The sequence below is a fragment of the Streptomyces siamensis genome, from assembly GCF_039543605.1.
GTDB lineage: Bacteria > Actinomycetota > Actinomycetes > Streptomycetales > Streptomycetaceae > Streptomyces > Streptomyces siamensis.
Window position 1 is genome coordinate 1 of record NZ_BAABKB010000002.1, and the last position, 57,671, is coordinate 57,671.

The following is a 57,671-nucleotide window of genomic DNA, read 5'->3' on the forward strand; positions in this document are numbered from 1 at the left end:
GCCCGTCGCCCGCCGCGCCGAGCCGACCGGCGTCCGCCCGGCGCGTCGAGCCGGCACGCCTCCGTCCGATCGCGCGCGGAGCCGCCGGGCCTGCGCCCGGCGGCGTGCGCCGACATGTCTGCGCCAGACGTGTACCGGCCGGCAGGTCGCGCTTCTGCGCCGCGCAGCGGCAGGTCACGCCTGTGCTCCGGACACCGGCAGGTCACGCTTCTGCGCCGCGCACCGGCAGGCCACGCCTGTACGCCGTACAACGGCAGGCCCCGTGTCGTACGGGTCCTCGGCCTCGTGCTCGTGCGGCGTGCACCGAGCACAGGGCGGCCGCCGCCCGGCGCCTGCGTGCGTTGTCCACAGGGAGTTGTCCACAGGGGTGGCCGGTAAGTCCCCGCATTGGCACAGTGGTGGTCATGCGGGGGTGGTGGCAGGACCTCACCGACCTGGTGCTGCCGGCCGAGTGCGGAGGCTGCGGACGGCCTCGTACGGTGCTCTGCCCGGAGTGCCGTGCCGCCCTGACCGGGGCCGCACCGCGCCGGGTGCGACCGGTGCCGGAGCCGTGCGGGCTGCCCGTGGTGCACGCGGCGGCTCCCTACGAGGACGAGGTGCGGGCAGCGTTGCTCGCCCACAAGGAAAGGGGCGCTCTGGCGCTCGCGGCCCCTCTCGGAGCGGCCCTGGCGGGGGCCGTACGGGTAGGGCCGGGCTGCGCGCGACGTGCTGGTCCGGGCGCACGCGACACGGCTCCGGAGGGGCGGCTCAGGGGCAGGAAGGGGCAAACGTGCGACGCGGGAGCCGGGCCGCTCCTCCTCGTCCCCGTGCCGTCGTCACGGCGGGCCGTGCGGGCCCGGGGACACGATCCGGTGCGCCGGATCGCGCTCGCGGCGGCGGGCGAACTGCGGCGCACCGGGACGCCGGCCAGGGTGGCGGCCGTGCTGCGGCAGCGGCGCGCCGTGGCCGACCAGTCGGGACTCAATTCCCGCCAGCGGCTGGACAATCTCGCGGGCGCCCTTGAGGTGGCCGCCGGAGGTGCGCGGCTGCTGGTGGACGGCGGGCCGGTGGTGCTCGTGGACGACCTGATGACGACGGGCGCCTCGTTGGCGGAGGCGGCACGAGCCGTCCGGATGGCTCGATCGGCCGTACGGCAAGTGGGTGAAGAGGAGGACGGGGCGGATCTGACGGAAGTGATTCGGCGAATGGCGGGTAGTGGCGAAGTCATGGACGGGAGGCCCGACACGACCTGCGCGGCCGTGATCGCGGCGTCACCGGACGCTTTCGAAATAAACCGGAACTGACAGAGAACTTGCATCGTTGCAGGTAATGAGACGGTCAATTCACCTGAACGGAGGTACGCCGCAGTAGAGGGTGACGACATCCGTCCGGGCGAGATATGTTCGGTTGTGAGGCAATGGCGCAGGCCGGACCTCGCTAATCCGAATGCCGTGCTGCGGGTTTCCGGCAATCACCCGCATCGGTGGGGTGGAGATCTTGCCCATGGGGGAGGAGGAGGTGAAAGTCACCGAGTCCGAGGTTCCGGGAGACACCGGAGCCGGGTGCAAAAGGGAGATGCTCCGCCAGTGGAGCGGAGCTATCCGGGAACGGAGTTCTGCGTGGACATCGTCGTCAAGGGCCGCAAGACCGAGGTGCCCGAGCGGTTCCGCAAGCACGTGGCCGAGAAGCTGAAGCTGGAGAAGATCCAGAAGCTCGATGGCAAGGTGATCAGCCTCGACGTCGAGGTGTCCAAGGAGCCCAACCCCCGACAGGCCGACCGTTGCGACCGAGTGGAGATCACCCTCCGCTCCCGCGGTCCGGTGATCCGGGCGGAGGCAGCGGCGAGCGACCCGTATGCAGCACTCGATCTGGCGGCGGACAAACTCGAGGCACGGCTGCGCAAGCAGCACGACAAGCGCTACACCCGCCGTGGCAACGGCAGGATCTCGGCAGCGGAGGTCGCCGACCACGTCCCCGGCGCCGCGACGCTGAACGGGAACGGGAGCGTCGTCCGCGAGGAGGAACCGGACAGTGTGCCGACCAAGAAGATCGGCTCGCTCGAGGTCATGGGCGAAGGCCCCCTCGTCGTCCGCGAGAAGACCCACGTGGCCGCCCCGATGACGCTCGACCAGGCGCTCTACGAGATGGAGCTGGTCGGGCACGACTTCTACCTCTTCGTCGACTCCGAGACGAAGGAGCCCAGTGTCGTCTACCGACGGCACGCGTACGACTACGGCGTCATCCACCTCAGCACGGACCCCATGGTCACGCAGGCCGGAGCGGACGCGCCGGGCGGTGCGCTCGGCGGCTGACCCTCCCGGTGACAGCTGAGCCGGTGCCCCTGGAGCGCGTGTGCGCCCCCAGGGGCACCGGTGTGCGACCACTTGGAGCACCGCTCTGTCACCGCACTGTCGTCCGGGCATGGAATCATGGCCGCACCGGCCCAACCGGTGGGCCGTTGCCTTGGGTTGGCGATGGCACAGGAACACAGGCCACGGCCTTCAGGGGGAGGAACGATGGCGGACAGCTTCGGACCGATGCGTGACGACGACGCCGACGACGGCGTGGTCGGCATGGGCCCGGACGCGGGCTCTTCGCGCAAGGAGCCCATCCGGGTCCTCGTCGTGGACGACCACGCCCTCTTCCGCCGCGGTCTGGAGATCGTGCTCGCGGCCGAGGAGGACATCCAGGTCGTCGGCGAGGCGGGCGACGGGGCGGAGGCGGTCGACAAGGCGGCCGACCTGCTGCCCGACATCGTGCTCATGGACGTGCGGATGCCGAAGCGCGGCGGCATCGAGGCGTGCACCTCCATCAAGGAGGTCGCCCCCAGCGCGAAGATCATCATGCTCACGATCAGCGACGAAGAGGCCGACCTCTACGACGCCATCAAGGCGGGCGCCACGGGCTATCTCCTCAAGGAGATCTCCACGGACGAGGTGGCCACCGCCATTCGTGCGGTGGCCGACGGCCAGTCGCAGATCAGTCCGTCGATGGCGTCGAAACTCCTCACCGAGTTCAAGTCGATGATCCAGCGCACCGACGAGCGCCGCCTGGTGCCCGCACCACGGCTCACCGACCGTGAGCTGGAGGTACTCAAGCTCGTCGCCACGGGAATGAACAACCGGGACATCGCCAAGGAGTTGTTCATCTCCGAGAACACGGTCAAGAACCACGTGCGCAACATCCTGGAGAAGCTCCAGCTGCACTCCCGGATGGAGGCCGTGGTGTACGCGATGCGGGAGAAGATCCTCGAAATCCGCTGACCGCGTGACCGCGTGACCGCGTGACCGCGTGACCGCCCGACCGGCCCCGGTCCCGGCGGAGCCGCCGGCTTCCGCCAGGGCCCGCCGTGATCACGCGGGACGGTCCCCTGTCATCCCAGGGCGCGCGCCAGCTCCCGGGCGAGCGGCTCGCGAAGCTCCGGAGAGTCCACCCGCTCCACTCGTACGTCCGTGCAGTCGACCCAGCTCGCCGCCTCCATCAGGGCCTGGGCGACCGCGGGGACTGCCTTGGGGCCGTCGAGGCCGACCTGCTTGGCGACCAGGGTGCGGCCCTCCCGGGCGGGGTCCACACGGCCGACCAGACGGCCACCGGCGAGCACCGGCATCGCGAAATAGCCGTACACCCGCTTCGGCTTGGGCGTGTACGCCTCCAGGCGGTGGGTGAAGCCGAAGATCCGCTCGGTGCGCGCCCGCTCCCAGATGAGCGAGTCGAACGGCGACAGCAGCGTGGTGCGGTGGCGGCCGCGAGGGGCCGTCTCCAGGGCCGCCGGGTCCGCCCACGCGTCCGCCGCCGTCCGGCCGGCCTGGCTCGCGCCGCTCCTGCCCTGCGCCGGCTTGCCCCAGCCCTCCACCTTCACCGGGACCAGGCCCGAGTCCGCGATCACCGCGTCGACCTGCTCACCCTTGAGGCGGTGGTAGTCGGCGATGTCCGCGCGCGTGCCGACGCCGAGGGACTGGCCCGCGAGACGGACGAGACGGCGCAGGCACTCCGCGTCGTCCAGCTCGTCGTGCAGCAGCTCGTCCGGGATGGCGCGCTCCGCGAGGTCGTACACCCGCTTCCAGCCGCGCCGCTCCGTGCACACCACCTCGCCGTACATCAGCGCGCGCTCGACGGCGACCTTGGTGCCCGACCAGTCCCACCACTCGCTGGTCTTCTTCGCGCCGCCCAGATCCGTGGCGGTGAGCGGGCCTTCCGCCCGAAGCTGCTTGATCACCTGGTCGTACGTGCCGTCAGGCAGGGCGTGGTTCCAGTGCGGGCGGGAGCGGTAGGCGCGGCGGCGGAACGCGAAGTGGGGCCACTCCTCGACGGGGAGGATGCAGGCGGCGTGCGACCAGTACTCGAAGGCGTGCGTGCCCGTCCAGTAGGCCGAGTCGACCGTCTTGCGGCCCACGGCGCCGAGACGCGCGTACGGCACGAGCTCGTGGGAGCGGGCGAGCACGGAGATGGTGTCGAGCTGGACCGCGCCCAGGTGTCGCAGGACTCCGCGGACGCCGGACCTGCGGTCCGGCGCTCCCATGAAGCCTTGGGCCCGCAGGGCGATGCGGCGGGCTTCGTCGGCGGAGAGTTCTGCGATGGGACGCGGGAGGCTCGTCATGCCCACACGGTAGGCGGTGCCACTGACAGTGGGCCCCGGGCCGGCTCGCCTCGGACCGAGGAGGCCGAGGAGGCCGAGGAGGCCGAGGCGCGCCGGGCCGCGCCGGCCCTCAGACCCCCGACGGGCGGTCGGGGGCCGGCAGGTACGGGGCCGTCGAGGGCAGGCCCAGGTCCGAGGGGAGCAACGAGCCGACCCAGCAGTCGCGCCGTACGCCCTTGTTGTTGATGGCGGAGCGGAGGGTGCCCTCGATGACGAAGCCGGCGCGTTCGGCGACGGCGCGGGAGCCGGCGTTGCCGACCTCGGCGCGCCATTCGACGCGGTCGACGGACAGATCCGTGAAGGCCCAGCGGGAGGCGGCGACGGTGGCCTCGGTGATGTAGCCGCGGCCGCGGTGCTCCTTCGTCGCCCAGAAACCGACCTCGCCGACGCCGAGGGAACGCATCGTGATGCCGAGCATGCCCACCAGTTCGCCGGAGGGGAGGAAGACACCGAAGGTGAACATGGAGCCGTCCGCCCAGCCGTCCGGCACCATCTGGTCGGTGAAGCCCGCCGCGTGCTCGCGCAGATACGGCGACGGGATGGTGGTCCAGCGCTGGATGTCCGGATCCTGGGCGGCCTCGTACACGGCGTCGGTGTCGTGCGGGCCCACGGTGCGCAGCACAAGACGGTCGGTGGTCAGGGTGACGGGGTCCATCGGGCGATTCTGCTCGGGGAGGCCGGAGGGGCGCCATCCCTTTGCCGTGAGTGAGCGGCCGGTTACTTTTCGACGAGCGAACGCGGCACCTTCGGCAACCCCCGTCCGTTGTCCTAGTGGCTGTCGCGGGCAGACCTCCCGGCGCGGTGTGGTCCTCGCTTACGATGGCCGTTGCTCAAGCTGTGATTTGTAAGTTTCAGTGAAACCGACCGTCCCAGGCCCGACCGGCAAGGAGACAAACCCCCGTGTCCGTCCTCTCGAAGATCATGCGTGCAGGCGAAGGCAAGATCCTGCGCAAGCTGCACCGCATCGCGGACCAGGTCAACTCCATCGAAGAGGACTTCGTCGACCTCTCCGACGCCGAGCTGCGGGCCCTCACCGATGAGTACAAGCAGCGGTACGCCGACGGCGAAAGCCTCGACGACCTGCTGCCCGAGGCGTTCGCGACCGTCCGCGAGGCGGCCAAGCGCGTCCTGGGCCAGCGTCACTACGACGTGCAGCTGATGGGCGGCGCCGCGCTCCACCTCGGCTACGTGGCCGAGATGAAGACCGGTGAGGGCAAGACGCTCGTCGGCACGCTGCCCACGTATCTGAACGCCCTCTCCGGAGAAGGCGTCCACCTGATCACGGTCAACGACTACCTGGCCGAGCGCGACTCCGAGATGATGGGCCGCGTCCACAAGTTCCTGGGCCTGACCGTCGGTTGCATCCTCGCCAACATGACGCCGGCCCAGCGCCGCGAGCAGTACGCGTGCGACATCACCTACGGCACGAACAACGAGTTCGGCTTCGACTACCTCCGCGACAACATGGCGTGGTCGCAGGACGAACTGGTGCAGCGCGGACACAACTTCGCGGTGGTCGACGAGGTCGACTCCATCCTCGTCGACGAGGCCCGTACGCCGCTGATCATCTCCGGCCCGGCCGACCAGGCCACCAAGTGGTACGGCGACTTCGCCAAGCTGGTCATCCGCCTCAAGAAGGGCGAGGCCGGCAACCCCCTCAAGGGCATCGAGGAGACCGGCGACTACGAGGTCGACGAGAAGAAGCGCACCGTCGCCATCCACGAGTCCGGCGTCTCCAAGGTCGAGGACTGGCTGGGCATCGACAACCTCTACGAGTCGGTGAACACGCCGCTCGTCGGTTACCTGAACAACGCCATCAAGGCCAAGGAACTCTTCAAGAAGGACAAGGACTACGTCGTCATCGACGGCGAAGTCATGATCGTCGACGAGCACACCGGCCGTATCCTCGCCGGCCGCCGCTACAACGAGGGCATGCACCAGGCGATCGAGGCGAAGGAAGGGGTGGACATCAAGGACGAGAACCAGACGCTCGCCACGATCACCCTGCAGAACTTCTTCCGCCTCTACAGCAAGCTCTCCGGCATGACCGGTACGGCGATGACCGAGGCCGCCGAGTTCCACCAGATCTACAAGCTCGGCGTCGTCCCGATCCCGACCAACAAGCCGATGGTCCGCAAGGACCAGTCCGACCTGATCTACCGCACCGAGGTCGCCAAGTTCGACGCGGTGGTCGACGACATCGCCGAGAAGCACGAGAAGGGCCAGCCGATCCTCGTCGGCACGACGTCCGTCGAGAAGTCCGAGTACCTCTCGCAGCAGCTCAGCAAGCGCGGCATCCAGCACGAAGTGCTGAACGCCAAGCAGCACGACCGGGAGGCGACGATCGTCGCCCAGGCCGGCCGCAAGGGCGCCGTGACCGTGGCCACGAACATGGCCGGTCGTGGTACCGACATCAAGCTCGGCGGCAACCCCGACGACCTCGCCGAGGCGGAGCTGCGCCAGCGCGGCCTCGACCCGGAGGAGCACATCGAGGAGTGGGCCGCCGCGCTTCCGGACGCCCTGGAGCGGGCCGAGAAGGCCGTGCGGGCCGAGTTCCAGGAGGTCAAGGACCTCGGCGGGCTCTACGTCCTCGGCACCGAGCGGCACGAGTCGCGCCGCATCGACAACCAGCTGCGCGGTCGTAGCGGCCGTCAGGGCGACCCGGGCGAGTCCCGCTTCTACCTGTCGCTCGGCGACGACCTGATGCGGCTCTTCAAGGCGCAGATGGTCGAGCGCGTCATGTCGATGGCCAACGTCCCCGACGACGTGCCGATCGAGAACAAGATGGTCACGCGCGCGATCGCGTCGGCCCAGTCGCAGGTCGAGCAGCAGAACTTCGAGACCCGCAAGAACGTCCTGAAGTACGACGAGGTCCTCAACCGCCAGCGCGAGGTCATCTACGGCGAGCGCCGCCGCGTCCTGGAGGGCGAGGACCTGCACGAGCAGATCCAGCACTTCATGGACGACACGATCGACGCGTACATCGCGGCCGAGACCGCCGAGGGCTTCGCCGAGGAGTGGGACCTGGACCGGCTGTGGGGCGCCTTCAAGCAGCTCTACCCGGTGAAGGTCACCATCGACGAGCTTGAGGAGGCGGCCGGTGACCGCGCCGGTCTGACCGCCGAGTTCATCTCCGAGTCCATCAAGGACGACATCCACGAGCAGTACGAGTCCCGCGAGGGCCAGCTCGGCTCCGAGATCATGCGTGAGCTGGAGCGCCGGGTCGTGCTGTCGGTCCTGGACCGGAAGTGGCGTGAGCACCTCTACGAGATGGACTACCTCCAGGAGGGCATCGGCCTGCGCGCCATGGCGCAGAAGGACCCGCTGGTCGAGTACCAGCGTGAGGGCTTCGACATGTTCAGCGCCATGATGGACGGCATCAAGGAGGAGTCCGTCGGATACCTGTTCAACCTGGAGGTCCAGGTCGAGCAGCAGGTCGAGGAGGTCCCGGTCGAGGACACCGCGCCGTCCCTCGACAAGGAGGACGTCGTCCCCGCCGGTGCGCGTCCGGAGATCCGCGCCAAGGGCCTCGACGCCCCGCAGCGACGAGACCGGCTGCACTTCTCCGCGCCGACCGTGGACGGCGAAGGAGGCATCGTCGAGGGCGACTTCACCAACGACGACGAGCCCGTGCGCTCCGAGGCCGACGGCCTCACGCGCGCGGAGCGCCGCAAGCAGCAGAAGGGTGCGCGTCGCCGCAGGAAGTGACGTTCGCCGCGCGCGCCGACCGTGCGTGAAAGGGCCGGGCACCTCGGGGTGCCCGGCCCTTCGCGTTGCCCCGGGGCACCGCCGCGCCAGGGGCCCTTCGCGGCGCCCGGGTGTGCGGCGGGCTCAGTCGTGGGGCATGCGGGGGCCGCCCAGTTCGACCGCCGTGCAGCGCCAGCGGAGGTCGGGGCCCTGCTCCAGGCGGAAGGCCATGGCGCGCAGCCGGTCACCGGCGCCGATCCGGGCGAACGCCTCGATGGCGCCGCGACGCGGCACGTAGTAGCCGATGTCGCGGACGACGGGCTGGGTGCCGCGGGTACGCAGGGGGCCGCGTTCGGCGAGCCAGGCCAGCTCGTCGTAGGCGCGGCCCACGGTGTGGCGCAGCATGCAGTGCACGGGACGCCGGCCGCTCAGCACGGCCACGAGGCGCTCCGCGAAGAGGTCCGTGGGCCGCGGCTGCGGAGCGGTCCGTCCGGGGCCGCGGACGGGCGCGCCGGGAGGCACGGCGCCGCCCGGTGCCGTCACCGGGGCGCCGCCGGCCGTCGCCGTACGGCCGCGAGCGGGCGCCGTACGCGGCCCTGGGTGGACCGCCGGGGCGGAACGGGAGTACGTGCCCGTCTCCGACGTTCGTGGGGGCGTGCCCGGAGCCGACGTGCGAGAGGACGTGCCCGGCGGCGAGGTGCGCGGGGACGCGCCCGGCGCTGTCGGACGGGGGCCTCCCGTGCCCGGGGGCGCCGGGAGGGTGCGGCCCGTGCCCGGCGGCGGTGGTGGCGGGCTGCCGCTCGGTGTCCTGCGGGGCGCACCCGGCGCCCGGGGCGGCGTGCCACCCGGCCCGCGGGTGTCCTGGCGACCCGGCGGGCGGGTGCCCGGGTGGCGCTTCGTCCTGGTCATCACCTTGTTCATGCGTCGTCCCCGGTCGCTGGGGCCCGGTCGATACCGGGCGGTAACTTGCGTGCTGGGGATCTTGTACGGGGCGGGGGAAGGCCATCGCAACGAAGCGGTGCGCGTGTCGCGGCGGCCCGGGAGGTTCACCTATCAGGGGTGTCCGGTGGACGTCGGCCCTGTCGGCACGGGGGAGTGCCGGGTGAATCCGGGGCCCGGGGTGGACGTCGTGGAGGGTGCCTCCGGGGACTCGAAAGGGGACGCCCGCACGTATCCTGAAGGCCCTTCCGGGAGGCGTTCACCCCCTCTCCGGAGGACCGCCCTCCTCGCAGTCCGACGACGAAAGTGGCAGCCATGCGCGTCTACGTCCCCCTGACCCTCTCCGGTCTCGCCGAGGCGTACAAGACGGGGGAGCTGGCGGCGGGACCGTTCGTCGCGTACGCCGTGACGCCCGCGCTGCGCGAGTGGTACCTCTCCGAGGACATCGAGGAGCTGGAGTACGCGGCGCTGAGCCGTGCCGCGCTGGCCTCGCTGCGGCTGATCGCCGTCGACCCGGGTGCCGTACGGCGGCGGGTCGTCGTCGCGGTGGACGTGCCGGACCGGGCCGCCGTCGCCGACCCCGACCGGGGGCTCGACCCCGCGGCGCTCGGCGAGGTACGGGTCTCCCAGGCCGTGACGCTGGCCAAGGCGGCGGCCGTGCACGTCGACGCGGACGACGCGGAGGCGGACGTCGCCGCGGCGGCCCAGGCGCTCGGCGCGGCGGACATGGGGGACGACGACGCCCAGTTCGTCGTCGACGGAGCCGAGGACCACGAGCTGCTGTGGTTCGCCACGCAGGAGATCCCCAACCTGGTGGGGCAGGGCGACTGACGCCCGCCCGCGGTGCGGCCCTCGCGTAAGTCGGGGGCGCGATGTCGGTGGTGGCAGGTACGTTCTTGGTATGGGGATGCACGGAGCTGCGCACATCGTCTGGGACTGGAACGGCACGCTGTTCCACGACAATGAGGCGATCATCGGCGCGACGAACGCGGCCTTCGCCGAGCTGGGGCTGGAGCCGATCACGCTGGAGCGGTACCGAGCGCTGTACTGCGTGCCGGTGCCGAAGTTCTACGAACGGCTGATGGGCCGGCTGCCCACGGACGTCGAGTGGCAGATCATGGACGAGACCTTCCACCGGTACTACGCGGAGCACCGCGTCGCGTGCGGGCTCACCGAGGGCGCGACCGAGCTGCTCGCGGGGTGGCGGTCGGCGGGGCGCAGCCAGTCGATCCTCAGCATGTACGTGCACGACGAACTGGTCCCGCTGGTCCGGGGATTCGGCATCGAGTCGCACTTCATGCGGGTCGACGGGCGGACCGGACCGTCCGGCGGCAGCAAGGCCGAGCACATGGTGCGGCACGTGGGTGCGCTCTCCGGTGTCGAGCCGTCCCGCGTCGTGGTGATCGGCGACGCGGCCGACGACGCGCTCGCCGCCCGGAGCGTGGGCGCGGGGGCCGTGCTCTACACCGGCGGCTCGCACAGCCGCGCCAGCCTGGAGGAGGTCGGCGTGCCCGTGGTGGACAGCCTGGCCGAGGCCGTCGAGGAAGCGCAGCGGCTGGCGGCCTGACGGGCGCCGGGAGCAGGCCTCGCCGGGCCCGGGAGGGCAGCCGGAGGGTGTCCGGCACGGGAAGTGCAGCGGCTGGCGGCCTCCGACCGGGACCGGGAGCGGGCCTCGCCGGGCCCCTGAGTGTCAGCCCCGGCATCCACGGCGCGATCGTCGGTGACGGCGGCACCGACGGCCTACGCGCCCGCAGGTGTCCTGCCCACGCGCCCGCAGGTGTCCTGCCCACGCGCCCGCAGGTGTCCTGCCCACGCCCTCACGGGCGGGCCCGGCAGCCGTCGGCGCCCCCGGGCCGGTCTCACCCCGGTACGGCCCGCAGGACGCAGCCGACGGCCGCTCCCGGCGTCATCGACCGTGATCCCGGCCGGGGCCGGCCGGCACACTCCTGCCGGGGTTCCCCACGACCGCGGGCGCCGCCGCGGTCCGCTCTGCGGCCCTGCCGGATCGGCTGGCCTGCCGGGATCGGCCGGATCGGCCGGATCGGTCGGGACCCCCGCAGGGCTCCGCCCCGTCGGTCCCCGTTCAGCTCGCCGGTGCCTTCGCGCGCAGCACCTTCAGGAACTCCCGCATCCAGCTGGAGTGGTCCGGCCAGGCGCGGGAGGAGACCAGGGTGCCGTCGACCACGGCCTCCGCGTCCTGGAAGGTCGCCCCGGCCGCCTGCATGTCGAGCTCCAGCGCGGGATACGCCGTGACCCGCCGCCCGCGCAGTCCGTCCACGGCGGCCGTCAGCAGGGGCCCGTGGCAGATCTGGGCCACCGGCTTGTCGGTGTCGAAGAAGGACTTGAGGATCTTGCGGAGTTCCGGGTCGTTGCGGAGGTACTCCGGCGCCCTCCCGCCGGGGATGACGAGAGCGGCGTACCGGCTGGGCTCGACCTCGGCGAAGGCGAGGTCGGCGGGCCAGGTGTAGCCGGGTTTCTCCGTGTAGGTGTCGAAGCCGGGTTCGAAGTCGTGGACCACGAACCGGAGCTGCTTGCGGGTGGGGGCGGCGATGTCGACCTCGTAGCCCTCCTCGCGCAGGCGCTGGTAGGGGTACAGGACCTCCAGCGACTCCGCCGCGTCGCCCGTGACGATCAGGATCTTCGTAGTCATGTCGGCCGCTCCCCTCGCCGTGTCCGAGTCGTGCGTCAGCCATGTCCCACGTCCATTGTGCTGCCGTCCCCGGCGGCCGTCCTGACAGCGTGGAGCCGAAGGGGGGCCGTGCCAAGAGGGCACCGGCGCGTTTCCGGCCGCGTGCCGGGGGTGCGTTTCCGGCCGCGCGGAGGCGTCCCGGAGCCCGGCCGGTCACCCCCGTCTCCGCCCCCACTGCATGCCCTCGCCCCTTTCGTCCCTGTGCATACTGTCAAAGTTCCACCCCCGGTTTTGTACACATACGGCTCATGACGGGTGCGGGGTAGGGGGCGATAGCCTTGTGGCGTGATCAGCGCGATATCTCGCGGGGGCATCGTCGCCCCTGCCCCGCGCCCGGAGAGCACGGACCACATCCGTGACCGGGCGGCAATCGCTGATCTTCGCGGGCGGGACAGGACGACGGCGAGCGGGCCGCGTGCCCTCCGTACGTCGAGGACGCCGCGGGAACGGACGCCGACGAGAGCGGTGTCACAGCCCCCGGCGGTGTCGAGAATGACCGATAACCTCCCGCCCATCTCATCTTGCGGCATAGCGTCGGACCTGACCGGACACCCCGCGTCACGGCGTCACGCCGGAAGCACCGAGACCGTACTTCCATCAACGTCACGCAACGGCGCGCGACAGGAGCCAGAGGACAATGCAGACCAAGCTGGACGAAGCCAAGGCCGAGCTGCTCGAACGGGCCGCCCGGGTAGCTGAGAACAGCCCGGTCGGGGGGCACCTACCGACTGGGACGACGGGCGAGGGCACCCCCGACCGGGACACCGTGCTCGCGTTCCTCCAGCGCTACTACCTGCACACAGCCCCGGAGGACCTCGCCGACCGTGACCCGGTCGACGTCTTCGGAGCCGCCTTCTCGCACTACCGGCTGGCCGAGAACCGCCCACAGGGCACGGCCAACGTGCGGGTCCACACGCCGACCGTCGAGGAGAACGGCTGGACCTGCAGCCACTCCGTCGTCGAGGTCGTAACCGACGACATGCCCTTCCTCGTCGACTCGGTCACCAACGAGCTGTCCCGTCAGGGGCGCGGCATCCACGTCGTCATCCACCCGCAGTTCGTGGTGCGGCGCGATCTGACCGGCAAGCTCATCGAGGTGCTGCCCGCCCGTCCGGCCGCCGAGGAGCTGCCGCACGACGCGCACGTCGAGTCGTGGATCCACGTCGAGATCGACCGTGAGACCGACCGTGCCGACCTGAAGCAGATCACGTCCGACCTGCTGCGCGTCCTGTCCGACGTCCGCGAGGCCGTCGAGGACTGGGAGAAGATGCGCGACTCCGCGCTGCGCATCGCGGAGGAGCTGCCCGCCGAGCCGACCGCGGGCGACCTGCGCGACCAGGAGGTGGAGGAGGCCCGTGAGCTGCTGCGCTGGCTCTCGGACGACCACTTCACCTTCCTGGGGTACCGGGAGTACGAGCTTCGCGGCGACGACTCGCTGGCCGCCGTGCCGGGCACCGGCCTCGGCATCCTGCGCTCCGACCCGCACCACGCCGGCGAGGACAGCCACCCGGTCAGCCCGTCCTTCGAGCGGCTGCCCGCCGACGCGCGCGCCAAGGCCCGCGAGCACAAGCTGCTGGTCCTGACCAAGGCGAACAGCCGGGCGACGGTGCACCGTCCGTCGTACCTGGACTACGTCGGCGTCAAGAAGTTCGACGAGCAGGGGAACGTGGTCGGGGAGCGGCGCTTCCTGGGCCTGTTCTCGTCCGCCGCCTACACCGAGTCCGTGCGCCGGGTGCCCGTCATCCGCCGCAAGGTCGAGGAGGTCCTCAGGGGCGCGGGCTTCTCGCCCAACAGCCACGACGGCCGCGACCTGCTCCAGATCCTGGAGACGTACCCGCGCGACGAGCTGTTCCAGACGCCCGTGGACGAGCTCCGCTCGATCGTCACGTCGGTCCTGTACCTCCAGGAGCGGCGCCGGCTGCGGCTCTACCTGCGCCAGGACGAGTACGGCCGCTACTACTCGGCCCTCGTCTACCTGCCGCGCGACCGCTACACCACCGGTGTGCGCCTGCGGATCATCGACATCCTGAAGGAAGAGCTGCACGGCACCAGCGTCGACTTCACGGCCTGGAACACCGAGTCGATCCTGTCCCGGCTGCACTTCGTGGTCCGGGTCGAGCCGGGCACCGAGCTGCCGCAGCTGTCCGACAACGACAAGGACCGCATCGAGGCGCGGCTCGTCGAGGCCGCCCGCTCCTGGGCCGACGGCTTCGCGGAGGCCCTGACCGCCGAGTGCGGTGAGGAGCGCGCCGCGGAACTGCTGCGCCGCTACGGCAACGCGTTCCCCGAGGGCTACAAGGCCGACCACACCCCGCGTGCCGCGGTCGCCGACCTGGTCCACCTCCAGGCGCTCACGCAGGACGCGAGCAAGGACTTCGCACTCAGCCTGTACGAGCCGGTGGGCGCCGCGCCCGGCGAGCGCCGTTTCAAGATCTACCGCACCGGCGAGCAGGTCTCGCTCTCCGCGGTCCTCCCGGCCCTCAACCGCATGGGCGTCGAGGTCACCGACGAGCGCCCGTACGAGCTGCGCTGCTCGGACCGTACGACGGCCTGGATCTACGACTTCGGGCTGCGCCTGCCCAAGTCCGCGAACGGCAACGGCGACGCCCTCGGCGACGACGGCCGCGAGCGGTTCCAGGAGGCCTTCTCCGCCACCTGGACCGGCGAGGCCGAGAACGACGGCTTCAACGCCCTCGTGCTCAGCGCCGGGCTGAACTGGCGGCAGGCGATGGTGCTGCGCGCGTACGCGAAGTACCTGCGCCAGGCCGGATCCACCTTCAGCCAGGACTACATGGAGGACACCCTCCGCAACAACGTCCACACCACCCGGCTGCTGGTCTCGCTGTTCGAGGCGCGGATGTCGCCGGACCGCCAGCGCGCCGGCGTCGAGCTGACCGACGCCCTGCTGGAGGAGCTGGACGCCGCGCTCGACCAGGTCGCCTCGCTCGACGAGGACCGGATCCTGCGGTCCTTCCTGCACCTCATCAAGGCGACCCTGCGGACGAACTTCTTCCAGGAGGCGCTCGGCGGCAAGCCGCACGAGTACGTCTCGATGAAGTTCGACCCGACCGCCATCCCGGACCTCCCGGCGCCGCGGCCGGCGTACGAGATCTGGGTGTACTCGCCGCGCGTCGAAGGCGTGCACCTGCGCTTCGGCAAGGTCGCGCGAGGCGGTCTGCGCTGGTCCGACCGCCGTGAGGACTTCCGCACGGAGATCCTCGGCCTGGTCAAGGCGCAGATGGTGAAGAACACCGTCATCGTGCCGGTCGGCGCCAAGGGCGGCTTCGTCGCCAAGCAGCTGCCGGACCCGTCGGTGGACCGCGACGCCTGGCTCGCCGAGGGCATCCGCAGCTACCGCACCTTCATCTCGGCGCTGCTCGACATCACCGACAACATGGTCGGCGGGGAGGTCGTGCCGCCGGTCGACGTGGTGCGTCACGACGGGGAGGACACCTACCTCGTCGTCGCCGCCGACAAGGGCACCGCGACGTTCTCGGACATCGCCAACGAGGTCGCCGAGAGCTACAACTTCTGGCTCGGCGACGCCTTCGCCTCCGGCGGCTCGGCCGGCTACGACCACAAGGGCATGGGCATCACCGCCCGCGGCGCCTGGGAGTCCGTCAAGCGGCACTTCCGGGAGCTGGGCGTGAACACCCAGACGCAGGACTTCACGGTCGTCGGCGTCGGCGACATGTCCGGTGACGTGTTCGGCAACGGCATGCTGCTCTCCGAGCACATCCGTCTGGTCGCCGCGTTCGACCACCGGCACATCTTCATCGACCCGACCCCGGACGCGGAGGCCTCGTACGCCGAGCGCCGCCGCCTGTTCGAGCTGCCGCGCTCCTCGTGGGCCGACTACGACACCGAGCTGATCTCCGCCGGCGGTGGCGTCTTCCCGCGCACCGCCAAGGCCATCCCGGTCAACGCGCACATCCGTGAGGCCCTCGGCATCGAGTCGGGCGTCGCCAAGATGACCCCGGCCGACCTGATGAAGGCGATCTTCCAGGCGCCGGTCGACCTGCTGTGGAACGGCGGCATCGGCACGTACGTGAAGTCGTCCGCGGAGTCGCACGCCGACGTGGGTGACAAGGCCAACGACGCCATCCGCGTGGACGGCGCCGAGCTGCGCGTCAAGGTCGTCGGCGAGGGCGGCAACCTGGGTCTGACCCAGCTCGGCCGGATCGAGTTCGCCCAGCAGGGCGGCAAGATCAACACCGACGCCATCGACAACAGCGCGGGCGTGGACACCTCCGACCACGAGGTGAACATCAAGATCCTGCTCAACGCGGTGGTGGCCAACGGCGATCTGACGGTCAAGCAGCGCAACAAGCTGCTCGCCGAGATGACCGACGAGGTCGGCGCGCTGGTCCTGCGCAACAACTACGCGCAGAACGTGGCGATCGCCAACGCGCTGGCCCAGTCGCCGAGCATGCTCCACGCCCAGCAGCGCTTCATCCGTCACCTGGTGCGCGAGGGCCACCTCGACCGGGCGCTGGAGTTCCTGCCCAGCGATCGGCAGATCCGGGAACGGATGGTCGCCGGGCTGGGCCTGACCGGCCCGGAGACGGCCGTCCTCCTCGCCTACACGAAGATCACGGTCGCCGAGGAACTGCTCGCCACGTCGCTGCCGGACGATCCGCACCTGGAGCGGCTGCTGCTGGCGTACTTCCCGAGCGCGCTGCGCGAGAAGCTCCGTGAGCAGATCGACGGGCACGCGCTGCGCCGCGAGATCGTCACGACCGTCCTGGTCAACGACACGGTCAACACGGGCGGTACGAGCTTCCTGCACCGGCTGCGCGAGGAGACCGGCGCGTCGCTGGAGGAGATCGTCCGGGCGCAGACCGCGGCCCGCGCGATCTTCGAGTCGAGCAAGGTGTGGGACGCGGTGGAGGCGCTCGACAACATCGTCGCCGCCGACATCCAGACCCGTATCCGGCTGCACTCGCGCCGTCTGGTGGAGCGCGGGACGCGCTGGCTGCTCAACAACCGGCCGCAGCCGCTCCAGCTCGCCGAGACGATCGGCTTCTTCAGCGAGGGCGTCGAGCAGGTCTGGTCCGAGTTGCCGAAGCTGCTGCGCGGTGCCGACCTCGAGTGGTACCAGCAGATCTACGACGAGCTGACGGGCGCGGGTGTCCCGGACGAACTGGCCACCAGGGTGGCCGGGTTCTCCTCCGCCTTCCCGACGCTGGACATCGTCGCGGTGGCCGACCGGATGGGCAAGGACCCGATGGACGTCGCCGAGGTGTACTACGACCTCGCCGACCGCCTCGGGATCACCCAGCTCATGGACCGCATCATCGAGCTGCCGCGCGCGGACCGCTGGCAGTCCATGGCCCGTGCGTCGATCCGTGAGGACCTGTACGCGGCGCACGCGGCCCTGACGGCGGACGTCCTGGCCGCGGGCAGCGACTCCGCGACTCCCGAGCAGCGCTTCAAGGCCTGGGAGGAGAAGAACGCGGCGATCCTCGGCCGGGCGCGCACGACGCTGGAGGAGATCCAGGGCTCGGACGCGTTCGACCTGGCGAACCTGTCGGTGGCGATGCGGACGATGCGCACGCTGATGCGGACGCATTCGTAGGCCGTCCATCAGGCCGTAGGGCGACACGGCGATACGCCGAGGGGGCGCCCCGGATCTCGTACGAGATCCGGGGCGCCCCCGTTCGTGTTTTCCGGCGCGGCCTGATCGGGCTTTTCTTTCCGACCTCCGAAGGGAATCGGGCCCTGAATTTACCTATTCATGCTAAATAGGACATTTGGGTTAGGTTTGGCCCGATCGTCGACGGCTGGCTGGAGGACTCGGACCCGTGACAGTGCAACTCAGTGAGCGGCGGGCCCCGGTCGCGGCCGTGCCCGCTCCCCGCTCCAGGCCGTTCGTGCGCACCCGCCGGCTCGCCCTCGAAGTGGCCCGGTTCTCGGTGGTCGGCGGCAGCGGTGTCGCGGTCAACATCCTCTTCTTCAATGTGCTGCTGCACGGTCTGGCGTGGCCCCCGATGGTCGCCACGGTGGTCGCCAGTTGTGTCGCCATGGGCACCAATTACCTCGGATTCCGGTTTTTTGCCTATCGGGACCGCGCCTCGCGCACCACGCGGCAGATCGTTCTCTTCTTCGCGTTCAGCGGTCTCGGTGTCGCCATGGAGAGCGCCCTGTTCTACCTCGGCTACCGCAGTTTCGGGATGAGCGGTCCGCTCGCCTCGAACGCCGCCAAGGCGCTGTCGATCGTGCTGGCGTCGGCCTTCCGCTTCGTGGTGTACCGGACCTGGGTCTTCCAACACGCGAAGCACGGTCGATAACGCCGCACAGCGGGACATTGTGTCTACGATTAATAGGATGAATGTGGATCAATGTCGCGCGCCGGCCGGCCCCGCCGTCTCCGTGGTCGTCATCGTCTACAACGACGCCGACCGACTGCCCACGGCTGTGCGCTCAGTCCTGGACCAGACGCTGCACGGCGTCGAGGTCGTCATCGTCGACGACCGCAGCACGGACGGCTCGTACGAGACGGCGCGGCTGCTCGCCGCCCAGCACCCCGACCGCGTCCGCGTGTTCCGCCTGCCCGAGAACAGCGGCGGCTGCGGCGCCCCCCGCAATCGCGGCATCGCCGAGGCCCGTGGCGACTACGTCCTCTTCCTCGACAGCGACGACGTGCTGGAACGCAACGCCTGCCGCAACATGCTGGAGGCCGCCGAGACCACCGGCGCCGACCTCGTCTCCGGCCTGTGCGTGCGGGTGCACGTCGACTCGCGCACGCGCAAGCAGGTCAAGTGGTACCCCTGGCTGTACGAGCGCACCCGCACCCTGGAGTCGATCACCGAGCTGCCCGACCTGATGGTCTTCGACACCCTGTCGACGAACAAGTGCTACCGCAGGCGGTTCCTGCTCGACGAACGGCTGGAGTTCCCGGTCGGCATTCACTACGAGGACCTGCTCTTCTCCGCGCAGGCCTATGCCGCCGCCCGCCGCATCACGCTCATCCCCAACCGGGTCTACGAATGGCGGGTCGTGGAGAAGCCGGCCGAGACGGCGGCGCGGTCCATCAGCAACCGGCGCGACGAGATCGCCAACTTCGCGCACCGCATGGAGATCCACCGCCGGGTGGACCGGCTCCTCGCGGAACGCGGCATGCTGGAGCTGAAGTTCGCCAAGGACGTGAAGTTCCTCAAGCACGACCTGGTGCTGCACCTGCGGGAGCTGCCCGCGCGCGACGCGCCGTACCGGCGGGAGTTCGCCGGGATCGCGCGGCAGTACCTGGAGTCGATCGACCGGGCCGCCTTCGACGAGGCCGAACCCATCCACGCCATCTGCGCCTATCTCCTCCGGATGGGCGACTGGGACAACCTGCTGCCCGCCGTGGACACGCTCACCAACCGTGACAAGATCTCCTCCTCGCTCGTGGAGCGCGACGGGCGGGTGTACTGGTGCGCCGAGCATCTCGGCGACCCGTTCGGCCGGCACGTCCTGGACGTCACCGAATTCGGCTATCACACCAGGCCGGTCGAGAGGATGTTCCTGCGCAACGCGCTCACCCACTACGAGGGACCCCGGGGAGCGGGCGGCACCGTGCGCCTCGCCGGGCGCATCGTCAACCCGCTCGGTGTCGTCCCGCCCGGGGCGCGGCTCACCGCGGAGCTGGAGTTCTACGCGCGCCGTGCCGGTGTGCGCTTCCAGACCTTCCGCTTCCCCGTGGCGAGCGTGCGGCACGAGGGCGAGTCCCTTCTCTGGGAGGCCGCGCCGGACCTGACGGCCCTGCGGCCGCTGGGCCTCGTCGACGCGGTGTGGGACGTGCGCCTGCGCCTGGACGTCGACGGCGCACGCACCTCGACCCGGCTCACGGCCGCGGGCCCCGGCCCGTTCGCCGGCCGGGTGCCGGTCCGCCCCCGCCTCACCCGGCTGGTGGCCGACCGCATCGAGCCGGTGATCTCCTCGCGCGGCCACCTCGCCTTCCGGCTGGTCCCGGACAAGAAGGCCAACGAACTCCTCCAGAGACAGGTGCACGGCAAGGTCGCCCGACTCGCCAAGTCCCGCTACCGCAAGGCCAAGTCCCTGCGCAAACGGCTCACCTCCGGCGACACCAAGATCCGGCTGTACCACGAGGTGTTCAGCAGGCTGCCCGTCCGCAAGGGCCTCGTCGTCTTCGAGAGTCATCTGGGCCGGCAGTACAGCGACAGCCCCAAGGCCGTCTACGAGGAGATGCGCCGCCAGGACCTCCGGTTCGAGGCCGTCTGGTCGTACGCGGGCAGTCCCGACGGATTCCCCGCCGACGCCACGCTCGTACGCCGCTGGTCCCTGCCGTATCTCAAGGCACTTGCCCAGGCCGAGTTCTGGGTCGACAACCAGAGCTATCCGCTGAAGCTGACCAAACGCCCGGAGACGACGTACATCCAGACCTGGCACGGCTCGGCGCTCAAGCGCATGGGCTTCGACGAACCGGGCTGGAAACTCAAGTCCCGTGCGCAGCAGGAGGTCCAGCAGCGGGTCCTCGACCGCTTCGACCGGTTCCTGATCCGCTCCGAGCACGATGTGCGCACGCTCGCGCGGGCGTTCCGGCTCCAGGAACGGACCCTCCTACGGGTGGGCTACCCGCGCAACGACGAACTGGTGCGGACCAGGGAACGGGAGGAGGTGTCGGGACGGCGCGTACGCGGCCCGCTCGCCGCCGAGCTGGGCATCCCCGACGACCGGCAGGTCCTGCTGTACGCCCCGACCTTCCGGCAGCACGGCGGCGCACCGCGGCGGTTCGAACTGCCCTTCGACGTGGAGTGCTTCGCCGACACCTTCGGCGACCGCTACGTCCTCCTCGTGCGCTCCCACTACCTGAACCACGTCGTGCTGCCGCCCTCCGTGCGCGGCCGGGTCGTCGACGTGACCGCGCACCACGACATGACCCCGCTGCTGGCCCTCGCCGACGGGCTGATCACCGACTACTCGTCCGTGATGTTCGACTACGCCCTGCTGGACCGGCCGATGTTCTTCTTCGCCTACGACTACGACGAGTACGTGAACGAGGGCCGTGGCACCTACTTCGACCTGATGGAGCGCGCGCCCGGTCCGGTGGTGCGCACCGAGGACGAACTGCACGCCGTCCTCGGCTCGCTGGAGGAGCAGACGGTCAAGTACGCGGCCGCGCGCGAGCGGTTCACCGCCGAGTTCGGGGAGTACGACAAGGGGACCTCGGCCCGCAGCGTGGTCGACCAGTTCTTCGCGCAGTGGAGGCGTGCATGACCGACCAGGCGTGGCTGACCGAGCGGCCGGCGGCAAGCGTCGCGACCGGCACGAGCGACCGTCCGCGGGATGTCTTCATCGTCTCCAACAGCGTCGACGAGCTGGGCGGGGTGACCAGTTGGTCGCACCAGATGGCCCGCCTGTTCACCGGGCGCGGCCACCGTGTGCACGTCGTCGGCATCACCGAGCCCGAAGTCCCGCAGGAGCTGGGCGAGACGGCGTACCCCACCACCACGTTGTACGACGTCCATCCGCCCCAGATCGGACCCATGCGCGGGCTGAAGGGGCGGCTCAACGTGGCCGAGCGCAGACGGCGCACCGCGCGCGCGGAGGGCATGCGGGAGCAGGCCGCCAAGCTGACCGCGCTCTTCCGGACCGCGCGTCCCGGCGCCGTCGTGATCGTCACCCAGGTGTGGGCCATGGAATGGGTGGCGCTCGCCGACACGACCGGTCTCCTCGTCGTCGGCATGAGCCACGAGTCGTTCGCGTACTGCCGGAAGACCTCCCGCTTCGGGCGGGTGCAGCGGCACTACCGGAACGTCGACCGGATGCTGGTGCTCACCCGGGAGGACGCCGATCTGTGGATCCGACAGGGCATGAACAACGCCTCCTTCATGCCGAACCCGATCCCGTTCATGCCCGAGACGCCCTCCCCGCGCACCGAGAGGGCCGTCGTCAGCATCGGCCGGCTGCACGACCAGAAGGGCATCGACATGCTGCTCGACGCCTGGGCCGAGGTCGCGCCGAACCACCCCGAGTGGCGGCTGCGGATCTACGGCACGGGGGAGGACGAGGAGATCCTTCAGGAGCGGTGCACCACGCTGGGCCTCGACGGCAGCGTCGACTGGATGGGCCCGACGAGCGATGTGCCGGGCGCGCTGCGCGACAGCTCCGTCTTCGTGCTGCCCTCGCGCGGCGAGGGCTTCCCGCTGGCCGTCATGGAGGCCATGGCGGCGGGGGTGCCGTGCGCCGCGTTCGACTGCGCGCCGGGCGTGCACGAGATCATCCGCGACGGCGAGGACGGTCTGCTCGCCACGCTCGGCAACACCGGCGAACTCGCGCGCCGGATGGACACGCTGATGTCCGACAAGGGGATGCGGGACGCGATGGGCGAGGCGGCCCGGGTGAACATCCAGCGCTACGCGGCGGAGGAGATCGTGCGCCGCTGGGAGGACCTGTTCGCCTTCCTGGAGAGGTGAGCCGCCGGGGTGAGGCGGGCCCGCGCGGGTGATCAGGGCCGCGCGGGCGCCGTCCGCCCTACTTGCCCGTGAACTTCTCGTACTCCTTCAGGACGTCCTCCGTCGGCCCGTCCATGCGCAGTTCCCCGCGCTCCAGCCAGAGCACCCGGTCGCAGGTGTCCCGGATCGACTTGTTGTTGTGGCTGACCAGGAAGACGGTGCCCGCGTGCTTGCGCAGCTCGCGGATGCGGGCCTCGGAGCGCTTCTGGAAGGAACGGTCGCCGGTCGCCAGGGCCTCGTCGATCATCAGGACGTCGTGGTCCTTGGCCGCGGCGATGGAGAAGCGGAGCCGGGCGGCCATGCCGGAGGAGTACGTGCGCATGGGGAGCGTGATGAAGTCGCCCTTCTCGTTGATGCCGGAGAAGTCGACGATCTCCTGGTAGCGCTCGCGGACCTGCTCCTTGGACATGCCCATCGCGAGACCGCCGAGGTGGACGTTGCGCTCGCCGGTGAGGTCGTTCATCAGAGCCGCGTTGACGCCGAGCAGCGAGGGCTGGCCGTCGGTGTAGATCCTGCCGTTCTCCACCGGCAGCAGGCCGGCGACGGCTTTCAGGAGAGTCGACTTGCCGGAGCCGTTGGTGCCGATCAGGCCGATGGCCTCGCCCTTGTACGCGGTGAAGGAGACGCTCTTGACGGCGTGCACCTTGCGGACGCCCGCCGCCTTCTCGACGTGTTTGCGGCGCAGGATGCGGTTGAGCGCGGCGGTCGCGCTGCCGCGTCCCGCGCCGGTGCCGTTGACGCGGTAGACGATGTCGACGCGGTCGGCGATGACGGTGGGCACGCGGGCCCCGTCCGCGGCGGCCGGGTCCTGGGGCCGGATGTCCTCGATCACGGTGATGGTGTCAGCCACGGCCGTACGTCTCCTCAGCCTTCCAGAAGTAGATGAAGCCGCCGACGCCCGCGACGAGTGCCCAGCCGATGGCCAGCGCCCATACGTGGTGCGGCAGTTGGTGCGCGTGGAAGCTGTCGATCAGGGCGAAGCGCATCAGGTCGATGTAGACGGCCGCCGGGTTGCTCTCCAGGAGGACCATCGCCCAGTGCGGCAGGTCGCTGTGGCTGAGCACCTTGTCGATGCTCCACATGACTCCGGAGACGTACATCCAGGTGCGCAGCAGGAACGGCATGAGCTGCGCGATGTCGGGCGTCTTGGCGCCCATCCGCGCCATGATCATCGCGATGCCCGCGTTGAACGTGAACTGAAGCACCAGGACGGGCACCGCGAGCAGCCAGGAGAAGCTCAGCGGGACGCCGAAGCAGAGCAGGATGACGACCAGGGCGGCCATCGAGAAGAGCAGCTGCTGGAGCTGCTGGAGGGCGTACGAGACGGGCAGCGCCGCCCGGGGGAAGTGCAGGGCGCGGACCAGGCCGAGGCTGCCGGAGATCGCCCGGGTGCCCGCCATGATCGAGCTCTGCGTGAAGGTCCAGATGAACACGCCGGTGACGAGGAAGGGGATGTAGTCCGGCACGCCGTGCTTGGTGCCGAGCAGCACGCCGAAGATGAAGTAGTAGACCGCCGCGTTCAGCAGCGGGGTCATCACCTGCCACACCTGGCCGAGCTTCGCCTGGCTGTACTGCGCGGTCAGCTTGGCGGTGGCGAAGGCGGTGATGAAGTGCCGCCGCGCCCACAGCTGGCGGACGTACTCGGGCAGGGACGGGCGGGCGCCGCTGACGGTGAGTCCGTACCGGGCGGCGAGCGCCGCGGCGTCGTCGGACGGGTGGCCCGGTGTCGCTGTCGGGGGCGGCGTGTCGAGGACCTGGCTCACATCCGCTGCTTTCGCTCGGGGGGTGGGGTGCGAGAGCGGTCCGCCTCGATGTGTCCTACGTCGTTCTTGCCGTCTTCTTACGTCGGGACGGGACCGTATCGTCGCAACGCGAGCGTAGGGCTTCTCTACGTCGGAACGCAACCGTTTCGTCGTAACGGCCTATGCTGGTCGGCATGACGAACGCCGATGCCACCGCGAGTGCCTCCGCCAAGGCCCCGCGCCGCCGGGCCCCGGCCGGCGCGGCCGTCCTCCGTGAGGACGTGACGGAAGCCATCCGCGCCGCCGTCTTCGAGGAGCTCGCCGCCGTCGGGTACGCCCGGATGTCGATCGAGGGCATCGCGCGCCGCGCGGGCGTCGGCAAGACCGCCGTGTACCGGCGCTGGCGCTCCAAGCTCCATCTGGTCCTGGACCTGGTCTCGGCCGTCGCGGTCCAGGGGTTGCCCGCGCCCGACACGGGCTCGCTGGAGGGCGATCTGCGGCTGCTGTACGAGGTCACCTCGCGCGCCCTGCGCCACCCCGTGGCCGGTCAGATCATCCCCGACCTCCAGGCGGAGGCCGCGCGGAACCCGGACATCGCGGACGCCATGCAGAAGGCCCTGCGCGAGGGGCAGCAGAGCGTCGCCAGCGGGATCGTCGCGGCGGCCGCCGAGCGCGGCGAGGTGCGCGCGGACATCGACCACGACCTCGCGCTCGACCTGATGTCCGGCCCGCTGTACTGGCGGGCGGTGGTGGTCCGCGGGCCCAAGCTGCCCAAGGGCTATCTGGCCGGCCTGGCCCGCGCCACGGCCGCGGCGCTCAAGGCGCTGTGATCACGCCGTAGCCGGACCCCGCGGTGACCGGGCCCGGCGCGGGCGGTCAGGACCGGCTGGCCTCCGGGTGCAGGCGCACCCAGCCCGCCCACGCCGAGGTGATCATGTCCTGGACGTCGTACTTCGCCTTCCAGCCGAGCTCGGTGGCGATGCGGTCGGCGGAGGCGACGACGCGTGCCGGGTCGCCGGGCCGGCGGGGGGTGGTCACCGGCGGGCGGTCGTAGCCGGTGAGCGCGTTGATGCGGTCGATCATCTCGCGGACCGAAACGCCCTCGCCGCGGCCGATGTTGAGGGTCATGGCGCGGCCCGGGGACGCCTGGAGGGCGCGGGCCGCGGCCACGTGGGCCTCCGCCAGGTCGACCACATGGATGTAGTCGCGCACGCACGTCCCGTCGGGGGTCGGGTAGTCGTCGCCGAAGATGCGCGGCGGCGCGTTCTCCGTGAGCTTCTCGAAGACCATGGGGATCAGGTTGAAGACGCCGGTGTCGGCCAGCTGGGGTGTCGCCGCGCCCGCCACGTTGAAGTACCGCAGGGAGGCCGTGGACAGGCCGGTGGCACGGCCCGTCGCGCGCACCAGCCACTCGCCCGCGAGTTTCGTCTCGCCGTACGGGCTCATCGGCGCGCACGGCGTCTCCTCGCGCACCAGGTCCACGTCCGGCATGCCGTACACGGCGGCGGAGGACGAGAAGACGAAGGAGGGGACCTGCGCGTCGGTCACGGCGGACAGCAGGACGCGCAGACCCTCGACGTTCTCCCGGTAGTAGTGCAGGGGAAGGTCCATCGACTCGCCGACCTGCTTCTTCGCGGCCAGGTGGACGACGCCGGTGACGGAGTGCTCCCGGATCGTCCGCTCCAGCGTCTCGGCGTCCAGGGTCGAGCCGATCACCACCGGCACGTCGGACGGCACGCGCTCCGGGATGCCGGTCGACAGGTCGTCGTAGACCACCGCCCGCTCGTCCGCCTCCAGCATGGCGCGGACGACGTGCGCCCCGATGTAGCCGGCGCCGCCGGTGATCAGCCAGGTCATGTGGGCCGTCCCCTCGTCAGTGAGCCCGGTGCTGCACGGGTCGTTCGGTCGCGTATCAGTGAAGCAGGCGGCGGAGGCGGCGACGCGCCACTTCGGTCATTCCTCGCCATCCGGGCGCTGTGCGCAACGCCAGCGCGCCGGAGTGCGTGCGGTACGGCTGCACCAGCAGTACGCCGTGACGGGCGTCCGGGACGGCGCGGCGGCGCAGCAGACCGCGCCCGGCGACCGCGTGCGCCGTGACGTCCCGGGCGGAGCCGTCGCGGAAGCGGAGCCTCAGCCGCAGGTCCCAGGTGCCCGCGCCGAGCGCGGACAGGTCCACCGGCGCCTCGGCCGACCACAGGTCGCCGTACCGGTCGGGCCGCAGGAGGGCCTGGCGGCGCAGGCCCACCCGCCCGTCGTCCCGGTGCACGAACTCCACGTCCATCGAGGCCGGCCCGGCCTCGGCCAGCCGCCCGTACAGCTCGTGCAGACGCAGCCGCAGTCGGGTGCCACGCGCGCGTGGCCGCAGTTCCGCGTCCACGGCGGCGGGCAGCAGATGGGCGGGCCGCACCAGGAAGTGGTCCAGCGTGATCCGGGGCAGGTCGTCCGACCAGACGGGCGTGGCGTCGCCGGCGCGGGCGTACGGCGGGAGCAGCCGGGCCGGGCGGGCCGCCAGCTCCGTGAGACGGGGCAGGTCGCGGGGGACCGGGGAGGCCAGCACGACCCGGGCGACCAGGCGGCCCGGGGCGGTCGGGTTCACCGTGAGGTCGGCCGCGTCGAAGGTCGCCAGGTACGCGCGCGTGAGGTCCCACCACGCGCGGCGGTACTCGGGCGCGCGCAGCTCCAGCTCGCGCGTGTACATCCGCAGTTCGTGGTCGAGGAACTTGGCGTGCACGGCGCGCGCCAGCCCCTTCTCGCCCGCGCCCAGGAGGATCTCGTGGGCGGCCCGGTTGGCCTCGGTCCGCGCCCGCCAGTTGCCGATGTCCGCGCGGTCGAGGGAGATGGACAGGCGGTCGGCGTCGCGTCGTACGTGCCAGACGTAGACCGTGTCGGGGACGAGGGCGATACGCGGTCCCGCGGCCAGGACGCGCGCGCCGAACACGAAGTCCTCGTAGCGGAAGCGGCCCTCGGGGAAGCGGATGCCGTGCTCGCGCAGGAAATCGGTGCGGTAGAGCTTGTTGACGCAGAGCGTGTCGTGCACCAGGCGGGCGCGCCGCGCGGGGTGGGGGACGAGGGCGGGCCTCGCGTAGAGGTCGCGCTCCCAGGGGGTCTCGCGGCCCGAGGGCAGCTCGCGCCGTACGCACAGGCCGGCCGCGACCTCCGTGTGCTGCCCGTCCGCCGCCGAGAGCAGCGCGTCCACCGCGCCGGGAGGCAGCACGTCGTCGCTGTCCAGGAACATCAGGTACGGGGTGGTCGCGGCGTCGATCCCGTCGTTGCGCGGGGTGCCGCAGCCGCCGCTGTTGGCCGTACGGCGGATCACCCTCAGGCGTGGCTCGTCGGCGGCGAGGCCGTCGAGCAGGGCCCCGCTGCCGTCAGTCGAGCAGTCGTCCACGGCGAGCACCTCGTGGACGGCCGGGCCCTGCGCGAGCGCCGAGCGCACCGCGTCCGCGACGTGGGCGGCGTCGTTGTAGCCGATGACGACCACGCTGACCTGCGACTGCTGAGGTTTCATGGGATCCAGATGCCCGAATCGTAGGAGTTTCGGGCAATTATCCGTTAAAGGGTGCTCAGTGTCCTGTGCGGAAGGGCACGGGAGTTCCGCCGGCGGCAGGGGCGAGCCGGTCGGAGGCCGCCGGGTCGGGCAGGGCGGCGACGGGGCCCTGCCGCCACAGCCGCACCAGTGAGAGGCCCGCCGCCGTCACCAGCAGGCCGTTGCGCACGACCATCAGCGCGCACCCCGTCCAGCTGCTGTGGACCACCTCGCCGTACAGGGCCGGATAGATCACCGAGCTGACCGCCGTGGCGGCCACCAGCAGGGCCACCACCGGTCGTTGCGTGGTGTGCCGCGAGGTCAGGCACACGGCCGACAGGCCCAGCAGCCACACCATGTACTGGGGGCTGATCACCCGGCTCGTCACCGTGAACAGCAGCACGGCGGCGAGCGCCGCGTCGTACGGTGTCGCCGTCGTCCAGTGCCGCGCCCGTACCCGCCACAGCAGCAGGAGCCCGAACGCGGCGACGGTGAGGGCCAGCGAGACCGCGGCGACCTCGGCGACGTAGGGGCCCACGAACTCCATCGCGCCGTACCGGTAGCGCGCCCTGCCCGGCCATCCGGCGTGGCGCGCCAGACCCAGCACCGTTCCGCCGAGCGACTCGATCTGTACGCCCCGGCCGCCCTGCTGACGCAGGAAGTCGAAGGAGTTGCGGAAGAGGGCGGCGAGGAGGGCGAGCAGCGCGACCGCGGCGAGGGCCGCCGACGTCCACGCCTCCCGGGTGGTGCGGCCGCGCGGTGTGCCGATCAGTGCCAGCGCGGGCCAGACCTTCACCAGGGCGCCCAGCGCGGCGAAAGCGCCGCACGCGCGCGTGGAGCGGGTCAGCGTGAGAAGGGAGAGGACGGCGAGGGCGGTGACCTGGACGTCGTACCGGGCCAGCGGCAGGTGCAGGAGGAGCGGGAGGGCCAGCACCCACAGCGCGGCGCCGCGCAGGCTGCGGCCGGGCCGGAGCCCCGCGCGCGTGAGGGCCCATGTGATCACCGCGTCCGTCGCGAGCGTGAGCGTCACGAAGGCCGTGAAGTACGTCAGCGCCGGCAGCAGGGCGGGTGCGAGCAGTACCGGGCCGGCGCCCGGCGGGTACTGCCACAGGTGGTCGCCGGCCGGGAACGTGCCCTGTCTCAGGACGCCGTACCAGCCGAAGTACAGGTGGCGCACCTCGCGCGAGACTCCGCTCCGGCCGAGCAGTGCGAGGTGGTCGTGCGCGAGCAGCCACACCATCAGGGCGCGGGTCGCCAGCCAGGCGGCGGCGACGGCCCATGGGCGGCGCCCGCGCGGGCTGTCGCCCCGGTCCGGCCGGCTCTGTCCGTCCGGTGCGCTCTTCGGGTGCCGGGGACTCTTCCTGGGGCTCTTCAAGGTGCTCATCAAGCCCGGATCGTAAGCCGCGTGAATGCCTCAGAGGAGTTGATACGCCGTCAATACCCCGCATAGGTTGGTTAATAGTAAAAACTTGGGCGCATGGTCTGTGCGTGGCTGAGGCGTGCCGGAGGCGGACGTCCGGAAGCGGTGGCCGTCCTGCTGCCCGTGCTCGTCATGACCGCGGTCGGGCTCTGGGGGCTCGACCGCGGCGGGATGTGGCGCGACGAGGCGGTGACCTTCCAGGTCGCGCAGCGCTCGCTGCCGCAGATCTGGCACCTGCTGCACACCGTCGACGCGGTGCACGGCCTGTACTACCTCCTCATGCACCCCGTCCTCGCCGCACGCCCCGGCGAGTTCGCCCTGCGCCTGCCCTCCGTCTGCGGTGCGGCGGCGGCCGCGGGCGGCGTCGCCGCGCTCGGCGTCCGGCTGTGCCGCCCGCGCGTCGGACTGTGGGCGGGACTGCTGTACGCCGTCACGCCGATGGCCGGGCACTACGCCCAGGAGGGCCGCTCGTACGCGCTCGTCGCGGCCGGGGCGGTGGGCGCCACCCTGCTGCTGGTCCGGGCGGCGCGGACCCGGCGGGCGGGCGGCTGGTGGGCGGCGTACGGCGGGACGGTGGCCGTCACCTGCCTGCTGCACGAGCTGGCGGCGCTCGTGCTGCTGGCGCACGCGGGCACGCTGGCGCTGGCCCGGATGCCGGCGCGGGTGTGGGCGCGGTGGGCGTGCGCGGCCGGTGCCGCGATCGTCGCGCTGGTGCCGCTCGTCCTCGTCTCGCGGGGGCAGTCCGCGCAGGTCGCCTGGCTGATGCCGCCCGGTCCGGGCAGCGTGGGGCGTCTGCTCGGGGCGTTCACGGGCCCGGCGCTGCCGGTGGCCGTCCCGTACCTGCTCCTCGTCGCCCTCGCCGTGCGGCCGTCACGGCTCCGGTACGGCGGACTCTCGCTCCCCGCGGTGGCCCTGCCCCTGACGGTGGTCCCGCCGGCCGTGCTGATGACCGTCTCGCGCGCCTGGCCGCTCTACGACGAGCGGTACGTGCTGTACGCCCTCGCCGGGGCGCCCCTGCTGGCCGCGGCCGGGGCGGAACGCGCGGCGACGCTGATCGCCGGGGCCGGAGTCGGGGCAGGGGTCGGGGTGCGCGCCCGCGCGAAAGGGCGTGTCGACGCCGGTCTCAGGTCCTCGTCCCCGGTGAGGGGCGCGCGGCTCCTGGCCGAGGTGCGGCGGCGCGCGCGTCCCCGGCCCGCCGGTGCCACGGCCGTCACGCTGACCGGCGTGCTGACCGTCGCCCTCGCCTTCGCCGTCCAACTGCCCCTGATGCGCCGGGACCGCATGCCCGAGCATCACGGCGCCGACAATCTCGCCGCCGTCTCCGCCGCCGCCGGGCGCGCGCTGCGCCCGGGGGACCCGGTGCTGTACCTGCCGTCGATCGTGCGGCGCTCGGCGCTGGCGTACCCGCGGGGGTTCCGCGGGGTGCACGACGTCGCCCTGAGGGTGCCGGGCCCGGTGTCCGGGACGCTGTACGGACAGGAGGCGGGACCGGAGGAGCTGCGCCGCCGGCTGGACCGGCTCGACCGGGTGTGGATGGTCGCCGAGCCCTTCGCGCTGAGCCCGTCCTGGTACCCGGACAGCGCGACCGAGCGGGTCAAACTCGCCGTGGTCGACGAGGAGTTCGCGCCCCGGGAGCAGGTGGTGCGGGAGGGCGTGACGCTGCGGCTGTACGTGCGCGGGACTTCGCCGGCCGGCTGACGGCTCAGTCGCAGCCCGGGGTCTCCTCCAGTGCCGCGCTGTCCAGGGCCTCGGTCAGCCGGTCCAGGCGGGACCGCAGTTCGCGGATCTCCTCCAGACCGGCGCCCGTCGCCGCGGCGATCTTGCGCGGCACCACCCGGGCGCGCTCGCGCAGCGCGGCGCCCTCGTCGGTGAGGTGGACATGCACGGAGCGCTCGTCGCGGGCACTGCGCTCGCGCCGTACGAGACCGGCCGTCTCCAGGCGCTTGAGGAGCGGTGACAGTGTCCCGGAGTCCAGCCGCAGGTGCTCGCCGAGCTTCTTCACGGGCTGCTCGCCGTGCTCCCACAGCACCAGCATCACCAGGTACTGGGGGTAGGTGAGTCCGAGGTCCTTCAGGAGTACGCGGTAGACGCCCCCGAAGGCGCGCGAGGCGGCGTTCAGGGAGAAGCAGATCTGCTCGTCGAGGCGGAGGAAGGCGTCGTCGGACGTGTTCTCGGGGCTCGGGGCGGGCGTGGCGGTCATGGGTCAAGGATAGCGCTGGCAAGCCATTGAGTTGTGCACAATTGAATTGCGTGCTCTAATGGTGCTCGCAAGGCGGCCGGACCGGCCGCCCCGGCTTCCCCCGACTTGAGAGAGATGGTCTCCATGGACGCGCTCTACACCGCTGTCGCCACCGCCACCCACGGCCGTGAGGGCCGCGCCGTCAGCTCCGACGGCAAGCTGGACGTCCAGCTGGCCCCGCCGGTGGAGCTGGGCGGCAACGGACAGGGCACCAACCCGGAGCAGCTGTTCGCCGCCGGCTACGCCGCCTGCTTCGCCAGCGCCCTCGGCCTCGTCGGCCGCGCGGCGAAGGTCGACGTCAGCGAGGCCGCGGTGACCGGCGAGGTCGGCATCGGCAAGCAGGGCGAGGGCTTCGGCCTGAAGGTGACGCTCCGCGTCGAGCTGCCCGACACCGTGGACGAGGCCACCGGCCGCAAGCTGGTCGAGCAGGCCCACCAGGTCTGCCCCTACTCCAACGCCACCCGCGGCAACATCGAGGTCAACCTCGTCGTCGAGTAGTCGCCCGGCCGGGTGTGACGGGTCAGGGCCCCACCCGGGCCAGCACCTCGCCCGTCTCCCGGCTCCACGCCACCACCGTCGCCTCCTCGGGAACCTTCCGCCAGCGCGTCAGCAGCAGCCAGCGGACGTGGTACCGGCGGGCGACGGCGGCGCGTTCGGCCCGGGTCGACGCCGGGTCGAGATAGGAACGGACCGCCGCGAGCCGCCGCAGCCGCTCGCCCTCGTCCAGGGCGGGGTCGGGCCAGGCGGGCGCGGCGAGGTCCGGCCCGTAGCCCGAGATCAGGTGCACGGCGTAGTACCCGTCGGTGATGACCGCCTCGCCGGGCTCGATGTGCCGCGCCGCCCAGGCGTACGTCGGCCACCGCGGCGGCTGGTCGAAGCCGACCGGGTCGAGCGCGGGCGGCACGACCGCGCCGGCCTGCACGGTGAGGAAACCGGCGCACGCCCCCGCCGCCGCCACCAGACCGAGGCCGCGCCGCCATCGGGGCCACGGCCGCGGTGCCGCCAGCTCCACCCCGAGCGCGAACTGGAGCGGCACCAGCGTCAGCCCGAGGATCCTGCCGTACGTGTAGTGCCCGCTGACCCAGCCGTACGCCACCGCCAGGCACTCCAGCGCGAACATCAGCACCAGCGGGTCACGCCACCGGTGCCCCGCCTCCCGCTCGGCCCGTCGCGCCCGCAGCCACAGCGCGGGAACCCCGGTCAGCGCGAGCCAGAAGTGCCCGGGCATCCCTTCGTAGAGCCGCTCGTGCATCGCGTCCACGCTGCGGTCGCCCGCCAGCGTGAAGACGTCGAAGTACGGCCAGCAGGCGGCGACCAGCAGGGCCGCCGCACCGGCCAGCAGCCAGCGGCCCGCCACCGCCGCCGTGCTCCGCGCCGCCGGCCCGGCGCCGGTCCCCGTCCCGCGCCACCAACCCGCGACGAACGCGACCGCGCCGAGCACGGCCGCGATCGACGTGATCGGGTGCACGAGCACGATCAGCCCGTACAGGACGCCGACCCCCGCGTATCCGGAGGCGCTGCCGAGTCCGCTCGGCCCGACGTAGCGGACGGGGCCGCCCGTCCCCCCGGCTCGCGCGCCCGTCAGCGCCCAGGCCCAGAAGGCCAGTCCGATGGCGAACGTCGACGGGTAGCCCAGGTTGCCCGTCATCGACATCAGTCCGAGATAGCCGCTCCACCAGGCCCGTTCGGTGCCCCACAGCAGCGCCATCGCGCCCAGCCCCAGCACCGGCGCCCACGGGCGGGGCGTCAGGACACGGACGAACCGGCCGATGCCCGTCAGCAGCACGAGCAGGTTGAAGGGCCCCGACAGCCGTACCACCGCCCAGCCGCCCAGCCCGGTCAGCCGGGCGAAGGCCCCCTGCGCCACGGCGTACGGCGAGTAGTACGGGCTGCCCGCGCCGGGCAGGTCCGCCATCGGATGCCGAGGGCTGAGCAGGTGCGCCTTGAGGCGTTCGACGACGGCCGCGTGCTGGCCGGCGTCGCAGCACAGCGGGACGCGCCAGTACGCCAGCGTCATCACCAGGAAGAACAGACCGCCGAACAGCTGGTACGGAGTGGGCCGCCAGGGGGATCCCCCACGCAGCGCGGTCGCGCCGTGCGCCGCCCGCCGGACGAGGACGTCGGCGCTCACCGGAGCCGCCCCGCCGGTGCCGGGACCCGCCCGGGGAGCGGGCGGGGCCGGGTGCGGGCCCGCGGGCGGACGCGGGCGCGGGAGGGCGGGCGGACCAGGGCGGGTTGCGGCATTTGCCGTATATTCCCGCGAAGGTCAACGCGCTAGCCGGGTGTCACCTCATCGAGCGACCTCGGTGTCCCTGCGCAGCGGTCCCGGCACGGTGCCGCCCGCCGCTCGCGGCCGCGGCCCCGCGGCCTCCTCCAGGAGCAGTGGCAGTCCCACCACCGGCAGCAGCCACACCAGCACGATCAGCCGGTCGCCCCAGATGTTGATGTCGGGGTGCCCGGCCTGGTTGAGGACCCCGGTGATCGCCGCCGCCAGCAGGAGGACTCCGAAGGCAGGACGCCGACGCAGCACGCCCCACGCTGCGGCCGCCAGCGCCGCCGGCAGCAGCGGCTCCCACAACTGGCGGCGCAGCCACTCCAGCCAGAAGTTGAGCTGCAGATGGAAGAACTCCGGCCACACCCGGACGCGGTCGGGACGCGCGAAGTGGTTCGTCAGCAGATCCTGGAGACTCTCGGTCTCGGACGGGTAGTGCAGCACCCTCGCCAGCAGGACCGTGGCCGCCGCCCCGCACCCGCCGACCACCGCGAGACTGCGCAGCGGGCCCGACCACCGCCGCCGGCGCAGGCAGAGCAGCGCGCACCCGCCCGCGAGACACAGGCCGAGGAACAGCGCCTGCGAGTGCTTCACCGTGAACAGCAGCGCCAGAGCCGCCCCGACGAGCCAGGTCCCGGCCCGCGCCCGGCCCTCCAGCACGAGCGCACAGCCCCACAGGGCGGCGAGGGTCAGCGTCAGCAGCAGCCCCTCCGTCATCGGGCGCATGGCCGTCGTGCCGCACGGGAGGACGTAGAACAGGGCCTGCCCGGTCAGCGCCGTCACGGTGGAGGCGCGCAGGCTGCGCAGGACGAGGAAGGCGAGGACGCCCCCGGCGACCGTGATGACGACAGCCGACGCCCACAGCCCCCATGTCACCCCCAGCACCGTGATGAACGGCACCAGCAGCACCGGATAGCCCGGCCGCACCTCGAAGATCCGCATGAACCGCGGCGGCATGAACGGCACGGTGTGCCCGGCCGTCTCCCCGGCCGCCAGCCGCTTCGACACCCCCCGCCACTGATCGCGCCGGCACTCCTCCAGCACCCGCGCGTCGGGGCTCGCGGCGTGGAAGCGGATCACGTCCACGTCGTGGTTGCGGTGCGCGATCGCCACCTTGCCCGCACAGGCGTAGTCGATCGTGGCGGCCGCGGCGTCGTGCTTGCTCTCGCCGCGCAGACTCAGCGCGTACGACAGGTAGTTCTTGGTGTCGGGGGTGTCCCGGCCGGTGACGTTGGCGAGCTGGAGCAGCGCGAACACGGCGGCCAGGACGAGCACCCAGAACCGGGGCGAGCGCGCCTTCACGAGGCGGTGACGGCGTCGTGCGCCGCCTGCGCGGGCACCGTGACCACCGAGGCCGGCTCCCCGGGCCGCTCGCCGAGCATCAGCGTCCGCACCACCCGCTCGGCGGCCCGCCCGTCGTCGAACTCGCAGAACCGCGACCGGAATCCGGCCCGCAGCCGTGCCGACTCGTCGTCCCGCCAGGCCTGGGAGGCGAACAGCCACGCCAGTTCCCGGTAGGAGCCCGCCACATGGCCGGGCGCGTCGGCGGTGATGTCGAAGTACGCGCCACGGCTCGCCGCGTAGGCGCCCCAGTCGTCCGCGTACACGACGATCGGCCGGTCCAGGTTGGCGTAGTCGAACATCAGGGCCGAGTAGTCCGTGATCAGGACGTCGGAGGCGAGCATCAGGTCCTCGACGTGCGGCTCGTCCGTCGCGTCGACGACGACGCCGCGCCGGTGCAGCTCCGACAGCCCCATCCCGCGCGCCGGGCCGTCCGCGAGCGACGGATGCAGCCGTACGACGAGCGTGCTGCCCTCGCCGAGGTCGTCGGCGAAGCGGGCCAGGTCGAGCCGGTCCGCGTGGCCGCCCCGGACGTAGTCGCGGCGCGTCGGCGCGTACAGCACCACCTGCCGGCCGTCCGGGATGCCGAGGCGGGCGCGGACCGCGGCAGCCGCCGTGCCGTCCCCGGACCGGGCGCGCACCAGGACGTCGTTGCGCGGACTGCCGGTGCGCAGCGAGGCGAAGTGGCAGGGGTAGGCCCGGTCCCAGACCAGTTCGGAGTGGCGATTGGCGACCAGGCTGTAGTCCCAGCGGTCGGCGCGGCGCAGCATCTGCGGCACGTCGATGCCGTGCCGGGCGCCGGGCTTGTCGAGCAGATCGGCCGCCATGTGCTTGAGCGGGGTGCCCTGGTGGGTGTGGATGTGGACGCTGCCGGGGCGCTTGGCCAGGGCGCCGGGCCAGTTGACGTTGTTGACGAAGTACGTGGCCCGCGCGGTGATCCGGCGGTAGCGCAGCGAGTCGAGCAGCACATGCTCGACGTCCGGGGGCAGCAGCGCCGCCTGCTCTTCGTCACGCACCACCCACACCCCCCGGATGTGCGGGGCGAGTTCGCGTGCCGCGTGGTACACGGCCGCCGGGTCGCCGAGCACACCCCGGTGCGAGAACGCCGAGTACACCGCCAGATCCGGGTCCAGCGGCCGGTGCTCGAGGACGGCCGACCAGCTCCGCCCGGCCCGCGTCGCGGCGGCCCTGCGCGCCTGCGCGCCGCGACGGCCGAGCTCACGGACCGCCCTGCCCGCCTCCCGCCGGGCCCGGTAGCGCGTGTAGCCGCCGTCCAGGACGCGCAGTTCGGCGGGTACGGGACCGCTCCGGAAGGTGCGGAACAGGGCCGCCGTCAGCCGGAAGAACTCCCGCTTGTCGGACTCCGGGAGCCGGTCCGGCTTGGAGAGGATGTCGAGACAGTGTTCGCCCATCTTGCGATGCAGGTAGGGGCGCCAGCCGGCGAGCTCGGGTCGGGCGTCGACGAAGGCGAAGACCCGCTGGTACTGGTCGTGGATGTCGAAGTGCTTGCGGCTGGTGGTGGACAGGATGTTGCCCTGGCGGCGCTGGCGGTAGGCCAGACAGATCCGGTCCAGCGTGGCGATCCGCCCCGCGCTGAGCATCACCGGGAACGTCCACGGCGTGTCCTCGTAGTAGCCGGGCGGGAAGGCGAAGCCCTCGCGCTCGACGAACTCCCGCCGGTAGACCTTGTTCCACACCACCATGAGCAGGTCGAGGATCTCGGGCTGCTCGGCGGCGGTGAAGGTGCCTTCCGTCGTGAGCAGCCGGGCGAGCACGTTCCTGCGGGTGCCGCCCCACCAGTAGGTGCGGGCGTAGTCGAAGACCAGCACGTCCGGGTCGGCGGTCTCGTCGAGACGGTCGGCGATGGCGCGCAGCGCGCCCGGCGTGAGCGTGTCGTCGCTGTCCAGGAAGAACAGGAAGTCGCCGGTGGCGTGCGGCATCCCGGCGTTCCTGGCCCGGCCGAGCCCGACGTTCTCGGGCAGGTGCAGCACCCGCACGCGTGGGTCGAGGGCCGCGTACTCGTCGAGGATGGCGCCGCAGCCGTCCGGCGAGCAGTCGTCCACCGCGACGACCTCCAGGTCGGTGTACGACTGCTCAAGGACCGAGTCGAGGCACTCGCGCAGAAACCCCTGCACCTTGAAGACGGGGACGATGATGCTGAAGCGGGGCACGTCAGCTCCTAACCAGGGTCGCGGCGGGGGCCGGGATGCGCTCGGCGAGCGGCACGACGGGCGGGATCGCCTCCGGCGCCTCGCCCAGCAGCACTCTGCGGACGACCCGTTCGGCGGCCCTTCCGTCGTCGAACTGGCAGAAGCGCTCACGGAACCGGGCCCGCAGGGCTGTCGAGGCCGCGTCCGACCAGAGGCCCTCGCCGAAGACCCGGGCCAGCTCCCCGGGGGTGCGCGCCACCGGCCCCGGGGGCGCCTGGAGCAGGTCGAAGTAGACGCCCCGCGTCTCCTGGTAGACCTCCCAGTCGTCCGCGTACACGACGATCGGCCGGTCGAGGTTGGCGTAGTCGAACATGATCGACGAGTAGTCCGTGATCAGCGCGTCGGCGGCCAGGCAGACGTCCTCCGAGGAACGGTGCCCGGTCACGTCGATGATCCGGCCGCTGCCGCGCGCGGTGCCCGCGTCGTAGAAGTAGTGGGCGCGCAGCAGGACGACGAACTCGTCGCCGAGCCGCTCGCAGAAGGCCTCCAGGTCGAGGCGGGACTCGAAGCCGGTGCTGTGGTCGCGGTGCGTGGGCGCGTACAGCAGGGCCGTCGCGCCCTCGGGGACGCCGAGGGACCGGCGCACCCGGGCCACGTCCTCGGCGTTCGCCGTGTAGTAGACGTCGTTGCGCGGATAGCCGTACTCCAGCGCCTCGTACGTGCCCGGGAAGGCCCGCTCCCACATCTGCGTGGAGTGACGGTTGGAGGAGAGGTTGTAGTCCCAGCGGTCCACCCGGTTCAGCAGTTTGGTGAAGCTGCCGGTCGCCGCGGCCACCACCGGGTACGTCGACTGGTCGACCCCCATCTTCTTCAGCGGCGTCCCGTGCTGGGTCTGCAGGTGCACGCTGCCGGGGCGCTTGACGACGGCGTCCGCGAAGTTGGCGTTGTTCACCAGGTACTTGGCGCGGGCCAGCACCTCCCAGGACCGGTGACTGCCGATCACCGCGTGGTCGACGCCGGGCGGCAGCGCGCCCACCGCGTCGGGCTCGACGAGGAACACCGAGCGGATGTGCGGGGCGAGTTCGTGGGCCTTGGCGTGGATCGCGGCCGGGTTGCAGGCGTAGCCGCGGCCCCAGTACGCGCAGTACACGGCGAGGTTCTCGTCGAGCGGGCGGCGCAGCTGCGCCGCGTAGCGGACGCGGGTGCGCAGGCCGCGCGGTCGCGGCAACCGCTGCATCGCCCTTGCCGCCGCCTGGTTGGCGCCCCGCAGCGCCCGGAACGCGCCGTACGCGCCGGCCGCGAGGAGCCGGTGCTGCACCCCGAGACTGCCCTCGGGCGGCCGGAAGCCGTCCGGGCGGTGGCGCCGGTAGAGCCGGCCGGCGCGGCGGAAGAAGGCCCGACGGCGGCGCGCGGGCACCCGTGCCGGATGGGCCGCCGACTTCAGCACCAGGGCGAACAGCCCGCCGAACAGTGCCTGCGACACGGCCGCGGGCACCGCCGCGGTCCGGTCGGAAGCACGGGTGAGCACCAGCTCCACTTGGTCGAGGAGATCGAGCTGGTGCTCACCCGGCGCGTTGACGCGGCTGCCCTGGCGCCGCAGGTGATGCCGCACGCACACCGAGCGCAGGACCGCCGTCCGCCCGCCCGCCAGGGCCACCAGGCCGCCCCAGCCGGCGTCCGTGAAGTGCCCGTCGGGAAAGGTGAGGTCCTGCTCCTGGAGGAAGGCCCGCCGGTAGGCCGCGCTCCACGCCGGGACGTGCACGCCGATGACGTGCGGGCCCTTGTCGAGCGGCGGGACGCTCGACTCGCCCTCCCACCAGTGCACCCGCTCGTGCGCGAAGCAGAGGACATCCGCGTCGCCGTCGTCGCGCAGCCCGGCGTCCAAAGCCGCCAGCGCGCCCGGCACCAGGGCGTCGTCGCCGTCGAGGAAGAGCAGATATGTGCCGGTCGCGGCCGCCATCCCGGCGTTGCGTGCCGCGCTCAGCCCGCCCGACGGCGGCGAGTGGACCGGTGAGACCCGGCCGTCCCGCGCGGCGTAGGAGGCGGCGACCTCGCCCGCCGGGGACCGGGGCGCGTCGCAGACCGGGATCAGCTCGACGTCGCCGAAGGACTGGGTGAGGACCGAGTCCAGGGCCTGGGACAGGCGCCCGGCGACTCCATGGGTGGGCACGATGACGCTGAAGCGGGGCATTCTGCTCTTTCTCTCAGGGGCGCCGGGATCGGTTCTCAACGCCCGGGGCGTCCGGTGGGCCGCCACGTGGGGGGTCGCGTCGGGGTGGGTCGCGACGAGCTGGAGGGCACGTGGCCTCCGATTCAGAGGTTCTCGGTGACGGGGACGGGACCACCCGGTGCCGGGACGGTCGTGAGGGCGGCCGTCGGGCGGGCGGCCGTCGCGGAGGGGACCGGGTGGCGGTCGGCGACCGGGACGAACGGCGGCAGACCGGCGCTCTCGCCGAGCACCACCCGGCGCACCACGCGTTCGGCGGCCTGTCCGTCGTCGTAGGGACAGAACCGGTCACGGAACGCGGCCCGCAGCTGTGCCGACCGCGAGCCGCGCCAGTGACCGGAGGCGAAGATGTCGATCAGTTCGTCCTCGCTGCGCGCGACCGCGCCCGGCGGGAAGGCCCGCAGGTCGAAGTAGGTGCCGCGGCAGGCCTCGTACGTCTCCCAGTCGTCGGCGTGCACGACGATCGGCCGGTCGAGGCCCGCGTAGTCGAACATCAGGGACGAGTAGTCGGTGACCAGCGCGTCCGAGGCGAGGCACAGCGACTCGACGCTCGGATGGTCCGACACGTCGATGAGCCGCCCGCCGGCCGCCTGGGCGAGCGGCGCCTCGTACGAGTGGTGGGCGCGGGTCAGCACCACGAAGCGCGGGCCGAGCCTGCGCAGGACCCGTTCCAGATCCAGGGTGCGCCGCTGGGTGCGCCGGTAGTCCCGGTACGTGGGCGCGTACAGCACGGCGACCGTGCCCTGCGGGATGCCGAGCGAATCGCGCAGCCTCGACACGTCCGCCGAAGTCGCCTGCTGGAACACGTCGTTGCGGGGCATGCCGTACTCCAGCGTCGTGAAGGAGGACGGGAAGACGCGTTCCCACACCAGCGTCGAGTGGCGGTTGGCGGACAGGCAGTAGTCCCACTTGTCGGCGCTGCGCAGCAGCTCGGCGAAGTCGGTGCCGCGCGCCGCCGCCGGACGGTCCTGGAGATCGAGGCCCATGTGCTTGAGCGGGGTGCCGTGCTGCGTCTGGATCATGATCTGGCCGCGCCGCTTGACCAGTCTCCGGTCGAAGTTGACGTTGTTCACCAGGTACTTGGAGCGGGCCAGCGCCGTCCAGTACGCGGCGGTGCCGGGCCGCAGCCTGTGGGTCGCGGCCGGGATCGTGTGGTGGTGCTCGGGGTCCGCGATCCACGCGGTGGTGATGTGCGGGGCGTGGCTGCGGAAGGCGGCCTCCAGGGCGCCCGGGTTGCAGCCGTGGCCGCGGCCCCAGTAGCTGGAGAAGACGGCGCGGTCGCAGCGCAGCGGAAGGCGGAGCTGGACGCGGTAGTGCAGCTGGAGCGCGGCCGCCCGTACGGCGCGCAGCAGCGCGGCGCACCGGCGCAGGGCCGGACGGCGCGACCGTGACGCCAGGGACAGCAGGCGGTACGTGCGATGGGCGCCCAGGCCGACCAGGGTGTGCCGCAGCCGGGTGCGTGGGCGGACGGGGGCGCCCGGGGCGCGGTAACGGCGGTAGTGGACACGGGCCTTGCGCAGGAACTCGGCCCGCGAGCCGCGCGGCAGCCGGCCCCGCTTGAGGAACACCGTCGAGAAGTGGTCGGTCATGCGGCGGAACAGGACCGGGCGCCAGTGCGCCAGTTCGGGGCGGGCGTCGATGTGCGCGAAGACCCGGTCGTACTGGTCGAAGATGTCGAAGTGCTTGCGGCTGCTGGTGCCGAGGATGCTGCCGTGCCGCCGCTGCCGGTAGTGGACGCAGACCCGGTCGAGCGTGGCGATCGACTCGGCGGACATGAGCACCGGATACGTCCAGGGCGTGTCCTCGTAGTAGCCGGGTGGGAAGGTGAAGCCCTCCCGCTCGACGAACTCCCGGCGGTACGCCTTGTTCCACACCACCATCAGGACCCGCAACAGCCCCGGCCGGTCGTCGAGCCGGAACGGTGCCGGGCCCTCCTCGGTCAACTGCCCCGCGAACTGGTTGCGGACGGCCTCGCCGGACCAGTACGTGCGCGCGTAGTCGTAGACCAGGACGTCCGGTTCGGCGGTCTCCTTCAGCCGGTCGGCGATGGCGCGCAGCGCGTCCGGGGTGAGAGTGTCGTCGCTGTCCAGGAAGACCAGGTAGTCGCCGGTGGCGTGTTCCAGGGCCGCGTTGCGGGCGCGTCCCAGGCCCACGTTCTCGGGCAGATGCAGGGCCTGCACGCGGGGGTCGCGGGCCGCGAACTCGTCGATGATCGCGCCGCAGGCGTCCGGTGAGCAGTCGTCCACGGCGATGAGTTCGAGGTCCGGGTAGGACTGTCCGAGCACTGATTCCAGGCACTCGTGCAGGTACGCCTGAACCTTGTACGCGGGGACGATGACACTGAACCTGGGCACGGGACATCCATGGGTCGGCGCGGGCATACCTGCCCGGGAACGGCCGAAGGGGTGACTTGGTTACGCCAGATGTGGCATCCGGGGGATGCCGGGTGAACGCCGAGGGGCGGGCCGGTGTCCGGACCGCCCCTCAACTGCGCTTTTCGGTGTCCTACTTGACGGCGCCCGCCATCACACCGGACACGAACTGACGCTGGAACGCGAAGAACACGGCCAGCGGGACGACCATCGAGATGAACGCGCCGGGGGCCAGGACGTCGATGTTGTTGCCGAACTGGCGTACCTGGGTCTGCAGCGCGACCGTGATCGGCTGGCTGCCCGAGTCGGAGAACACCAGCGCGACCAGCATGTCGTTCCACACCCACAGGAACTGGAAGATCCCCAGCGAGGCGATCGCCGGACCGCCGAGAGGCATCACGACCCGGACGAACAGGCGCAGTTCACCCGCGCCGTCCAGGCGGGCCGCCTCCAGGAGCTCCCGCGGGATCTCCGCGAAGAAGTTCCGCAGCAGGAACACCGCGAAGGGCAGACCGAAGCCCACATGGAACAGGACCACCCCGATCACGGACCCGAAGATGCCGATCTTGCCGAAGAGTTCGGCGATCGGGATCAGCGCCACCTGCACGGGCACCACCAGCAGGCCGACCACGCCGAGGAACCACCAGTCGCGGCCCGGGAACTCCATCCAGGCGAAGGCGTAGCCCGCGAGCGCGCCGATCACCACGACGAGGAGGGTCGCCGGCACCGTGATCAGCACCGTGTTCACCAGCGAGTCGGTGATGTCGCCGTTCTCCAGGAGTTTCTGGTAGCTGTCCACGGTGAGCTGCGACGGCTCGGTGAAGACCTTCCACCAGCCGCTCGCGCTCATGTCCTGCGGATCGCGCAGCGAGGACAGCAGCAGCCCGATCGTCGGCACCAGCCAGAACAGGCCGACCACGATCAGGAACACCCGCAGCAGTCCGCCGCTGACGCCCTCGGCGAGCCGGGCGCCCAGCGACCTCTTCGCGCCGGACTCCGCGGCGGGAGCCGTCTTCGTGAGACTTCCGGTGTGCGCCGTCATCGCCGCACCTCCCGCCTGAGCCGCCTGACGTTGAACAGCATCACCGGGATGACGAGCAGCAGCAGGAACACCGCGATGGCGCTCGCGACGCCCGGCTGGTCCTCGGAGAAGCCCTTGCGGTACAGCTCCAGGGCCAGCACGTTCGCGTCGTCCTGCGACGAGCCCGGCGCGATGATGAAGACCAGGTCGAAGACCTTCAGCACATTGATCATCAACGTCACGGTGACCACCGCGAGCACGGGAGCGAGGAGCGGCACGGTGACCCTGCGGAACACCTGCCATTCGTTCGCGCCGTCCACCCGCGCCGCCTCCAGGAGCTCACGCGGCACACCCGCGAGCCCCGCCGCGATCAGCACCATCGCGAAGCCCGCCCACATCCACACGTACGAGCCGATGATGGCCGGTGTGACGAGCGACGGGCCGAGCCAGTCCAGCCCGTTGTACGGTTCGCGGAAGTTGTCCGCCGGGAGGCGGAGCAGCGCGCCGTCGGCCTTGTCCGAGAGGGTGAAGGTGCCGTCGTCGCGGACCTTCGCCGAGTCCACGACCTTGCCGTCCTTGACCGCTTCGATCTTCATGCCCGGGTAGCCGAGTTCGCTCGGGTCGACCTGGCCGAGCCTGCCCACGCCCTTGCCGCGGGTGAAGTCCTGCCAGGCGGTGCCGGTGACCTTGCCGGGCTCGGTCCTCGCCTGCGCGGCCTTCTTCGCGTTGCCGGGCATCTGGTCGGGGGCGACACCGACGAGCGGGAGGGCGACCGGCTGCCCGGCCCGGACGGGCTGCCTGGTGATGAAGCCGCCCTGGTCGGGCCGGAGCGGCGACTGCCGTCCCGGATGGGCCTTCGGGAAGGCCGACGACTCGGTGAAGGTGTCGTGCACACCCACCCACACCGCGTTCGCGACGCCCTTCTCCGGGTCCTGGTCGTAGACCAGCCGGAAGATGATGCCCGCCGCGAGCATCGAGATCGCCATCGGCATGAAGACGACCAGCTTGAACGCCGTGCCCCAGCGCACCCGTTCGGTGAGCACCGCGAAGATCAGACCGAGCGCGGTCGCGACCGTCGGGGCGAACACCACCCAGATGATGTTGTTCTTCAGCGCGGCGCGGATGCCGTCGTCGGTGAACAGGGACTTGTAGTTGTCGATCCCGGCGAAGCCGTCACCGGACTGGTCGTAGAAGCTGCGGACGACCGAGTACCCGATCGGGTAGACCACGAGCGCGCCGAGCAGCACCAGCGCGGGCAGCAGGAAGAGCGCCACCACCGTTCTGCGGGTGCCGGTCACACTCTTGTGCCGCGGTGCCGCGGGAGGGGCTCCGGAGGCCCCTCCCGCCGTAGCCGACGTCATCGCCGGATCAGCCCTTGTACGCCGCGGTCGCGTCCGCCTCCAGCTTCGCCTGCGTCCCCGCCACGTTCTTCGGGTTCTTCAGGAAGTCCTGCAGGGCCTTCCACTCGCCCTTGCCGGGGGTGCCGCCGAAGGCCTGCGGGGCCTGGTCGGACATGTCGAAGCGGAAGTCGTCCCCGGCGGCGATCAGGGCCTTGGCCATCTTCTGCTGCACCGCGTTCGGGTACGCGGACGGCGCCACGCCCTTGTTCGGGGAGAGGTAGCCGCCGAGCTTCGCCTGGACGGTCGCCGCGTCCGGGGAGGCCAGGAAGGTGGCCAGTGCCTGCGCGGCCTTGGAGTCCTTGAGGATCACGGCTGCGTCACCGCCACTGACGACGGGCGCCTTGTCGCCGACCGCCGGGAACGGGAACACCTTGGCGTCCGTGCCCACCTTCGCCTTGGTCTCCGCGATGTTGACCTGCGCGAAGTCGCCCTCGAAGACCATGCCCGCCTTCGGCTGGTCGCCGCCGGTGAAGGTCTGCGTCACCGAGGCCGGGAACTCGGTCTGGAGCGCGCCGTCCGGGCCACCCGCGATGTAGTCCTTGTTGCCCCACAGTTCGGCCAGTGTGGTCAGCGCGTCCTTCACGGACGGGTCCGTCCACTTGATCTTGTGCTGGGCGAGCTGGTCGTACTTCTCCGGTCCGGCCTGCGAGAGATAGACGTTCTCGAACCAGTCGGTGAGGGTCCAGCCGTCGGCGCCGCCGACGGAGACGGGGGTGACGCCGGAGTCGTACACGGTCCGGGCCGTGGCGAGGAAGTCCTTCCACGTCTTCGGCTCGTTGGCGCCCGCGTTCTCGAAGACCTTGTTGTTGTACCAGACCAGGGACTTGTTGGCCGCCTTGTAGTAGACGCCGTACTGCTTGCCGTCGACCTTGCCGAGGTCCTGCCAGCCCTGCGAGTAGTTCTTCGCGAGCTGGGCCTGGGCCTCGCTGCCGACGGGCTTGGCCCACTTCTTGTCGACGGCCTGCTTGATGGCACCGACCTGGGGGAGCAGCGCGACGTCCGGCGGAGCACCACCCGCGATCTTCGAACCGAGGAAGTTGATGATCGGGTCCTGCGCGGGCACGAAGGTGACCTTGGCGCCCGTGCGCTTCTCGAACTCCGCCAGCACCTTCTTGAAGTTGGCCTGTTCGGAGCCGGTCCACACGGCGGCGACCTCCAGGCTGGCCCCGTCGAGCTTGGGAAGGGAGACGGAGCCGCTGCCGCCGCTCTCCTTCCCGCCGCTGTTGTTGTCCTTGTCCTTGTCGCTGCCGCCGCACGCGGTGAGGATGAGGGTGCCCGCGACGACGGCGGCCGCGGCGGCCTGAGCGGCCCTGGGTGTACGAAGATTCCTGCGCATCACTGCCCCGTTCTTCGAGCCTCGTCGAACGTCTGAGCGCTGTCCCGTGCGATCTGGTCTACGCCCGGTGGCTTGAAAGCTGCAAGAGCGCCTGCGCTGTCAAGAGAGCGATCGTGATTGGGTCGTGACGTGCTCCCACCCGTACGGCGGGTGCGCGCGGACGCGCCCGTCGGACGGGCGGTGGTCCGCAAGCGGAACGCCCGAGCACCGGAGAGCGGGGCTAGAGCCGTCGCGCTCATCCCCTTCCCGTGCCCGGACGGACCGGTGGCTAGAGCAGCGACGGCACCTCGGCCGCGGAGACCGAGCGCGCCGCACGCTCCAGCGCGCTGGCGAGCAGAGCCAGGTCCGTCGGGCCGTTGCCCAGTTCACGGACGGGGCGACGGGCCGGAGGGTCTCCCATGCGCTGCCACTCCAGGGGGACGACCGTGGGACGCAGGGTGGCCGTCCGGGGGATCCGCCCGGTGACCCGGCCGCCCTGGAAGGGTGTATCCCTTCCGTCCGGGCGGTGCAGGCTGCCCCGGCCGGCTGCCGGCTCCTCGGGCCCCGGCGACACCGTGTCGAGGGTGATGCGCAACGCGGGGGAACGAGCCAACTCCGACGCCTCCGTGCGGCCGTTGGTGCCGGACGCCGCCACGAGGTGCACGCCGAGCCGCTCGCCCTCACGGGCGACCGCCTCCAGGGCCCGTATGACCGAACCGGCCGCGGGACGGCCCGGCGACCCCAGCGCGGGGGCCAGCAGGGCGTCCAGGTCGTCGACCACCACGACGAGCCGGGCCAGCGGCGGTCCCGGCTCGGTGCGCTCCCGCGCGGCGGCGGGCCGCAGCCGCAGCGTCGAACTCGGCGGCGCGTCGAGATCGGCGGCCCCGGGCGAGGCGCCGGACGGGGGGCCGCCCGGCGCGCCACCGGAAGTGACGGCGGGCGACGACGGGGCCGAGCGCTGGGCGACGATACGGCCCGGCACCCGGCGCCGGGTGTGCCACTCCGTGAAGTCGACCCGTCCGAGCAGCTCGGCCCGCCGCTTCAGCTCGGCACTGAGGGACTGGGCGAACTCCCGCATCCGCACCGGGTCGTTGGCGGTGAGGTGGGTCGTGACGTGCGGGAGGTCCGTACACGCCTGGAGACCTTCGCCGGCCTGGGCCGGGTGTCCCGTGCCGTGGCCGCCCGCGGCGTCCCGGCCGTCCACCAGGACGATCCCGAGCCGGTCGGGCCGTTCCGCGGCGGCGAGCGACGCGACGACGGAACGCAGCAGCTCCGTACGGCCGCTGCCCGCGGGGCCCTCGATCAGCAGGTGCGGTCCCTCGACGGCGAGGTCCACGGCGACCGGCCCGCGCGGGCCGGCGCCGAGGACGGCGCGGGCCCGGCCACCGAGCGCCCCGGTGTCGTCCGCCGCGTCCGCCCAACGCGTCATCAGCGATGCGGGGGTGGCCCGCGCCAGCCCCAACTCGTCGAGCAGCCGGGCCGATTGCGGCAGCGGGGCCGACACCCGCGCCTGTCGGTCGACCTGCGTGCCGTCCGTGCGCAGGGGCGCGAGCGCCCGTGCGAACCGCTCGGCCCAGGCGAGCGACACGGCGTCGACCGCGGCGACCGTGCCGTGGCCCACGGGGCCGCGCGGCAACTGTCCGGTGCCGCCGGGGGAGACCCGGCCGCCCGGGAGCGGACCGGTGTCGTCCGCGGGCCGGTACGAGTCCGCGCGCGTGCCGTCGTACCCACCGGGCACGCCGTGATCGGATCCGCCGTGCGCGGTCCCTTCGAGCCCGGATCCGCCGTACGCGGAGCCCGCATGCGTGGCGTCGGCCGAGCGGCCGCTCCCGTGCGGGCGGTGCGCGGTGTCGTCCCCGCGTACGCCCCGGCCGGTCTCGCGGCCCTCGCCGCGCGCCGCACCCGGGGTGCCGTCCGGCCGTTGCCCGGCCGGACCGCCCGGCGCGACCCGCAGCAGGCGCAGCGCCGTGGCCACATCACCGCTGAGCAGGGCGACCGCGCCGCACTCGCGGAACGCGGGCGACACCTGGCACGCCGCCTCGTACGTCTCCGTCACCGGCGACGCGGGCGATGCCGCGGCCGTCTCGGCGAGGCACACCACGTGGATCCCGGCCCGTGCGCCTTCGTGCGCCAGCCGCGCCACCGCCTCCCGCACGTCCGCGCCGCCGGGGTCGCCGTCCACCACGAGCACGGTGTGGGGCCCGTCGAAGCGATCGCCGTCCGCGTCGTCGTCCCGCGCCCAGGAGGGCCGCCGAGCCGCTCCGCGCACGCCGCCGTCCTCCGCTGCCTGGCGGCCCGCACGGTCGTCCGGTGCGGGCCGGGCGCCCGCGGTGCTGTCCGTGCCGTCGCGGCCCGTGCGCGGACGGCCCTGCGGCGCCCGGCCCGCCTCCGCGAGCTGCTCGTCGAGGCGGCGCAGGAGCTCGTCCGTGCGGGCCGTGGCCTGCTCGCGGTCGTAGGCGAGGAGGAGACGGCAGTCCTGGCCGTGCGCCGGGCGCAGGTGGGGGAGCCAGCCGAGCCAGGACCACTCGGCGGCGCGCTCCTGCGCCGTGCGGGAGCGGTCCGTGCTGATCAGGACGATCTCCAGGGTGTCCGGCGAGTGCAGCGCGGCGAGCTGTGCGAGGACCGCGCGGGCCAGACCCGCCAGACGTGCCCGCGGTCCGGCCAGGCCCAGCGAACCGACCTCCCGCAGACCGGCGGTCACCGGCACCGCGGGCAGCAGGCCCGAACCGTCCGGCGCCGTCCGGTCCGCCGTGCCCAGCCGCACCGTGAGTGCCTCCGGGTGCCCGGGGCCGCGCTCCCACAGCCGGGACCCCGGCCCCAGCGCGGTGAGCAGCAGCGTCGCGGGGTCGGGCCAGCTCTCCGGGGACCGGGGTGCGGCGGGCAGCGGTTCCCGCGCCGCGGCCTCCCCCTCCTCGTACACGTCATGTCCTGCCGCGACCGGGCCGGGCCGGCCGCCGGCCAGCCGCCGGGCCCACGCGCCGATGCCGCCCCGCCTGCGGACGCCCGAAGGGACGTCCGTGCCGCGCATCGGGGTGCCCTTGCGGGTGCCGGAGGTCTCGTCCGCTCCGGACGGGCCCGGTTCCCCCGCCGAGTGCGGCGCGGACGCCGGAGCACCGCCCGGTCCGGTGCCGCGGGGCCTGCTCTCGATGCCGGGTGCCCCGCCCTGTTCCGGGACGCCCGCCGGTACGCCGCGGCGGTGCTCCTGGGCCCCCGGGACGCCGCCGCCCGCGGAGCCCCACTCGGCCGCTCCGTACGCGTGATGTGTGTGCGGGGTGTCGCCGCCGGCGGGGGCGCTTCCGTCGCCGGTGCGTCCGTCGGGGGCGCCCTCCGCGCGGGTGGGCGGCACGGCGGCGGTCGGGTCGGGCCGCGGGGCGGTGACCCCGTCGGCGTCGGCCTCGGCCGCCGTCACCCGCACATGGCCCTCGCCGTCAGGAGCCGTCCGCAGGGCCCCGGGTCCCCCGGGCGGCGCAAGCCGCAGGGCGGACTCCCCGACGCGCAGCAGCGCGCCCGGTGCGAAGCGGACGGGGCGGGTGCCGACGGGGCCGCCGTCCAGCGAGGTGCCGTTCGTCGAGCCGAGGTCGGAGACCGAGACACGGCCCTCGGGGGTGACGGTGACCGCGCAGTGCAGCCGGGAGACGTCGGGGTCGTCCAGGGGGACGTCCGCGTCGGCGGAGCGGCCGATGTGGATCTGGCCGCCGTGCAGCAGGTGGACGCCGCCCGCGTCGGGGCCCGCGACCACATGGAGCTGGGGGGCGACGTCGTCCACCTCGGGGCCCGGTTCCGCGGGCGCTCCCAGGGACAGCACCGCGCCGTCCGTCAGCGGGGGCTCGCCGAGCGTGCAGCGCTGCGCGTCGAGCCGCTCCGCGCCCGAGTACAGCACGACCGGGCCGCCCCCGAGGTCCCGTCCCCGCTCGGCTTGGGCGCCGCCCGCCTCCCCGCCGACGGCCGAGGCCAGCCCCGAAGCGACCGCTGCCAGCGCCGTCCCGGCGGGCGCGGTCACCAGCACATCGCAGGCCGCGGCTCGCCCCCGTGGCTCCGAGGGCGGGCCCAGCGGGTCTACGACGGTCAGCCGGATCTGCATCGCCGTCCGGGGTCCCTTCCGCGCAGGTGTCCGCGACGAGGACGAGGCTGCGCTGCGGTCCCCCACCGCAGAATTCCCCCACCGCACACGGGCACGTCGGCCAGTACTGAGGGCATCCTCGCACCTGCCACCGACAACACGCCCGCCCCCCACCCGTAAGTGATCTTGATTGGTCGGCTCTGCCCGCAAAAGTGCCTGACCAGTGCCCGACCGGTGTCCGCTTGAGATCGGTCACGTCCGGGGTTCGGCAACCAAGTGACCGGACCGAGCGTCTTTCCATCGAACATGTACGGGAACGCGTACGTAAGCGCTTATGCGAGGCACAGGTGCGCGTGGAACCCATGGGAAGCACACGGGGACGACAGCCCGGTGCCGCGTACGGCGGCACTAGAGTGGGTCGGACACACCTTTACCACGGTGATCACGGTGGACGGACCAGGCAAGCAAGCAACAGGGAGCGCATGACGTGCGGCCGGTAGGGAGCAAGTACCTCCTTGAGGAGCCGCTTGGGCGCGGCGCCACAGGCACCGTCTGGCGGGCCCGCCAGAGGGAGACGGCGGGCGCCGAGGCGGCCGTCGCGGGCCAGCCCGGCGAGACCGTGGCGATCAAGGTCCTGAAGGAGGAACTCGCCAGCGACGCGGATGTCGTGATGCGGTTCCTGCGGGAGCGCTCGGTGCTGCTCCGGCTGACCCATCCGAACATCGTGCGGGTGCGGGACCTCGTCGTCGAGGGCGATCTGCTCGCGCTCGTCATGGACCTGGTCGACGGTCCCGACCTGCACCGCTACCTCCGCGAGAACGGGCCCTTCAGCCCGGTCGCCGCGGCCCTGCTCACCGCCCAGGTCGCCGACGCGCTCGCCGCCAGCCACGCCGACGGCGTCGTGCACCGCGATCTGAAGCCCGCGAACGTCCTGCTCAAGCAGGACGCCGGCCAGATGCACCCGATGCTGACCGACTTCGGCATCGCCCGGCTCGCCGACTCTCCGGGCCTCACGCGCACGCACGAGTTCGTCGGCACGCCCGCGTACGTCGCGCCCGAGTCCGCGGAAGGACGTCCGCAGACGTCCGCGGTCGACATCTACGGTGCGGGCATCCTGCTGTACGAGCTGGTCACGGGTCGCCCGCCGTTCTCCGGCGGCTCCGCGCTCGAAGTGCTGCACCAGCACCTGAGCGCCGAGCCGCGGCGCCCGTCGACCGTGCCGGACCCGCTGTGGACCGTCATAGAACGCTGCCTGCGCAAGAACCCGGACGAGCGGCCCAGCGCCGAGAACCTGGCGCGCGGACTGCGTGCCGTCGCCGCGGGCGTCGGTGTGCACGCGAACGCCGCGCAGATCGCCGCCGCGGAGGGCGTGGGGGCGCTGCTCGCCCCCGACCCGGCACCGGCGACCGTCCCCGGCACGCCCGGCGCGGCCGACCCCACGCAGGTGCTGCCGCACGGCGCCCCGGCGGGCGCGTACGACCCGAACGCCGCGACCAGCGTGATGCAGCACACCGGTGACGCCGACCCCACGTCCGTCCTGCCGCACCGCGGCGCGGCGGACCCGACCGCCGTCATGCCGCCCGTGCCGCAGCACCAGCCGGGCGGGCAGGGCGGACAGCCCGAGGACCCGCACCCCTGGCAGAACCAGCTGCGCGCGGCCCGCGACCGCAACGAACAGACCCAGGTGCAGTACCTGGACCCGAACGAGGACCCGCTGCGGCGTCGTCCGCAGCGCCAGGTCGCGCGGCCGCAGCAGCGGCCCCAGCGCGGCCAGCAGCCGCCGCCCGGGTACGGCTACCCCCAGCAGCAGCCGCAGCAGTACGCACCGCAGCAGCAGCCCCAGCGCTACGCCCCCGCTCCCCAGCAGCAGCCCCAGCCGCAGCGCTACGCGCCGCCGCAGCAGCCGGCGCCGCGCCAGGCGCGCGAGCCCCGTCAGCGCAGCGCCAACCCGACGAAGATCCCGGGACTCGGCTGCCTGAAGGGCTGTCTGTTCACCCTCGTCATCCTGTTCGTCGCCGGATGGCTGATCTGGGAGCTGAGCCCGCTCCAGGAGTGGATCGGGACCACCAAGGGCTACTGGGCCCAGCTGAGCGACTGGTTCAACACGGTCACCGGATGGATCGGTGACCTCGGCGGCGGCTCGTCCGGCAACTGACCCTGCGACAGGAACCTCCGCCGGCGGACTTCCGCCGGCGGAGTCTGCCGTGTCCGGCCCTCGGGGAAGCCGACTCTGGTGATTTGTCGACACCTGGCGGGTGATTTCCGTCTCCGCGGTGAAGGTTGGGGCCACGGACGCGTACTTTTAGCGGCAACCACGCGTCTGTAGGAGCAGTCTTGGCACGGAAGATCGGCAGCCGGTACACCGCGAACCAGATCCTGGGACGGGGCAGCGCCGGCACGGTGTGGCTGGGCGAGGGCCCCGAGGGGCCCGTCGCCATCAAGCTGCTGCGCGAGGACCTCGCGTCCGACCAGGAGCTCGTGGGGCGTTTCGTGCAGGAGCGCACGGCGCTGCTCGGACTCGACCACCCGCACGTCGTCTCGGTGCGCGACCTGGTGGTGGACGGCAACGACCTCGCGCTCGTCATGGACCTCGTCCGCGGCACCGATCTGCGGACCCGCCTCGACCGGGAGCGGCGCCTCGCTCCCGAGGCCGCCGTCGCGATCGTCGCCGACGTCGCGGACGGCCTCGCCGCCGCGCACGCCGCGGGCGTCGTCCATCGGGACGTGAAGCCGGAGAACGTCCTGCTCGACATGCAGGGCCCGCTCGGCCCCGGCGGCTCGCACCCCGCCCTGCTCACCGACTTCGGGGTGGCCAAGCTCATCGACTCGCCCCGGCGGACCCGTGCCACGAAGATCATCGGCACGCCGGACTACCTCGCCCCCGAGATCATCGAGGGGCTGCCCCCGCGGGCGGCCGTCGACATCTACGCCCTCGCGACCGTGCTGTACGAGCTGCTCGCCGGGTTCACACCCTTCGGCGGCGGCCACCCGGGGGCGGTCCTGCGCCGTCACGTCACCGAGACCGTGGTGCCGCTGCCTGGCATCCCGGAGGAGCTGTGGCAGCTGATCGTGCAGTGCCTGGCGAAGGCGCCGGCCTCGCGCCTGCGGGCGTCGGAGCTCGGGGCGCGGCTGCGGGAGCAGCTGCCGCTGCTCGCCGGGATGCCGCCGCTGGACGTCGACTCCCCGGACTCCGAGGCGGCGGAACCGGACGAGGCCTACGAGGAGACGGCGGAGCCGTCCGCCCCCGTCGCGCGGCAGCGGCGCGGGGCGGTGCCGCTGGTGCCGGGGGCCGCGCCCGACTCGAACCGGGACACCCACACGTCGATGCGGGTGCCGGCTCCCGACGAACTGGCGGGGGGTGCGCGCGGGACCGCTCGCGCGCCGCGCGCCACCGGGGCGCCACGGCCGGGCTCCGCACGTCATCGGGCCTCCGCGCGGCGCCGGCGGATCACGCTCGGGGTGGCGGGGGCGGTGCTCGTCGCCGCGATCGGGGTGGGGACCTGGATCGCCGTGTCCGGCGACGACGCGGACGCCACGCCCCAGGACACGAAGAACTCGGCGCCCGCCTCGCCGTGACGCACGCCTGCGCGTGACGCCGGGGTGCCGTGACGCACGCCTCGCCGTGGCCCCGGGGTGCCGTGTGCCGGTGGGCGGTGCCTTTGGGGCCGTGCCCGGGCACGGCGGCCGGGGTCGGGCGACAGGCCCTTCTCGCCCCCTCCGCCCCTGCCCGTCCCGTTCCCGGGGCTCCGCCCCGGAACCCGCTCCTCAAACGCCGGAGGGGCTGAGAATTTGGCTCGGCCCCGGACCCCGCTCCTCGAACGCCGCCGGGGCCGATCTTCGGCGCCGGAGCGGCTGGTCCTGCCCCGCGAGGGCGAGCGGCGAGCCCCGCTTGCCGTAGCCGTTACGCTGGAGGCGTGGCAGTCGTCGATGTATCCGAAGAGCTCAAGTCCCTCTCCTCGACCATGGAGTCGATCGAGGCCGTCCTGGACCTCGACAAGCTGAGGGCAGACATCGCCGTGCTCGAGGAGCAGGCGGCGGCGCCGTCCCTGTGGGACGACCCCGACGAGGCGCAGAAGATCACCAGCAAGCTGAGCCACCTCCAGGCGGAGGTCAGGAAGGCCGAGGCGCTGCGCGGGCGCATCGACGATCTCGGTGTGCTCTTCGAGATGGCCGAGGAGGAGGACGACCCGGACACCCGTGCCGAGGCCGAGACCGAGCTCGCGTCCGTCCGCAAGGCGCTGGACGAGATGGAGGTCCGCACCCTCCTGTCCGGGGAGTACGACTCGCGTGAGGCGGTCGTCACCATCCGTGCCGAGGCCGGCGGCGTCGACGCCTCCGACTTCGCCGAGAAGCTCCAGCGCATGTACCTGCGCTGGGCGGAGCGCCACGGCTACAAGACGGAGCTCTACGAGACCTCGTACGCGGAAGAGGCGGGCATCAAGTCCACCACCTTCGCCGTCCACTCCCCGTACGCGTACGGAACGCTGTCCGTGGAGCAGGGCACCCACCGGCTCGTCCGCATCTCGCCCTTCGACAACCAGGGGCGTCGCCAGACCTCCTTCGCCGGTGTCGAGATCCTGCCCGTCGTCGAGCAGACCGACCACATCGAGATCGACGAGTCGGAGCTCAGGGTCGACGTGTACCGGTCGTCCGGGCCGGGCGGTCAGGGCGTCAACACCACCGACTCCGCGGTGCGGCTGACCCACCTTCCCACCGGCATCGTCGTCTCCTGCCAGAACGAGCGGTCGCAGATCCAGAACAAGGCCTCGGCCATGAACGTTCTGCAGGCCAAGCTGCTGGAGCGGCGCCGGCAGGAGGAGCAGGCCAAGATGGACGCCCTCAAGGGCGACGGCGGCAACTCCTGGGGCAACCAGATGCGTTCGTACGTGCTGCACCCGTACCAGATGGTCAAGGACCTGCGTACGGAGTGCGAGGTCGGCAACCCCGAGGCCGTGTTCAACGGCGAGATCGACGGCTTCCTCGAGGCCGGAATTCGCTGGCGCAAGCAGCAGGAGAAGTAGGCGGGCACGAACAGGTCCTGTTCGGACCTCTTTGTCGACAAGGCAACTGCCGTCCAATGGACGGCAGTTGCCTTTTGTGTGGGGGTTGTCTGGGTTTTACGTCACAGTCACATGTCCTCACGGCAGGCAAATGATGTTGATACGGACATCGCGTACGCAACGACCTTGACGATGCTTTGAAAACTGGGAAGGGTAACGCGTGGCATGCGTATCACTGGGGCGCATGTGCACCGGGGGGCTTGAGCCCAAGTCGCCTGTGACGCCGTGGCCCTGGACGCTGCTCCATTGACGATCAGCTACTGGGGGTAGCAGGCAGATGACCAAGAAGACGCGGATCCGCGTGGCGCGGATAGCCGCCGGTGCGGTGATTGCCGCGGGCGCTTCGCTGACCGCCGCGGGTGCGGCCTCGGCGCTCGACCTGAACGTCGGCATCGGTGTCAGCGTCGGCGACGAGGACCCGACCCCGACCCCGACCGAGACGAGCATCCCGACCGACACGCCGACTCCCACCGAGGAGCCCACGGAGCCGACGGAGGAGCCGACCGAGCCCACCGAGGAGCCCACGGAGCCGACGGAGGAGCCGACCGAGCCCACCGAGGAGCCGACCCAGCCCACGGAGGAGCCCACCTCCACCACCGAGCCCACCGACGGCAGCACCAGCGGCTCCGGCAGCGGCGGCAACAACGCCGACCCCGACGGTGGCTCCTCCGCCCAGGAGGAGGGCTCCTCGGCCCTCACCGACACGGGCTCGGACACCTCGGCCCAGGGCAAGAAGGACGGCGAGCTCGCCGAGACCGGTGCCGGTCAGACCACGTTCCTGCTGATCGGCGCCGCGACGATGATCGCCGGCGGCATCGGCTTCCGGATGATGCCGCGCGTCATGGGCGGCCGCGGCGGTGCCGCCGCCTGACGGGCGCACCACGCATGAAAGAAGGCCCGGAGCGGCTCGCTCCGGGCCTTCTCGTGTTCTCGGTCACATGTGGTCTTGCTCACGCCCGCGTGAGGTCGGCCGGGACCATGCATGCGGTACGGCCGGCTCCGCCCGGGATCCCGGGGGTCTCAGACCGTCTGGTGGGCCACCAGGGCCAGGGCCGCGATCAGCACGGCGAGCAGCGCGATCAGCGCCATCGGGTTCAGGCCCGCGAAGGGGCTCTCCTGCTGGAGCCGCTCACGGTTCGCGCGGCAGACCGGGCAGCGGCCCTCGCTGACGGGCGCCGCGCAGTTCGCGCACACCAATCGGTCGTACGTCATGCGCTCGCCCTCCTTGCGCCATCTCCGCGTACACAACGCTGTACATAACGCTGCGGGGTACGCAACCGTTCCCCCTCCACTGTGCCAGGTTCCGCGGATTTCGGCGCGGCTCGCCTTATCCTGCCCCGCGCCGACGGGCCCCAGCCCCAGGAACGGCGACATCCGGACGCCCGCGCTCCCCGGGCCCGGCCTCCCCGGCCCGCGTCACAGGCCCGCGCCCCCGGACCCTCGTGAATCGGGCGGCCCCGCCCCTTCAGATCCCCGACAAAACGTGCGAGCCTCGCGCAAACCCCGTACGCCGACTGCGGACGCACACCCGGTTCGCGTATGGTCACGCACACCTACCCCCGGCGACCCGTGGTGCATCCGTGATCCGATTCGACAATGTCTCCAAGGTCTACCCCAAGCAGACCCGCCCCGCTCTCAGGGATGTCTCCCTGGAGGTCGAGCGTGGTGAGTTCGTGTTCCTCGTGGGGTCCTCGGGCTCCGGAAAGTCCACCTTCCTGCGGCTGATCCTCCGCGAGGAGCGGTGCAGCCACGGTCAGGTGCACGTCCTGGGCAAGGACCTCGCGCGCATCTCCAACTGGAAGGTGCCGCACATGCGCCGCCAGCTGGGGACCGTGTTCCAGGACTTCCGGCTCCTGCCGAACAAGACCGTCGCCGAGAACGTGGCCTTCGCGCAGGAGGTCATCGGCAAGTCGCGCGGCGAGATCCGCAAGTCCGTCCCCCAGGTGCTCGACCTCGTCGGCCTGGGCGGCAAGGAGGACCGGATGCCCGGCGAGCTGTCCGGTGGTGAGCAGCAGCGCGTGGCCATCGCGCGTGCGTTCGTCAACCGCCCGAAGCTGCTCATCGCCGACGAGCCGACCGGAAACCTCGACCCGCAGACCTCCGTCGGCATCATGAAGCTGCTCGACCGCATCAACCGCACGGGCACGACCGTGGTGATGGCGACCCACGACCAGAACATCGTGGACCAGATGCGCAAGCGCGTCATCGAGCTGGAGAAGGGCCGTCTCGTCCGCGACCAGGCACGCGGCGTCTACGGCTACCAGCACTGATCATCGTCCACGGAAAGGTCTGAAGAAGACGCCATGCGCGCCCAGTTCGTTCTGTCGGAGATCGGTGTCGGTCTCCGCCGCAATCTGACGATGACCTTCGCGGTCGTCGTCTCGGTCGCCCTGTCCCTCGCCCTGTTCGGCGGCTCGCTCCTGATGAGCGACCAGGTGAACACGATGAAGGGCTACTGGTACGACAAGGTCAACGTCTCGATCTTCCTCTGCAACAAGAGCGACGCCGAGTCCGACCCCAAGTGCGCCAAGGGCGCCGTGACCGCCGACCAGAAGAAGCAGATCCTCGCCGACCTGGACAAGATGACGGTCGTCGAGAACGTCTCGTACGAGTCCTCGGACCAGGCCTACAAGCACTACAAGGAGCAGTTCGGCGACTCCCCGCTGGCCAGCTCCCTCACGCCGGACCAGATGCAGGAGTCGTACCGGATCAAGCTGAAGGACCCGGAGAAGTACCGGGTCATCGCGACCGCCTTCAACGGGCGGGACGGCGTGCAGTCCGTGCAGGACCAGAAGGGCATCCTCGACAACCTCTTCGGGCTGCTCAACGGCATGAACTGGGCCGCACGCGCGGTGATGGCGATGATGCTCGTCGTCGCGCTGATGCTGATCGTCAACACGGTGCGCGTCTCGGCGTTCAGCCGTCGGCGGGAGACCGGGATCATGCGCCTGGTGGGCGCCTCCGGGTTCTACATCCAGGCGCCGTTCATCATGGAGGCCGCGGTCGCCGGGCTCATCGGCGGTGGTGTCGCCTGCGGATTCCTGCTGATCGCCCGGTACTTCATCATCGACCACGGTCTGGCCCTGTCCGAGAAGCTGAACTTGATCAACTTCATCGGCTGGGACGCCGTGTTGACCAA

General features: G+C 71.9%; 39 protein-coding genes (1 of these 39 running past the window's edge). 19 read left to right on the plus strand and 20 right to left on the minus strand.

Annotation, left to right across the window (positions count from 1 at the left end):
- Positions 1-404: 404 nt before the first annotated feature.
- The 3 genes from ABEB03_RS02820 to ABEB03_RS02830 all read left to right on the plus strand — a co-directional run bounded on the left by ABEB03_RS02820 (position 405) and on the right by ABEB03_RS02830 (position 3,242).
- Entirely contained in the window at positions 405-1,283 is an 879-nt protein-coding gene (locus tag ABEB03_RS02820) for a ComF family protein (RefSeq protein WP_345640646.1), read from the plus strand.
- A 315-nt stretch (positions 1,284-1,598) separates the two neighbouring features.
- Complete coding sequence (hpf, locus tag ABEB03_RS02825) at positions 1,599-2,291, plus strand: ribosome hibernation-promoting factor, HPF/YfiA family (RefSeq protein WP_373557551.1); 693 nt, start codon at positions 1,599-1,601, stop codon at positions 2,289-2,291.
- 204 nt (positions 2,292-2,495) lie between these two features.
- A complete protein-coding gene (locus ABEB03_RS02830) occupies positions 2,496-3,242 on the plus strand; it encodes a response regulator transcription factor (protein WP_345640653.1) in 747 nt (248 codons plus the stop codon).
- A 110-nt stretch (positions 3,243-3,352) separates the two neighbouring features.
- Here ABEB03_RS02830 and ABEB03_RS02835 read toward each other — a convergent pair whose 3' ends face one another.
- Entirely contained in the window at positions 3,353-4,576 is a 1,224-nt protein-coding gene (locus ABEB03_RS02835) for a winged helix-turn-helix domain-containing protein (RefSeq protein WP_345640656.1), read from the minus strand.
- A 109-nt stretch (positions 4,577-4,685) separates the two neighbouring features.
- Positions 4,686-5,270: a GNAT family N-acetyltransferase gene (locus ABEB03_RS02840; protein WP_345640659.1), complete on the minus strand. Its 585-nt coding sequence runs from the start codon at positions 5,268-5,270 to the stop codon at positions 4,686-4,688.
- 245 nt (positions 5,271-5,515) lie between these two features.
- Here ABEB03_RS02840 and secA point away from each other — a divergent pair, with 245 nt between their 5' ends.
- A complete protein-coding gene (secA, locus tag ABEB03_RS02845; protein ID WP_345640662.1) occupies positions 5,516-8,323 on the plus strand; it encodes a preprotein translocase subunit SecA in 2,808 nt (935 codons plus the stop codon).
- A gap of 123 nt (positions 8,324-8,446) precedes the next feature.
- Here the strand turns inward: secA and ABEB03_RS02850 are convergent, their stop codons facing one another.
- A complete protein-coding gene (locus ABEB03_RS02850) occupies positions 8,447-9,223 on the minus strand; it encodes an Rv3235 family protein (protein ID WP_345640665.1) in 777 nt (258 codons plus the stop codon).
- Positions 9,224-9,556: 333 nt separating this feature from the next.
- Between ABEB03_RS02850 and ABEB03_RS02855 the strand changes: the two genes are divergently transcribed.
- Positions 9,557-10,072 (plus strand): DUF6912 family protein, encoded by a 516-nt coding sequence (locus ABEB03_RS02855; protein WP_345640669.1) that lies wholly within the window; start codon positions 9,557-9,559, stop codon positions 10,070-10,072.
- Between the two features lie 70 nt (positions 10,073-10,142).
- On the plus strand, positions 10,143-10,808 hold the full coding sequence (locus tag ABEB03_RS02860; RefSeq protein WP_345640672.1) for an HAD family hydrolase: 666 nt from the start codon (positions 10,143-10,145) through the stop codon (positions 10,806-10,808).
- A gap of 516 nt (positions 10,809-11,324) precedes the next feature.
- Here the strand turns inward: ABEB03_RS02860 and ABEB03_RS02865 are convergent.
- Positions 11,325-11,891, minus strand: a complete 567-nt coding sequence (locus tag ABEB03_RS02865; protein WP_345640675.1) for a DJ-1/PfpI family protein — start codon at positions 11,889-11,891, stop codon at positions 11,325-11,327.
- 676 nt (positions 11,892-12,567) lie between these two features.
- On the opposite strand from ABEB03_RS02865, the gene ABEB03_RS02870 reads away from it, so the two are divergent.
- The 4 genes from ABEB03_RS02870 (at position 12,568) to ABEB03_RS02885 (ending at position 22,348) form a co-directional block, all read left to right on the plus strand.
- Positions 12,568-17,508, plus strand: a complete 4,941-nt coding sequence (locus tag ABEB03_RS02870; protein ID WP_345640678.1) for an NAD-glutamate dehydrogenase — start codon at positions 12,568-12,570, stop codon at positions 17,506-17,508.
- A 226-nt stretch (positions 17,509-17,734) separates the two neighbouring features.
- Positions 17,735-18,220, plus strand: a complete 486-nt coding sequence (locus ABEB03_RS02875) for a GtrA family protein (protein ID WP_345640681.1) — start codon at positions 17,735-17,737, stop codon at positions 18,218-18,220.
- A 37-nt stretch (positions 18,221-18,257) separates the two neighbouring features.
- Entirely contained in the window at positions 18,258-21,149 is a 2,892-nt protein-coding gene (locus ABEB03_RS02880) for a bifunctional glycosyltransferase/CDP-glycerol:glycerophosphate glycerophosphotransferase (RefSeq protein ID WP_345640684.1), read from the plus strand.
- Entirely contained in the window at positions 21,146-22,348 is a 1,203-nt protein-coding gene (locus ABEB03_RS02885; protein ID WP_345640687.1) for a glycosyltransferase, read from the plus strand. The genes ABEB03_RS02880 and ABEB03_RS02885 overlap by 4 nt, the downstream gene beginning before the upstream one ends.
- Before the next feature lie 58 nt (positions 22,349-22,406).
- Here ABEB03_RS02885 and ABEB03_RS02890 read toward each other — a convergent pair whose 3' ends face one another.
- Together ABEB03_RS02890 and ABEB03_RS02895 are read right to left on the minus strand one after the other, a co-directional pair.
- On the minus strand, positions 22,407-23,225 hold the full coding sequence (locus ABEB03_RS02890; RefSeq protein ID WP_345643991.1) for an ABC transporter ATP-binding protein: 819 nt from the start codon (positions 23,223-23,225) through the stop codon (positions 22,407-22,409).
- A gap of 4 nt (positions 23,226-23,229) precedes the next feature.
- Complete coding sequence (locus ABEB03_RS02895; RefSeq protein ID WP_345640690.1) at positions 23,230-24,150, minus strand: ABC transporter permease; 921 nt, start codon at positions 24,148-24,150, stop codon at positions 23,230-23,232.
- A gap of 161 nt (positions 24,151-24,311) precedes the next feature.
- On the opposite strand from ABEB03_RS02895, the gene ABEB03_RS02900 reads away from it, so the two are divergent.
- Positions 24,312-24,959 carry a TetR/AcrR family transcriptional regulator gene (locus tag ABEB03_RS02900; RefSeq protein WP_345640693.1) on the plus strand — a complete coding sequence of 216 codons (648 nt, stop codon included), beginning with the start codon at positions 24,312-24,314 and terminating at the stop codon, positions 24,957-24,959.
- Between the two features lie 46 nt (positions 24,960-25,005).
- Here the strand turns inward: ABEB03_RS02900 and galE are convergent, their stop codons facing one another.
- From galE to ABEB03_RS02915, 3 genes are read right to left on the minus strand one after another with little or no spacing between them, the layout of a single operon-like run.
- Complete coding sequence (gene galE, locus ABEB03_RS02905) at positions 25,006-25,986, minus strand: UDP-glucose 4-epimerase GalE (protein ID WP_345640696.1); 981 nt, start codon at positions 25,984-25,986, stop codon at positions 25,006-25,008.
- Between the two features lie 55 nt (positions 25,987-26,041).
- On the minus strand, positions 26,042-27,637 hold the full coding sequence (locus ABEB03_RS02910) for a glycosyltransferase family 2 protein (protein WP_345640699.1): 1,596 nt from the start codon (positions 27,635-27,637) through the stop codon (positions 26,042-26,044).
- A 55-nt stretch (positions 27,638-27,692) separates the two neighbouring features.
- Positions 27,693-28,895 carry a glycosyltransferase 87 family protein gene (locus ABEB03_RS02915; protein WP_345643994.1) on the minus strand — a complete coding sequence of 401 codons (1,203 nt, stop codon included), beginning with the start codon at positions 28,893-28,895 and terminating at the stop codon, positions 27,693-27,695.
- Positions 28,896-29,132: 237 nt separating this feature from the next.
- Here ABEB03_RS02915 and ABEB03_RS02920 point away from each other — a divergent pair, with 237 nt between their 5' ends.
- On the plus strand, positions 29,133-30,773 hold the full coding sequence (locus tag ABEB03_RS02920) for a glycosyltransferase family 39 protein (RefSeq protein WP_345640702.1): 1,641 nt from the start codon (positions 29,133-29,135) through the stop codon (positions 30,771-30,773).
- Positions 30,774-30,777: 4 nt separating this feature from the next.
- Here ABEB03_RS02920 and ABEB03_RS02925 read toward each other — a convergent pair whose 3' ends face one another.
- A complete protein-coding gene (locus ABEB03_RS02925; protein ID WP_345640705.1) occupies positions 30,778-31,275 on the minus strand; it encodes a MarR family winged helix-turn-helix transcriptional regulator in 498 nt (165 codons plus the stop codon).
- A gap of 123 nt (positions 31,276-31,398) precedes the next feature.
- On the opposite strand from ABEB03_RS02925, the gene ABEB03_RS02930 reads away from it, so the two are divergent.
- A complete protein-coding gene (locus ABEB03_RS02930) occupies positions 31,399-31,812 on the plus strand; it encodes an organic hydroperoxide resistance protein (RefSeq protein WP_345640708.1) in 414 nt (137 codons plus the stop codon).
- A gap of 22 nt (positions 31,813-31,834) precedes the next feature.
- On the opposite strand, the gene ABEB03_RS02935 is transcribed toward ABEB03_RS02930, so the two are convergent.
- The 9 genes from ABEB03_RS02935 to ABEB03_RS02975 form a co-directional block, all read right to left on the minus strand.
- The gene (locus ABEB03_RS02935; protein ID WP_345640711.1) at positions 31,835-33,445 is read right to left on the minus strand and encodes a hypothetical protein; all 1,611 of its coding nucleotides are present in this window, start codon (positions 33,443-33,445) and stop codon (positions 31,835-31,837) included.
- 159 nt (positions 33,446-33,604) lie between these two features.
- The gene (locus ABEB03_RS02940) at positions 33,605-34,888 is read right to left on the minus strand and encodes a hypothetical protein (protein WP_425589168.1); all 1,284 of its coding nucleotides are present in this window, start codon (positions 34,886-34,888) and stop codon (positions 33,605-33,607) included.
- Positions 34,885-37,098 (minus strand): bifunctional glycosyltransferase/CDP-glycerol:glycerophosphate glycerophosphotransferase, encoded by a 2,214-nt coding sequence (locus ABEB03_RS02945; RefSeq protein WP_345640714.1) that lies wholly within the window; start codon positions 37,096-37,098, stop codon positions 34,885-34,887. The genes ABEB03_RS02940 and ABEB03_RS02945 overlap by 4 nt, the downstream gene beginning before the upstream one ends.
- A gap of 1 nt (position 37,099) precedes the next feature.
- Positions 37,100-39,268, minus strand: coding sequence for a bifunctional glycosyltransferase/CDP-glycerol:glycerophosphate glycerophosphotransferase (locus ABEB03_RS02950; RefSeq protein WP_345640717.1), 2,169 nt, complete (start codon positions 39,266-39,268; stop codon positions 37,100-37,102).
- A gap of 122 nt (positions 39,269-39,390) precedes the next feature.
- Positions 39,391-41,658 carry a bifunctional glycosyltransferase/CDP-glycerol:glycerophosphate glycerophosphotransferase gene (locus tag ABEB03_RS02955; protein WP_345640720.1) on the minus strand — a complete coding sequence of 756 codons (2,268 nt, stop codon included), beginning with the start codon at positions 41,656-41,658 and terminating at the stop codon, positions 39,391-39,393.
- A gap of 151 nt (positions 41,659-41,809) precedes the next feature.
- Positions 41,810-42,718, minus strand: coding sequence for a carbohydrate ABC transporter permease (locus tag ABEB03_RS02960; RefSeq protein ID WP_095934717.1), 909 nt, complete (start codon positions 42,716-42,718; stop codon positions 41,810-41,812).
- Positions 42,715-43,995, minus strand: coding sequence for a carbohydrate ABC transporter permease (locus ABEB03_RS02965; protein ID WP_345640725.1), 1,281 nt, complete (start codon positions 43,993-43,995; stop codon positions 42,715-42,717). Before ABEB03_RS02965 ends, ABEB03_RS02960 begins: the two co-directional genes overlap by 4 nt.
- A 70-nt stretch (positions 43,996-44,065) precedes the next feature.
- Complete coding sequence (locus tag ABEB03_RS02970) at positions 44,066-45,433, minus strand: ABC transporter substrate-binding protein (RefSeq protein WP_345640728.1); 1,368 nt, start codon at positions 45,431-45,433, stop codon at positions 44,066-44,068.
- A gap of 268 nt (positions 45,434-45,701) precedes the next feature.
- Positions 45,702-49,493, minus strand: coding sequence for an FHA domain-containing protein (locus tag ABEB03_RS02975; RefSeq protein ID WP_345640731.1), 3,792 nt, complete (start codon positions 49,491-49,493; stop codon positions 45,702-45,704).
- Positions 49,494-49,959: 466 nt separating this feature from the next.
- On the opposite strand from ABEB03_RS02975, the gene ABEB03_RS02980 reads away from it, so the two are divergent.
- The 4 genes from ABEB03_RS02980 to ABEB03_RS02995 all read left to right on the plus strand — a co-directional run bounded on the left by ABEB03_RS02980 (position 49,960) and on the right by ABEB03_RS02995 (position 55,403).
- Entirely contained in the window at positions 49,960-51,627 is a 1,668-nt protein-coding gene (locus ABEB03_RS02980; protein WP_345640734.1) for a serine/threonine-protein kinase, read from the plus strand.
- Positions 51,628-51,806: 179 nt separating this feature from the next.
- Positions 51,807-53,048 (plus strand): serine/threonine-protein kinase, encoded by a 1,242-nt coding sequence (locus ABEB03_RS02985; protein ID WP_345640737.1) that lies wholly within the window; start codon positions 51,807-51,809, stop codon positions 53,046-53,048.
- Between the two features lie 338 nt (positions 53,049-53,386).
- Positions 53,387-54,493, plus strand: coding sequence for a peptide chain release factor 2 (gene prfB, locus ABEB03_RS02990; protein WP_345640740.1), 1,107 nt, complete (start codon positions 53,387-53,389; stop codon positions 54,491-54,493).
- 316 nt (positions 54,494-54,809) lie between these two features.
- A complete protein-coding gene (locus tag ABEB03_RS02995; protein WP_345640743.1) occupies positions 54,810-55,403 on the plus strand; it encodes a hypothetical protein in 594 nt (197 codons plus the stop codon).
- Positions 55,404-55,552: 149 nt separating this feature from the next.
- Here the strand turns inward: ABEB03_RS02995 and ABEB03_RS03000 are convergent, their stop codons facing one another.
- Positions 55,553-55,744 carry a hypothetical protein gene (locus tag ABEB03_RS03000; protein ID WP_028805018.1) on the minus strand — a complete coding sequence of 64 codons (192 nt, stop codon included), beginning with the start codon at positions 55,742-55,744 and terminating at the stop codon, positions 55,553-55,555.
- A 368-nt stretch (positions 55,745-56,112) separates the two neighbouring features.
- Here ABEB03_RS03000 and ftsE point away from each other — a divergent pair, with 368 nt between their 5' ends.
- Positions 56,113-56,802, plus strand: a complete 690-nt coding sequence (gene ftsE, locus ABEB03_RS03005) for a cell division ATP-binding protein FtsE (protein WP_345640750.1) — start codon at positions 56,113-56,115, stop codon at positions 56,800-56,802.
- 33 nt (positions 56,803-56,835) lie between these two features.
- On the plus strand, positions 56,836-57,671 hold the 5' portion of the coding sequence (gene ftsX / locus ABEB03_RS03010; protein ID WP_345640753.1) for a permease-like cell division protein FtsX. 82 nt of this gene lie beyond the right edge of the window; the window shows 836 of its 918 coding nt (coding positions 1-836); it begins with the start codon at positions 56,836-56,838; its stop codon lies off the right edge, out of view.

What these genes read in the sequence shown, in the direction of transcription:
- ABEB03_RS02820 (WP_345640646.1), top strand. Translation starts at nt 405, where the DNA reads ATGCGGGGGTGGTGGCAGGACCTCACCGACCTGGTGCTGCCGGCCGAG.
- ABEB03_RS02830 (WP_345640653.1), top strand. Translation starts at nt 2,496, where the DNA reads ATGGCGGACAGCTTCGGACCGATGCGTGACGACGACGCCGACGACGGC.
- ABEB03_RS02835 (WP_345640656.1), bottom strand. Translation starts at nt 4,576, where the DNA reads ATGACGAGCCTCCCGCGTCCCATCGCAGAACTCTCCGCCGACGAAGCC.
- ABEB03_RS02840 (WP_345640659.1), bottom strand. Translation starts at nt 5,270, where the DNA reads ATGGACCCCGTCACCCTGACCACCGACCGTCTTGTGCTGCGCACCGTG.
- ABEB03_RS02850 (WP_345640665.1), bottom strand. Translation starts at nt 9,223, where the DNA reads ATGAACAAGGTGATGACCAGGACGAAGCGCCACCCGGGCACCCGCCCG.
- ABEB03_RS02855 (WP_345640669.1), top strand. Translation starts at nt 9,557, where the DNA reads ATGCGCGTCTACGTCCCCCTGACCCTCTCCGGTCTCGCCGAGGCGTAC.
- ABEB03_RS02860 (WP_345640672.1), top strand. Translation starts at nt 10,143, where the DNA reads ATGGGGATGCACGGAGCTGCGCACATCGTCTGGGACTGGAACGGCACG.
- ABEB03_RS02865 (WP_345640675.1), bottom strand. Translation starts at nt 11,891, where the DNA reads ATGACTACGAAGATCCTGATCGTCACGGGCGACGCGGCGGAGTCGCTG.
- ABEB03_RS02870 (WP_345640678.1), top strand. Translation starts at nt 12,568, where the DNA reads ATGCAGACCAAGCTGGACGAAGCCAAGGCCGAGCTGCTCGAACGGGCC.
- ABEB03_RS02880 (WP_345640684.1), top strand. Translation starts at nt 18,258, where the DNA reads ATGAATGTGGATCAATGTCGCGCGCCGGCCGGCCCCGCCGTCTCCGTG.
- ABEB03_RS02885 (WP_345640687.1), top strand. Translation starts at nt 21,146, where the DNA reads ATGACCGACCAGGCGTGGCTGACCGAGCGGCCGGCGGCAAGCGTCGCG.
- ABEB03_RS02900 (WP_345640693.1), top strand. Translation starts at nt 24,312, where the DNA reads ATGCTGGTCGGCATGACGAACGCCGATGCCACCGCGAGTGCCTCCGCC.
- galE (WP_345640696.1), bottom strand. Translation starts at nt 25,986, where the DNA reads ATGACCTGGCTGATCACCGGCGGCGCCGGCTACATCGGGGCGCACGTC.
- ABEB03_RS02910 (WP_345640699.1), bottom strand. Translation starts at nt 27,637, where the DNA reads ATGAAACCTCAGCAGTCGCAGGTCAGCGTGGTCGTCATCGGCTACAAC.
- ABEB03_RS02915 (WP_345643994.1), bottom strand. Translation starts at nt 28,895, where the DNA reads ATGGTGTGGCTGCTCGCGCACGACCACCTCGCACTGCTCGGCCGGAGC.
- ABEB03_RS02920 (WP_345640702.1), top strand. Translation starts at nt 29,133, where the DNA reads ATGGTCTGTGCGTGGCTGAGGCGTGCCGGAGGCGGACGTCCGGAAGCG.
- ABEB03_RS02925 (WP_345640705.1), bottom strand. Translation starts at nt 31,275, where the DNA reads ATGACCGCCACGCCCGCCCCGAGCCCCGAGAACACGTCCGACGACGCC.
- ABEB03_RS02930 (WP_345640708.1), top strand. Translation starts at nt 31,399, where the DNA reads ATGGACGCGCTCTACACCGCTGTCGCCACCGCCACCCACGGCCGTGAG.
- ABEB03_RS02950 (WP_345640717.1), bottom strand. Translation starts at nt 39,268, where the DNA reads ATGCCCCGCTTCAGCGTCATCGTGCCCACCCATGGAGTCGCCGGGCGC.
- ABEB03_RS02960 (WP_095934717.1), bottom strand. Translation starts at nt 42,718, where the DNA reads ATGACGGCGCACACCGGAAGTCTCACGAAGACGGCTCCCGCCGCGGAG.
- ABEB03_RS02970 (WP_345640728.1), bottom strand. Translation starts at nt 45,433, where the DNA reads ATGCGCAGGAATCTTCGTACACCCAGGGCCGCTCAGGCCGCCGCGGCC.
- ABEB03_RS02975 (WP_345640731.1), bottom strand. Translation starts at nt 49,493, where the DNA reads ATGCAGATCCGGCTGACCGTCGTAGACCCGCTGGGCCCGCCCTCGGAG.
- ABEB03_RS02995 (WP_345640743.1), top strand. Translation starts at nt 54,810, where the DNA reads ATGACCAAGAAGACGCGGATCCGCGTGGCGCGGATAGCCGCCGGTGCG.
- ABEB03_RS03000 (WP_028805018.1), bottom strand. Translation starts at nt 55,744, where the DNA reads ATGACGTACGACCGATTGGTGTGCGCGAACTGCGCGGCGCCCGTCAGC.